64 protein-coding genes and 1 pseudogene (2 of these 65 cut by a window edge) are annotated in these 56,694 nt (G+C 40.7%); 40 read left to right on the top strand and 25 right to left on the bottom strand.

Features of this window, described 5'->3' with window-relative positions; genetic code table 11:
* Positions 1-1,209, top strand: the 3' portion of a protein-coding gene (locus G509_RS0116060) for a cation-translocating P-type ATPase (protein ID WP_026992474.1). It extends 1,290 nt beyond the left edge of the window; 1,209 of the gene's 2,499 nt are visible here — the last part of the coding sequence; the start codon falls outside the window, past its left edge; its stop codon occupies positions 1,207-1,209.
* Here G509_RS0116060 and G509_RS0116055 read toward each other — a convergent pair.
* The 6 genes from G509_RS0116055 to G509_RS0116030 all read right to left on the bottom strand — a co-directional run bounded on the left by G509_RS0116055 (position 1,206) and on the right by G509_RS0116030 (position 6,957).
* The gene (locus G509_RS0116055; RefSeq protein WP_026992473.1) at positions 1,206-2,561 is read right to left on the bottom strand and encodes an MBL fold metallo-hydrolase RNA specificity domain-containing protein; all 1,356 of its coding nucleotides are present in this window, start codon (positions 2,559-2,561) and stop codon (positions 1,206-1,208) included. The genes G509_RS0116060 and G509_RS0116055 overlap by 4 nt on opposite strands.
* Before the next feature lies 1 nt (position 2,562).
* The gene (locus G509_RS0116050) at positions 2,563-3,393 is read right to left on the bottom strand and encodes an ATP cone domain-containing protein (RefSeq protein ID WP_026992472.1); all 831 of its coding nucleotides are present in this window, start codon (positions 3,391-3,393) and stop codon (positions 2,563-2,565) included.
* Between the two features lie 20 nt (positions 3,394-3,413).
* A complete protein-coding gene (locus G509_RS22305; RefSeq protein ID WP_051200286.1) occupies positions 3,414-4,079 on the bottom strand; it encodes a hypothetical protein in 666 nt (221 codons plus the stop codon).
* 81 nt (positions 4,080-4,160) lie between these two features.
* Positions 4,161-4,607 (bottom strand): Hsp20/alpha crystallin family protein, encoded by a 447-nt coding sequence (locus tag G509_RS0116040; protein ID WP_026992471.1) that lies wholly within the window; start codon positions 4,605-4,607, stop codon positions 4,161-4,163.
* A 117-nt stretch (positions 4,608-4,724) separates the two neighbouring features.
* The gene (locus tag G509_RS0116035) at positions 4,725-5,774 is read right to left on the bottom strand and encodes a response regulator (protein ID WP_026992470.1); all 1,050 of its coding nucleotides are present in this window, start codon (positions 5,772-5,774) and stop codon (positions 4,725-4,727) included.
* Positions 5,767-6,957 carry a PAS domain-containing sensor histidine kinase gene (locus G509_RS0116030; RefSeq protein ID WP_026992469.1) on the bottom strand — a complete coding sequence of 397 codons (1,191 nt, stop codon included), beginning with the start codon at positions 6,955-6,957 and terminating at the stop codon, positions 5,767-5,769. Before G509_RS0116030 ends, G509_RS0116035 begins: the two co-directional genes overlap by 8 nt.
* 262 nt (positions 6,958-7,219) lie before the next feature.
* Between G509_RS0116030 and G509_RS0116025 the strand changes: the two genes are divergently transcribed.
* From G509_RS0116025 to G509_RS0115985, 9 genes are all read left to right on the top strand, one after another.
* On the top strand, positions 7,220-7,888 hold the full coding sequence (locus tag G509_RS0116025; RefSeq protein ID WP_026992468.1) for a BON domain-containing protein: 669 nt from the start codon (positions 7,220-7,222) through the stop codon (positions 7,886-7,888).
* Between the two features lie 51 nt (positions 7,889-7,939).
* On the top strand, positions 7,940-8,611 hold the full coding sequence (locus G509_RS0116020; protein ID WP_026992467.1) for a BON domain-containing protein: 672 nt from the start codon (positions 7,940-7,942) through the stop codon (positions 8,609-8,611).
* A 26-nt stretch (positions 8,612-8,637) separates the two neighbouring features.
* The gene (locus tag G509_RS0116015) at positions 8,638-9,096 is read left to right on the top strand and encodes a hypothetical protein (protein WP_026992466.1); all 459 of its coding nucleotides are present in this window, start codon (positions 8,638-8,640) and stop codon (positions 9,094-9,096) included.
* 31 nt (positions 9,097-9,127) lie between these two features.
* Entirely contained in the window at positions 9,128-9,820 is a 693-nt protein-coding gene (locus G509_RS22300) for a DUF6629 family protein (protein WP_051200283.1), read from the top strand.
* Positions 9,810-10,472 (top strand): BON domain-containing protein, encoded by a 663-nt coding sequence (locus tag G509_RS0116005; protein ID WP_026992465.1) that lies wholly within the window; start codon positions 9,810-9,812, stop codon positions 10,470-10,472. The genes G509_RS22300 and G509_RS0116005 overlap by 11 nt, the downstream gene beginning before the upstream one ends.
* Before the next feature lie 11 nt (positions 10,473-10,483).
* Positions 10,484-11,002: a hypothetical protein gene (locus tag G509_RS0116000; RefSeq protein WP_026992464.1), complete on the top strand. Its 519-nt coding sequence runs from the start codon at positions 10,484-10,486 to the stop codon at positions 11,000-11,002.
* Between the two features lie 92 nt (positions 11,003-11,094).
* Positions 11,095-12,048: a baeRF3 domain-containing protein gene (locus tag G509_RS0115995; protein WP_131450697.1), complete on the top strand. Its 954-nt coding sequence runs from the start codon at positions 11,095-11,097 to the stop codon at positions 12,046-12,048.
* Entirely contained in the window at positions 12,048-12,527 is a 480-nt protein-coding gene (locus G509_RS0115990) for a hypothetical protein (protein ID WP_026992462.1), read from the top strand. The genes G509_RS0115995 and G509_RS0115990 overlap by 1 nt, the downstream gene beginning before the upstream one ends.
* Before the next feature lie 13 nt (positions 12,528-12,540).
* On the top strand, positions 12,541-13,299 hold the full coding sequence (locus tag G509_RS0115985; protein WP_026992461.1) for an LOG family protein: 759 nt from the start codon (positions 12,541-12,543) through the stop codon (positions 13,297-13,299).
* Between the two features lie 49 nt (positions 13,300-13,348).
* On the opposite strand, the gene ppsA is transcribed toward G509_RS0115985, so the two are convergent.
* Positions 13,349-15,736 carry a phosphoenolpyruvate synthase gene (ppsA, locus tag G509_RS0115980; protein ID WP_026992460.1) on the bottom strand — a complete coding sequence of 796 codons (2,388 nt, stop codon included), beginning with the start codon at positions 15,734-15,736 and terminating at the stop codon, positions 13,349-13,351.
* A 402-nt stretch (positions 15,737-16,138) separates the two neighbouring features.
* On the opposite strand from ppsA, the gene G509_RS23655 reads away from it, so the two are divergent.
* From G509_RS23655 to G509_RS0115955, 6 genes are all read left to right on the top strand, one after another.
* Positions 16,139-16,324 (top strand): hypothetical protein, encoded by a 186-nt coding sequence (locus G509_RS23655; RefSeq protein ID WP_026992459.1) that lies wholly within the window; start codon positions 16,139-16,141, stop codon positions 16,322-16,324.
* Positions 16,325-16,387: 63 nt separating this feature from the next.
* Entirely contained in the window at positions 16,388-16,591 is a 204-nt protein-coding gene (locus tag G509_RS23650; RefSeq protein WP_207382687.1) for a hypothetical protein, read from the top strand.
* A gap of 41 nt (positions 16,592-16,632) precedes the next feature.
* Complete coding sequence (locus tag G509_RS0115970; RefSeq protein WP_026992458.1) at positions 16,633-16,932, top strand: carboxymuconolactone decarboxylase family protein; 300 nt, start codon at positions 16,633-16,635, stop codon at positions 16,930-16,932.
* A gap of 11 nt (positions 16,933-16,943) precedes the next feature.
* Entirely contained in the window at positions 16,944-17,519 is a 576-nt protein-coding gene (locus tag G509_RS0115965) for an NAD(P)H-dependent oxidoreductase (RefSeq protein ID WP_026992457.1), read from the top strand.
* Complete coding sequence (locus G509_RS23580; RefSeq protein ID WP_165571290.1) at positions 17,516-17,677, top strand: hypothetical protein; 162 nt, start codon at positions 17,516-17,518, stop codon at positions 17,675-17,677. The genes G509_RS0115965 and G509_RS23580 overlap by 4 nt, the downstream gene beginning before the upstream one ends.
* Positions 17,678-17,772: 95 nt before the next feature.
* Entirely contained in the window at positions 17,773-18,189 is a 417-nt protein-coding gene (locus G509_RS0115955; RefSeq protein WP_026992456.1) for a DUF3788 domain-containing protein, read from the top strand.
* 136 nt (positions 18,190-18,325) lie between these two features.
* Here G509_RS0115955 and G509_RS0115950 read toward each other — a convergent pair whose 3' ends face one another.
* Complete coding sequence (locus G509_RS0115950) at positions 18,326-20,977, bottom strand: cation-translocating P-type ATPase (protein ID WP_026992455.1); 2,652 nt, start codon at positions 20,975-20,977, stop codon at positions 18,326-18,328.
* 868 nt (positions 20,978-21,845) lie between these two features.
* Here G509_RS0115950 and G509_RS0115945 point away from each other — a divergent pair.
* From G509_RS0115945 to G509_RS0115915, 7 genes are all read left to right on the top strand, one after another.
* Entirely contained in the window at positions 21,846-22,178 is a 333-nt protein-coding gene (locus G509_RS0115945; protein WP_026992454.1) for an ArsR/SmtB family transcription factor, read from the top strand.
* A gap of 16 nt (positions 22,179-22,194) precedes the next feature.
* The gene (locus G509_RS0115940) at positions 22,195-22,674 is read left to right on the top strand and encodes a DUF6428 family protein (protein ID WP_026992453.1); all 480 of its coding nucleotides are present in this window, start codon (positions 22,195-22,197) and stop codon (positions 22,672-22,674) included.
* 16 nt (positions 22,675-22,690) lie between these two features.
* Complete coding sequence (locus tag G509_RS0115935; RefSeq protein ID WP_051200346.1) at positions 22,691-23,320, top strand: arsenate-mycothiol transferase ArsC; 630 nt, start codon at positions 22,691-22,693, stop codon at positions 23,318-23,320.
* A gap of 2 nt (positions 23,321-23,322) precedes the next feature.
* Positions 23,323-24,405, top strand: a complete 1,083-nt coding sequence (gene arsB, locus G509_RS0115930; protein ID WP_026992451.1) for an ACR3 family arsenite efflux transporter — start codon at positions 23,323-23,325, stop codon at positions 24,403-24,405.
* A gap of 2 nt (positions 24,406-24,407) precedes the next feature.
* On the top strand, positions 24,408-25,181 hold the full coding sequence (locus G509_RS0115925; protein ID WP_026992450.1) for a metallophosphoesterase family protein: 774 nt from the start codon (positions 24,408-24,410) through the stop codon (positions 25,179-25,181).
* A 2-nt stretch (positions 25,182-25,183) separates the two neighbouring features.
* A complete protein-coding gene (locus tag G509_RS0115920) occupies positions 25,184-25,897 on the top strand; it encodes a metallophosphoesterase family protein (protein ID WP_026992449.1) in 714 nt (237 codons plus the stop codon).
* A 560-nt stretch (positions 25,898-26,457) separates the two neighbouring features.
* The gene (locus G509_RS0115915) at positions 26,458-27,006 is read left to right on the top strand and encodes a cysteine hydrolase family protein (RefSeq protein ID WP_026992448.1); all 549 of its coding nucleotides are present in this window, start codon (positions 26,458-26,460) and stop codon (positions 27,004-27,006) included.
* A gap of 31 nt (positions 27,007-27,037) precedes the next feature.
* Here the strand turns inward: G509_RS0115915 and G509_RS0115910 are convergent, their stop codons facing one another.
* The 8 genes from G509_RS0115910 to G509_RS0115875 all read right to left on the bottom strand — a co-directional run bounded on the left by G509_RS0115910 (position 27,038) and on the right by G509_RS0115875 (position 33,150).
* The gene (locus G509_RS0115910) at positions 27,038-27,478 is read right to left on the bottom strand and encodes a hypothetical protein (protein ID WP_131450696.1); all 441 of its coding nucleotides are present in this window, start codon (positions 27,476-27,478) and stop codon (positions 27,038-27,040) included.
* A 51-nt stretch (positions 27,479-27,529) separates the two neighbouring features.
* The gene (locus G509_RS0115905) at positions 27,530-27,940 is read right to left on the bottom strand and encodes a hypothetical protein (RefSeq protein ID WP_026992446.1); all 411 of its coding nucleotides are present in this window, start codon (positions 27,938-27,940) and stop codon (positions 27,530-27,532) included.
* A gap of 61 nt (positions 27,941-28,001) precedes the next feature.
* The gene (locus tag G509_RS0115900; RefSeq protein ID WP_026992445.1) at positions 28,002-28,685 is read right to left on the bottom strand and encodes a DUF4397 domain-containing protein; all 684 of its coding nucleotides are present in this window, start codon (positions 28,683-28,685) and stop codon (positions 28,002-28,004) included.
* Positions 28,686-28,741: 56 nt separating this feature from the next.
* Complete coding sequence (locus G509_RS22980; protein WP_051200280.1) at positions 28,742-29,185, bottom strand: DUF2141 domain-containing protein; 444 nt, start codon at positions 29,183-29,185, stop codon at positions 28,742-28,744.
* A gap of 181 nt (positions 29,186-29,366) precedes the next feature.
* Complete coding sequence (locus G509_RS22975; protein ID WP_051200277.1) at positions 29,367-30,440, bottom strand: adenylate/guanylate cyclase domain-containing protein; 1,074 nt, start codon at positions 30,438-30,440, stop codon at positions 29,367-29,369.
* Positions 30,441-30,491: 51 nt separating this feature from the next.
* Positions 30,492-31,253, bottom strand: a complete 762-nt coding sequence (locus G509_RS0115885) for a LytR/AlgR family response regulator transcription factor (RefSeq protein ID WP_026992444.1) — start codon at positions 31,251-31,253, stop codon at positions 30,492-30,494.
* Positions 31,234-32,295 carry a sensor histidine kinase gene (locus G509_RS22280; protein WP_051200275.1) on the bottom strand — a complete coding sequence of 354 codons (1,062 nt, stop codon included), beginning with the start codon at positions 32,293-32,295 and terminating at the stop codon, positions 31,234-31,236. Before G509_RS22280 ends, G509_RS0115885 begins: the two co-directional genes overlap by 20 nt.
* 252 nt (positions 32,296-32,547) lie before the next feature.
* On the bottom strand, positions 32,548-33,150 hold the full coding sequence (locus tag G509_RS0115875) for a porin family protein (protein ID WP_035739035.1): 603 nt from the start codon (positions 33,148-33,150) through the stop codon (positions 32,548-32,550).
* 423 nt (positions 33,151-33,573) lie between these two features.
* Here G509_RS0115875 and G509_RS0115870 point away from each other — a divergent pair, with 423 nt between their 5' ends.
* From G509_RS0115870 to G509_RS22275, 3 genes are read left to right on the top strand one after another with little or no spacing between them, the layout of a single operon-like run.
* A complete protein-coding gene (locus G509_RS0115870) occupies positions 33,574-34,047 on the top strand; it encodes a hypothetical protein (protein ID WP_026992442.1) in 474 nt (157 codons plus the stop codon).
* An 11-nt stretch (positions 34,048-34,058) separates the two neighbouring features.
* Positions 34,059-34,904 carry a hypothetical protein gene (locus G509_RS0115865; RefSeq protein WP_131450695.1) on the top strand — a complete coding sequence of 282 codons (846 nt, stop codon included), beginning with the start codon at positions 34,059-34,061 and terminating at the stop codon, positions 34,902-34,904.
* 38 nt (positions 34,905-34,942) lie between these two features.
* Entirely contained in the window at positions 34,943-35,701 is a 759-nt protein-coding gene (locus tag G509_RS22275) for a carbonic anhydrase family protein (protein WP_035739034.1), read from the top strand.
* 840 nt (positions 35,702-36,541) lie between these two features.
* Here the strand turns inward: G509_RS22275 and G509_RS0115855 are convergent.
* Positions 36,542-37,462 (bottom strand): NADP-dependent oxidoreductase, encoded by a 921-nt coding sequence (locus G509_RS0115855; RefSeq protein ID WP_026992440.1) that lies wholly within the window; start codon positions 37,460-37,462, stop codon positions 36,542-36,544.
* A 181-nt stretch (positions 37,463-37,643) separates the two neighbouring features.
* Between G509_RS0115855 and G509_RS0115850 the strand changes: the two genes are divergently transcribed.
* Entirely contained in the window at positions 37,644-37,991 is a 348-nt protein-coding gene (locus tag G509_RS0115850) for a winged helix-turn-helix transcriptional regulator (RefSeq protein ID WP_026992439.1), read from the top strand.
* A gap of 809 nt (positions 37,992-38,800) precedes the next feature.
* On the opposite strand, the gene G509_RS0115845 is transcribed toward G509_RS0115850, so the two are convergent.
* Positions 38,801-39,115, bottom strand: coding sequence for a beta/alpha barrel domain-containing protein (locus G509_RS0115845; protein ID WP_131450694.1), 315 nt, complete (start codon positions 39,113-39,115; stop codon positions 38,801-38,803).
* A gap of 363 nt (positions 39,116-39,478) precedes the next feature.
* Between G509_RS0115845 and G509_RS0115840 the strand changes: the two genes are divergently transcribed.
* Positions 39,479-40,648: an epoxide hydrolase family protein gene (locus G509_RS0115840; protein WP_035739033.1), complete on the top strand. Its 1,170-nt coding sequence runs from the start codon at positions 39,479-39,481 to the stop codon at positions 40,646-40,648.
* A 377-nt stretch (positions 40,649-41,025) separates the two neighbouring features.
* Here G509_RS0115840 and G509_RS0115835 read toward each other — a convergent pair whose 3' ends face one another.
* The 3 genes from G509_RS0115835 to G509_RS0115825 all read right to left on the bottom strand — a co-directional run bounded on the left by G509_RS0115835 (position 41,026) and on the right by G509_RS0115825 (position 43,384).
* Complete coding sequence (locus G509_RS0115835; RefSeq protein ID WP_026992436.1) at positions 41,026-42,204, bottom strand: MFS transporter; 1,179 nt, start codon at positions 42,202-42,204, stop codon at positions 41,026-41,028.
* 73 nt (positions 42,205-42,277) lie between these two features.
* Complete coding sequence (locus G509_RS0115830; RefSeq protein WP_131450693.1) at positions 42,278-42,922, bottom strand: TetR/AcrR family transcriptional regulator; 645 nt, start codon at positions 42,920-42,922, stop codon at positions 42,278-42,280.
* A 117-nt stretch (positions 42,923-43,039) separates the two neighbouring features.
* Positions 43,040-43,384 carry an EthD domain-containing protein gene (locus tag G509_RS0115825; RefSeq protein ID WP_026992434.1) on the bottom strand — a complete coding sequence of 115 codons (345 nt, stop codon included), beginning with the start codon at positions 43,382-43,384 and terminating at the stop codon, positions 43,040-43,042.
* 105 nt (positions 43,385-43,489) lie between these two features.
* On the opposite strand from G509_RS0115825, the gene G509_RS0115820 reads away from it, so the two are divergent.
* Entirely contained in the window at positions 43,490-43,840 is a 351-nt protein-coding gene (locus G509_RS0115820) for a winged helix-turn-helix transcriptional regulator (RefSeq protein WP_026992433.1), read from the top strand.
* Between the two features lie 255 nt (positions 43,841-44,095).
* On the opposite strand, the gene G509_RS0115815 is transcribed toward G509_RS0115820, so the two are convergent.
* The 4 genes from G509_RS0115815 to G509_RS22270 all read right to left on the bottom strand — a co-directional run bounded on the left by G509_RS0115815 (position 44,096) and on the right by G509_RS22270 (position 47,345).
* Entirely contained in the window at positions 44,096-45,010 is a 915-nt protein-coding gene (locus tag G509_RS0115815) for a helix-turn-helix domain-containing protein (RefSeq protein ID WP_026992432.1), read from the bottom strand.
* A 116-nt stretch (positions 45,011-45,126) separates the two neighbouring features.
* Positions 45,127-45,864 carry an SDR family oxidoreductase gene (locus tag G509_RS0115810; protein WP_026992431.1) on the bottom strand — a complete coding sequence of 246 codons (738 nt, stop codon included), beginning with the start codon at positions 45,862-45,864 and terminating at the stop codon, positions 45,127-45,129.
* 5 nt (positions 45,865-45,869) lie between these two features.
* Entirely contained in the window at positions 45,870-46,781 is a 912-nt protein-coding gene (locus G509_RS0115805; protein WP_026992430.1) for an SDR family oxidoreductase, read from the bottom strand.
* A 279-nt stretch (positions 46,782-47,060) separates the two neighbouring features.
* Positions 47,061-47,345, bottom strand: a complete 285-nt coding sequence (locus G509_RS22270) for a Crp/Fnr family transcriptional regulator (protein ID WP_207382686.1) — start codon at positions 47,343-47,345, stop codon at positions 47,061-47,063.
* Between the two features lie 63 nt (positions 47,346-47,408).
* Here G509_RS22270 and G509_RS22265 point away from each other — a divergent pair, with 63 nt between their 5' ends.
* The 11 genes and pseudogenes from G509_RS22265 to G509_RS23875 all read left to right on the top strand — a co-directional run.
* Positions 47,409-49,412: an efflux RND transporter permease subunit gene (locus G509_RS22265; RefSeq protein ID WP_051200270.1), complete on the top strand. Its 2,004-nt coding sequence runs from the start codon at positions 47,409-47,411 to the stop codon at positions 49,410-49,412.
* A gap of 14 nt (positions 49,413-49,426) precedes the next feature.
* Complete coding sequence (locus G509_RS0115785; RefSeq protein ID WP_026992428.1) at positions 49,427-50,323, top strand: pirin family protein; 897 nt, start codon at positions 49,427-49,429, stop codon at positions 50,321-50,323.
* On the top strand, positions 50,298-51,527 hold the full coding sequence (locus G509_RS22260) for an amino acid ABC transporter substrate-binding protein (RefSeq protein ID WP_207382685.1): 1,230 nt from the start codon (positions 50,298-50,300) through the stop codon (positions 51,525-51,527). Before G509_RS0115785 ends, G509_RS22260 begins: the two co-directional genes overlap by 26 nt.
* 63 nt (positions 51,528-51,590) lie before the next feature.
* Positions 51,591-51,959, top strand: a complete 369-nt coding sequence (locus G509_RS0115775) for a nuclear transport factor 2 family protein (protein ID WP_026992427.1) — start codon at positions 51,591-51,593, stop codon at positions 51,957-51,959.
* Positions 51,960-51,974: 15 nt separating this feature from the next.
* The gene (locus G509_RS0115770) at positions 51,975-52,295 is read left to right on the top strand and encodes a MoaF-related domain-containing protein (RefSeq protein WP_026992426.1); all 321 of its coding nucleotides are present in this window, start codon (positions 51,975-51,977) and stop codon (positions 52,293-52,295) included.
* A complete protein-coding gene (traM, locus tag G509_RS22255) occupies positions 52,295-53,515 on the top strand; it encodes a conjugative transposon protein TraM (protein ID WP_051200265.1) in 1,221 nt (406 codons plus the stop codon). The genes G509_RS0115770 and traM overlap by 1 nt, the downstream gene beginning before the upstream one ends.
* Positions 53,516-53,527: 12 nt before the next feature.
* Positions 53,528-54,358, top strand: coding sequence for a conjugative transposon protein TraN (gene traN / locus G509_RS0115760; protein WP_026992425.1), 831 nt, complete (start codon positions 53,528-53,530; stop codon positions 54,356-54,358).
* A gap of 176 nt (positions 54,359-54,534) precedes the next feature.
* Positions 54,535-55,503: a hypothetical protein gene (locus tag G509_RS0115755; RefSeq protein ID WP_244877499.1), complete on the top strand. Its 969-nt coding sequence runs from the start codon at positions 54,535-54,537 to the stop codon at positions 55,501-55,503.
* A gap of 2 nt (positions 55,504-55,505) precedes the next feature.
* A complete protein-coding gene (locus G509_RS0115750) occupies positions 55,506-55,799 on the top strand; it encodes a hypothetical protein (RefSeq protein WP_026992423.1) in 294 nt (97 codons plus the stop codon).
* 40 nt (positions 55,800-55,839) lie between these two features.
* Positions 55,840-56,010, top strand: a complete 171-nt coding sequence (locus tag G509_RS23425) for a hypothetical protein (protein ID WP_154657778.1) — start codon at positions 55,840-55,842, stop codon at positions 56,008-56,010.
* A 30-nt stretch (positions 56,011-56,040) separates the two neighbouring features.
* Positions 56,041-56,694: pseudogene (locus tag G509_RS23875) on the top strand (recombinase family protein) (its annotated part continues 126 nt past the right edge of the window); the annotation flags it as partial.

Raw genomic sequence — 56,694 nt, 5'->3', positions numbered from 1 at the left:
GTACAAGAACTTGCCGCAAGTGGTTACCGTGTTTTAGGTGTGGGGCAAAGCAATTTTAAAGGTTCGGTTTTTCCGGCATTGCAGCAGGAGTTTCCATTTACATTTAAAGGCCTTGTAGCTTTTTACGACCCACCTAAAGAAAATATTGCAAAAGTGCTTAAGGATTTTTATAACGCAGGAATAGCGGTGAAAATTATAACAGGAGATAACGCGCTTACAACGGCTGCCATTGCAAAAGAAATTGGTTTTAGAGGATACAAAAAAAACATATCCGGCGACGAACTGATGCAGCTTAACGACGATAAACTTAAAGAGGTGGTAATGGAAACCAACGTTTTTAGCCGGATGTTTCCCGAGGCCAAATTAAAAATAGTGAATGCGCTGAAAGAAAACAACCAGATCGTAGCCATGACCGGAGATGGCGTTAACGATGGCCCTGCATTAAAGGCAGCACACATAGGTATTGCAATGGGTAAAAACGGAACCACTATTGCTAAAGATGCGGCATCGTTAATATTAACCGAAGATGATTTGGCCAAAATGGTAGATGCAGTGGCTATGGGCAGAAAGATATACACCAACTTAAAAAAAGCAATACAGTATATAATCTCTATACATATCCCCATAATACTCACGGTTTTTATTCCACTGGCTTTGGGGTGGGTGTATCCTGATATTTTTACACCATTACACGTTATTGTACTGGAGTTAATAATGGGGCCAACATGCTCTGTTATTTACGAAAATGAACCTATCGAGGCGAACGCTATGACTACTAAGCCGCGGCCTTTTACGGCCACTTTTTTTAGCAGTAAAGAATTAAAAACAAGTATCATCCAGGGTTTAGTAATTACTATCGGCGTTTTAGGCATGTATCAGTGGGCTTTTAATCAGGGTTATGATGAAGATAGTACACGGACTATGGTTTTTACAACGTTGATGATTGCCAATGTTGTACTTACAGAGGTTAACAGGTCTTTTTATTATTCTGTTATTACAACGGCGCGATATAAAAACCCTATGGTAATCTATATTATAAGTAGTACCATTGGGCTACTGTTGCTCTTGCTGTTTGTGCCCTATTTAAGCACATTATTTAAATTTAAAATGCTAAACGTAAACCAGTTTATGCTTTGTGTTGCCGCCGGATCTTTATCAGTGCTGTGGTACGAAGTAGTGAAATTTATTAAAAGGCAATTAAAAGGTTAAAGGTCTATTTGCTGGCCCATTAGCGGTACTGTGCAGTCAAAGCCATAACGTTCGGTTACCTTTATCCGGAGTTCATCTGCAGGCTGGTTCTCCCCATGCACCAAAAACACTTTTTTTGGCTTATCCTGCAATAACGATAACCAGTTTAACAGGCCTGCCTGATCGGCATGCGCAGACAGCCCTTCTATCTGGAGTATGTTTGCCTTTACAGTATAGTATTGCCCATACATTTTAATTTCATTTGCGCCCTCCAATAGTTTACGGCCGCGTGTACCTTCTGCCTGGTAGCCCACTATGATAACCGTTGTTTGTGGCAACCCTATATAATGTTCAAAGTAAGTCAGCACCCTGCCACCGGTAACCATACCACTGGCAGCTATAATAACCTTGGGTTGCATGTTTTCTACTATATCAAGCGTTTCCTGGTAGTCGGAAACTATAGAGAACATTTTAGACATTTTGGTACATTCATCTATCGAAAGTTTATGCCACGAGGTATTACCAGTAAATATATCCAGTACCCTTTTTCCCATCGGTGTGTCAAAAATATAGGGCACATCGGGTATGCGTTGTTCCTTTTTAAGCTGCCACAGTAGGTACATCAAGGTTTGCGCGCGCTCAACGGCAAAACCGGGAATAATTACCGTACCGCCCTTATTAATGGCGTTATTAATATATGTTTCCAGTTCCAGCTTAACATCAGTATGCGGGTGTAGGCGGTTGCCGTACGTGCTTTCCAAAAAAACATAATCACCCTCTACGGGTTGTACAGGTGGGTACATTAGTGGGTCGTTATCACGACCTATGTCGCCCGAAAAGACAAGTTTTTTTCCTTCAAGAAAAAGAGTGATAGAGCATGCCCCAATGATATGCCCGGCATTTCGGTATATTGCTGAAATTTCAGCATCCAAAGGTATGATCTCGTTAGGTTTTATAACCCTGAACATTGGGAAAGTTGCCTCGGCCTGATCTGCAGTATATAAAGGTATTGCCGGCTTATGCTTAGAATAATGCTCGCGGTTGGCCCTGTTGGCTTCTTCCTCCTGTATCTTACCGCTGTCTAAAAGTATTAGTTTCGTTACCTCTTTTGTTGGGCGGGTGCAATATATTTTACCCTTAAAGCCCTGGCCAACCAATAAAGGCAGCCAACCGCAATGGTCCAGGTGCCCATGGGTTAGCAACACATAGTCTATGGATGCGGGTAAAACCGGCAAGGGCTCCCAGTTAAGTTCCCGAAGGGATTTAACACCCTGAAAAAGGCCACAGTCTATTAAAATCCTTACACCATTACTTTCTATTAAAGTTTTTGACCCGGTAACGGTTCCGGCACCGCCAATAAATGTTATTTTCATATTATAGATAATTACAAAGTTGAGAGGCTTCTTTTAATACATTTTTTATGCGGTTGTTGCTTATGCCTGCTTTTTCAAGAATATCAGAGTCGTTTATAAGTTCCTTTACTAACAGTATGTTCAAAATCAGTAGCTTTTCTTTTTCGGCCATGGTAAGTGTTGTTAGGCAGGTTATCGGATAGAGGTTGTTAGAATCAATCTTATCTTTAATACTTTCTCCGGAAGGGTAATCCCAACTTAATAACCCGAGCCCGGAGCAATCTGCAAATGCTATGGCATCGCTAGTAAACCGGTTATTGGTCACAATAATGCAATGGTCAATAATATCGGAACCTGAAAATAGTTTATGCCTGTTGCTTTTTAAATCATTAAAACGGGAAAGTATGTACATTGGCACCTTCACATCGGAATTAGCCTCCCTGCTGTTATGGAATTTGCATTCTATCATACTTATGGTATTCTGCTTTTTTATGGCTACATCAACTTCGTGAGATACGCATTTACCATCTAATAACAGGTTTGTTTTGGTTTCAAAATTTTCCGAAGCATAAAGCCTTGCAATATACTTTTCGAAGAAAAAGCCAGCAGGCCCCAGAATTTGGAGTGCCGCCCTAAGATTATACCGCGCAGCATGCGCATTAGATGTTTTCTTTAAAAGGGCGAAGGCCTGCTTGTATACCTGCTTAGTGGTCATGCCTTCATGCATTTCCTTTTGTATGGACTGTACTATGTTATAGACTGTTTTATGGGGCGCACCCGATTTAAGTAATGACTGCTTTAACTTATCTACATTAAAGTCTACAATATGGCCGGAGTGTTTTACTATTTTCAAAATTTAAAATTAAGGTTTGGCTATTTTAGATGTTTGTAAACAAGGTGGTGACCCGGTATTTCGTTGATATATTTTTTCCGGAACATTATGGCTAATGATAACATGCACAAAGGTGCAGTAAGCGCCCAGGGAATCACCAGCAATAGCGTATTAGATATAAAATTAGCGCTAAAATAAACACAGGCTATTAAAGGGGTTGTAAGGCTGTGTGCTAAAAATAAAATACGCGGTTTTCTTTCAACACCTTCGTCCTTTAATACCAGATAAACCAAAAATGCAGCTCCCCCCATGAAAATATAACCGGCAGCATCAAAGAACCAGAACATGGAGTGGGGATTTTGTGTTAAAAGCGACACTTCTTTGCCATGTCCGTGCAATGTAGCAGGAATTACTACAAACAACTGTGTGACATAATTTGATGATACAAACAGTACATATATTGTAGTGAATAAAACCGCCGCATGGCTCCATAATTTTTTCTCATCGGGAACAGTATGGTGAAGCACGAGTATCTCTAACAGGAAAGGTATTGTTATAATTAATGAGGTACTATATATTAAAATTTGGTCCAACGGAAAGGAGATTATTCCGTAAAACTGCAATAGCTGTACGACTACAAATGCAGAGGTAGCAAGAAAAGCTACGGTACCCGATAAAAAACCTACTTTGTACAACAGTAAATTCATGGTAATGCTATTTAAGTGGTTAGATACAAAAATCCCAACCCTTCTTAAGGTTGGGATCTTCGGGGAATAGGAAAGGGTTAGTTAACCTACTTTTATTTGCTTAATCTGTTCAGGTTTAGATAGTTCCTTTTTTGGGAGCGTCAGCCTCAAAACCCCATTGTCATATTTGGCATCGACATCATCCGCTGCAAGGTTATCGGGCAGCTGGAATGACCGGCTAAAAGAGTTGTAGGAGAATTCTTTGCGGGTGTAGTTTTTACCCTCTTCATTTTTTTCTTCTTTCTTTTCGGCACTGATGTTAAGCAGCCCGTTTGCTACCTCGACCTTAAAATCGTTACGTTCAAGGCCGGGAGCGGCAATCTCAATTTGAAAATTTGCCGGGTTTTCTATAACATTGACATCCGGTACAAGGGAGCCGTTGCCACCGTTAGTTTTAAAAAATGGGCTATCAAAAAAACGGTCGTTAAAAAAATCTTCAAAAAGGGCAGGTAACAGCCTGTTTCTTTTTGTGGTAGTAACTGGTGTCATAAGATATTAATTTTAGTGTTATATAAAAATTATACCCCAAAATTAAATTCTTAGCAGTAACCCGGTGATGACAATTGTCATGAAGTTTTGTGATTGTCATCACAACTCGGGCAGTCGTTAGTTCTTCAATCGGTTTAACTTTTCCAAATTGAGAATTTTTATAGTGCCCGTGCTTTTCTCAATCAATCCTTCATTTATAAAATCAGATAGTGTCCTGCTTATGGTTTCAGGTGCTGTGCCGCACAGCGATGCGAGGTCTTCACGGCTTATTTTTACGTTTTTGCTATCGGTACTGTGGTGGTTAAGTAGTTGCACAAGGGCTTCGGCTATACGTTTCCTGACCGATAGGTAGGCAAGTTGCAAAAGCCTGAGTTCCTTTTCTCGGATGTGGTTTGTAAGAATCTTTATAAACCGGTTGCCAATTTCCGGGTAAAGAAAAAGTAGCTTGTCGAGCTGCTCTGCAGGTAAAAAACTCAGTACAGTATCTTCCATGGCTATAGCCGTATCATGGTAAGTTACATCAGAAAGGATTATATTAACATCAAGGTAATCATCTGTTTTGTAGATGCCGGTAATAAATTCCCGGCCGTCTTCGGTAAGTTTTATGGTTTTTACTTTACCGCTGATAATAAAATAAATGCCCAATACCCGGTCCCCCTCATAATGGATATGGTGGTTTTTCTTTAGTTTTCGGCTGCTGCGCTCCTGCATTATTTCTTTTAGTTGCTCCAGGCCATCTTTTTTTGAAATAGCGTCATTTAACCGCTCCGGCGACTTGCCATAAAAAAGCTGGTAGATTTCCTGTTTTTTTAAGCGGCTTTCAATGGCTTTTAATAATTCCTTATCATCAAAAGGTTTGGTAAGATAGTCATCTGCACCGAGTTCCATCCCTCTGCGTATGTCTGACCGTTCCGATTTAGCGGTAAGAAAAATAAAGGGTACCGCTTCTGTGGCAGGGTTTTTTGAAAGCGCCTCAAAAACGCCATACCCATCGAGTTCCGGCATCATGATGTCGCACAATATAATATCTGGCAAAGCTTTAACAGCCAATTCCAATCCGGTTTTACCGTTATCTGCAGCAGTAACAGTGTAGCCGGATAACTCTAGTATTTCAACCACATTTTCTCTAATGTCGTTATTATCTTCAATCAGTAATACTTTAATCATAGTGTGGAAGTATTATAGTAAATGTCGTCCCATTGTTAGCTTCACTTTCAAATGCTATGGTACCCTGCATCAGGTTGACATACCTGGATACAATATTGAGACCGAGCCCGGTACCTGGGATAGCCCCTGTATTCTGGGCCCTGAAAAAAGCCTCGAATAAATGTTTTTGATCTTCCAGCGGTATACCTATACCATTATCGTGTATAGTAACACGTACCATCTTAGTATCAATGTTAGTACACAATTGTATTGTGGTTTCCTCTCCGGAATATTTAATGGCATTGGATATAAGATTGATAATGCAGTTTTTTAAAAGGTTTACATCCAGTGTTACTGTGCTATTTATGCCGGTATGGGAGTAACTTATTTTTTGTCCACTTTTTGTAAGAAGTTGCATTTCTTCGACAATCTCTTTTGAGAAAACGGTAAGATCAAAAGTCGATGGGTTTACTTCAACTTTTCCTTCCTCAACCTTTTCAAGGTGAAGGAAGTCGTTCAAAATCGTAGTAAGGTTAGATACGGCGCTTTTAATCCTGTGGGTGTGCTTATTAATATTGCTGCTTTCAAGTTCCCCTGCATAACGTTCAATTAAAGAAGCAGATAACTGTATAGCACTAAGCGGGGTCCTAAATTCGTGCGAGGCCATGGAGAGCAGCCGGCTTTTAAGTTTACTGAGTTCTTTTTCTTTATCTAAAGAAACACTTACATCTTCTTTTGCCTGGGTAAGGGCCTCAATGGTTTTGTTCAATGTTGTGGTACGGTCTTTAACCAGCTCTTCAAGGTGCTGAGTGTACTCCATAAGCCGCTTCTCGGCTTCTTTTTGGTGGCTAAGGTCATGGATGAATCCGGCAAACATTCGTACTTCTTCAAACTTTACTTCGCTAACACCTAAACGGAAAGGAAAAATATTCCCGTCTTTTTTACGCCCAAGAACATCCCTGCCGTATCCAATTACATGAGGCACTAATGTTTCCTTGTAATTATTAATATAATCGTCGTGCCTTTCTTTATCCGGGGAAGGCATCAACACTGATACGTTCATGCCAATAACTTCATCGGACTCATAACCAAACAGCCTGCAGGCCGCGGGATTAATCGATTCTATCAGCCCCATCTCGTTTATGGTTATAATACCATCAATTGCATTTTGAATGATAGCAGTTAAGAGTGCCTGGTTTTTCATTTTCAACGAATTAGAGCCTAACAAATATCGTATTTATAAAACTATTTTACTACTAAATTTTTAAAAATCCTCCAACATACGTTAAACAACTGTTAAAGCGTATGATGTGAATCGCAGCTAAAATTCAAACGTGTTCAAAGTCACAATTTTTACTGATAAAAGTCATTCTTTCTGCTAATGATAAGTTAGAAATTTGACATGTATTTAATTGGAAATCAATCTTAATACGTATAAATCATCATTAATATTAAATTTTACAGTCATGAAAAAAAATGAAGAATTGCAGAAAGACGTTCAAAATGCGATTAAATGGGAACCACTGCTACAGGCTGCAGAAATTGGTGTAATTGTGCGCGATGGTATCGTTACACTAACCGGCACCGTGAATACCTACGCAAAGAAAACAGAGGCTGAAACCGCTGCCAAAGCAGTAGCAGGCGTAAAAGCCGTAGTAGATGATATTGAGGTAAAGCTGGATTCAGCTGCCATTAAAAATGATACCGATATTGCAGTAGATGTTGTCAATGCCCTGAAGGCAGACTGGTCGGTTCCGGATGATAAGATTAAAGTAGTGGTAGACAACGGCTGGGTTACCATGGAGGGTACGGTTCACTGGAATTTTCAGCGTGAGGCTGCTAAAAGTGCTGTACGGTACCTAACGGGAGTTAAAGGCGTAATCAACAAAATGAAGATCAAAGCTGAAATTGAAGATGCTGTGGAACAGGAGCGCGTGGAAAAAGCACTGAGGCGCAATTGGTCTATAGATGCGGATAAAATTCATGTAAAGGCTTCTGATAAGACCATAACCCTTAGCGGTATTGTGACATCTTTATATCAAAAGGAAGAAGCCGAAAAAATTGCATGGAAAACCCCTGGCGTGTGGTACGTAGACAACCAGCTGGTGGTAGAGTACGATTATTTATATGCCTAGTAAATCCAATACATGGGAGGCAGACGCCTCCCATAATAAATCCAAACTATTATGAAAACCGATGAAGTTTTACAAAAGGAAGTTCAGGATGCCCTAAAATGGGAGCCACAATTACATCCCGCAGAAATTGGGGTTATAGTAAAGAAAGGTATTGTGACGCTAACGGGTAATCTTGACAGTTATGCGAAAAAAATTGAAGCAGAACATGCGGCTAAAATGGTTGCAGGTGTTAAGGCCGTGGTAGACGAAATTGAAGTCGTAATAGGCAAAAACCACTTAGTATCTGACAATGATATAGCGGCAGATGCCGTAAGGATGCTTAGCGGAAGCCTGGTATTTGATCAGCATGCTGTTAAAGTAGTTGTGGAAGATGGATGGGTTACCCTCGACGGACAGCTGCGGTGGGATTTTCAAAGGGAAATGGCCCGCCGTGCGGTAAAAGATTTGCCGGGTGTAAAAGGCGTAATAAATAATATCAGGCTAAAAAAGGAACTTCATGATGTTGTTGAAAAAGGCTTGGTAGAGGATGCGCTTCGCAGGCACTGGGCTATTGATGCAGACGAAATTGATGTAAAGGCTGCAGGTGCGACAATCACACTATCCGGTTTTGTCAGTTCAATATATCAACGAGAAGAAGCCGAGAAGGCGGCCTACAAAACACCCGGCGTGCTTAAGGTAATTAATAACCTTGAGATATGCACTGAGCAGCCTTACCTGTGTTAGTTATACTCAAAGTAAAATTATATGTAATGAAAAAATATAAACCCGGGATTGCTGTTTTGCTTCTTTGTTTCCTGTTGTACAATTGTGCAAGGTCAACGGAAGACACTTCCGGCTCAAAAAGAACTGGTACAACATCAGGTGTCCAAAGTACACAGAACAATACTTTAACCTGGGCCGCTTTTAAAAGCCAATCGGATAGCCTTCTGGAAATATCCCAAAAGCAAATTATTAATTTTAAAGTAGCAATGAACAGGCCCGGGAACAGACGGAATATTGTAAAAAAACGCCGTGATATTATCAGGGCCGAATACCAGCTCGATATGCTTAAAGAACGTTTAGATAAACGCGATGGTGAATATACAAAAGCTGCTAAAAAACTTAAAGGCCTTACTACCTCTAATGGTGATTTTCAGAATGAATTTAATGAAGGTTTTTGCGAGTTAGACAGTACCATAAATAAGTTATGGAAGGATACGCTAAAATAGGGTACAATGAAACTAATTTAAACTTATTATTATGTGTTTTTCAGCTTCCGCCAGTTTTACTGCAGCATCCGTACTTTTGCTTATAGGCATTGCAACCGTTATTAAAGTTAGCAACCCCAAACAGTACCTTTTTGCTGCTATACCACTTTTGTTCTCCTTACAGCAATTTGTAGAGGGCTTACTGTGGATTGTAATCCCAAAATCAGGCTATGATGCTATTGCCGGAAACCTTACCTACCTATATCTTTTTTTTGCAGAAGTTACCTGGCCTGTCTGGATACCGTTATCACTGCTTTTTTTAGAAGATAACGTTAACCGCAAGGCGCTCATCAGGATATTTTTACTGGCAGGCATCGTAGTAGCGACATATCTTGCTTTTTACATTTTAACGTACAGCGTAAAGGCAGCGATTTTAAATTGCCATATTTTATACCTGCAGCATTTGCATTCGCCTTATAGCATCATCGGGAGCTGGCCCTACCTTTTTGCTACTATTGTACCTTTTTTTATATCCGGTAATAAAAATATCAGGGTAATGGGGGTGCTCATTGTTGTGTCTTACCTCATATCAAAATGGTTTTATGATTCTTACCTTTTATCGGTATGGTGCTTTTATGCTGCAATAGCCAGTGCTGCAATTTACACGATCATCTCAAAATTCACTGTTAGCAAAACAGTAAAAAAAAGCAGTTTAAATTCACAGATAGTACGGCATGAGAAGTAACGAAGATTTACAAAAAGATATTCAGCATGCCATTGCATGGCAGCCCAAACTTTGTGCAACCGATATTGGTGTAATTTGTAAGCAGGGTATCATAACCCTAACCGGTATCGTAGATACGTATGCAAAAAAAGACTTGGTAGAAAAAGCTGCTAAAAATGTTATGGGGGTTAAAGCAATAGTAAATCATATAACCGTCACACTTAGCCGAATAAATATTCCTGCTGACGAAGAAATTGCTAAAGCAATTAATAGTGCTTTTAAATGGCACTGGGAAATACCAAGCCAGCATTTAAGGGTTACCGTTGAAAATGGCTTTGTTACCCTTGAGGGAGAAGTAAACTGGGCACGGGAAAAAGAGGCGGCCCGAAAAACGGTAAGTACTATTCTTGGTGTGAACGGTATTTTAAATAATATACAGCTGTGCGCAGAGCCTAATGCTGTGATTAATGTAAGGGATATAGAAAAAGCGCTTTTTAGAAACGCTGCTATTAATGATGAAGATATTAAGGTTGAAATAAAGGACGGAAGCGTTTATTTAACAGGTTCTGTACCATCGTTGTTTCAGAAAGATGAAGCAGAAAAGATGGCCTGGAATGCTCCCGGAGTAGCCGCAGTATATAATTTTTTAAATATTGAACCGACTAACTATTAAATAAAACTGCAATGAAAGCAAATGGTACAGACAGGACATTAGGCAATATAATTAAGTGCGAACTGAAAAATCTATTGCTTTCAGAATGCAGGCTTTACCGTGACACTCAGGAGGTCCAACGTGTAATAGGCGCATCAAATGGAGTTGCCGCTTTTACATATCAGTTGGAAGAATTAGCTTCATTGGTTGACCACACCTTAGAACAATTGTGTATTGAGGGATCAAAAGTAAGTTCGCTGTCCGATTGCATGAGGTATGCAAATCCAGATACTGATTGTTATTACCAAGCTACAGCGATCGGGCATTATCGTAATTTAATTTGCAGGCACGAATCCCTTAAATGCCAACTTACTATATTCTTTCATCTTGTTGTAAATAACCAGTTAGCCGTAGGCAACTTTATTTTAGAGGCTATAGAAATTCATAAAAAATTATTAGGCCTTTTAAAAATATCCATAAAAAATGCTGCGTATGCAAATGCTGGTACTGAAAATTCAGAACTAATAGAAACGCAGCTTTTGTTTATTTAAAACCTATCAAATCTCTTAATATTATAGTCATGAAAAATATTAATCTACACACAATAATACATGCTACCACTGCACCATGCATAACCATTTCAATGAACACACCTTTATGCCAGGCCGATGACACTAAACTAAAAGTAGAATTGGAAAGCCTTTTAGACCAGGCAAAATATCTTGTGTTAGAGAAATTTAATAAAATGCCGTTAAACGCTATCCTGGAAAAAATAAATACATTGTACCAGGATATAGACCTAAACAGCACCTCTAAAAGCATAACCATATATCTCTCAGAGAATATAAAAAGTGTTGTAAAATCAATATGGCCCGTAGCTCATAACACTGTGCAGGTATCCGATAAATTCGATCTCAGGCCATTGATCCCCATTATCACCAACTTTAAAGAATATCATATACTGGTGCTTTCCCGCCAAGGTGTAAAACTCTTATATGCGCGTAACGACCAGGTAATTAATGAGGTAAAGGACAAAACATTTCCTGTCTTGGAAGGTGCAGCATATTTCGCTCCCGGTTTTCAGCCATTAGATGAAAGCTCACAACATCATCTTGATGAATTTTTAAATAACCTTGATAAAGCGTTAATAGAGCTTTATAACAGCACAGGCCTGCATTACGTTATCATCAGTACCGCCACCAATTATGACCGCTTTATCAAAGCGGCACGTTTTAAATCTATTTATTGTGCTTATGTGCCTTTATCCGGCGACCATACCCATCACACCTTAGCTGCGTCTGCATGGAACGCTCTGTTATTATTGCAAAAGCAAAAAAAGGAAAGCCGTATTGAACTAATGAAAGGCCTGATAAAAAACGGCAGGGCCATCACCGCTAAACGAGAGATTTTAAATGCGGCCAGGAACGGCAAAGGAGACTTGCTTGTTATAAATAAAGATGCCGCTTTTAATGGAGACGAGGAAGGTGCCTGCTGCGAAATGGTGTGGAATGTAATCAATAAAAAGGGCGATGTCATATTAGCCGACCAGAATGAAATGCAATCGATAGGTAACATGGCTCTAAAATTAAAATATTAATGAAGCAGATTTATTTGTTTCTGCTATTTGTTATTTCATTTAGCATTGCCGCTGTAAACCGTTATACGGCCCTATATATAAATAACGGGGCAGTACATTTTTTGGTGCTTTTTGTTGCGCTGTGCAGTTTAGTACTCCTAATAGGGAGCCTTCTGGGTTATTTTAAAAGTAAGAAACCGGTAATTATTACCATAATTATTATTAGTACTATACTGTCTATACGATCATTTTTTGTTTGGGGAGGCGACTGGAAAACACAAACTATTGTTTTTAGGGATAAACAGCAATCGGGCCATACTATAGAGATCCAGATGCGGGGCGACCGGTTTAATTTTGGTTACAGAAAGCGCATTGTAGAACGCCGTGCGCTAATGCCTTACTTTGATTGGATACATGATGTTGACACCACCCACACGGATACATTAGTGTGGCGCAGGATAAATGAGCATGTTAATGAACTTGACTTATATAATTATTAAAAATTGTAATTAAATGGCATCTACCAGCAAAGCATCCGGTAAATCGGAGATCCAGTTTCTTGAAGGTCCGCAATCAAGATGGCAGGAATTTAAATTTACCCTGATAACAATGTTTGAACTTATACGCTGTTTCCGTAAACTGCATTTTGTAGGGCCATGCATTACAATTTTTGGATCAGCAAGGTTTAAAGAAGGGCACCCGCACTATGAATTTACCCGGCAGGCTTCGGGTGAATTTGCCAAATTGGGGTTTACCGTTATGACCGGTGGCGGGCCGGGGCTCATGGAAGCTGCAAATCGGGGTGCAAAAGAGGTAGGAGGAAGGTCAGTGGGCTGTAATATTCAACTATCAACAGAACAAATGCCTAACGCTTACCTTGATAAATGGGTGCAGGTAAAACATTTTTTTATACGTAAAATACTTTTGGTTAAATATTCTTTTGCCTTTGTAGTCATGCCCGGAGGTTTTGGTACCCTTGATGAATATTTTGAAGCCCTGACGCTTATACAAACGGGCAAGATAAAAAATTTTCCGGTGGTTATTTTTAATAAGGAATATCATAAAACATTATTAGACCACCTGGAGGTGATGCTTAAACAGGGAACGATAAGCGAAGTCGATCTAAAATTATTTCTGGTTACAGATGATATTGAGCAGGCCCGTACTTTTATAATGGAAAACAGCATTAAAAAATTTGAACTGAAGCCAACGATAAAAGCCAAACCCTTCGGGTGGTTGTTAGAGCACGGCTTTCAACTTAAAAAAGCATGATAAAGGCCTGTAGAGATATAGGCCTTTATCATGTGTATAGTAAACAAATTTAGTGTACGATTGCAGGTAAATTTACGGCATTTATATTTTGGATACCCTGTATGAGCGCATCAGGATTAAACGATATACTGTCTATACCGGCCAGCACAAGCATTTCGGTAAAAGCTTTAGAGTCACTGGCTGCCTGCCCACACAATCCAACTTTTTTATGCAGCTGCCTGGCTTTTTGTATCATCATACAAATTAATTGTTTGCTGGCTGCATTTTGTTCGTCAAACAGGTTGGCTATTAATGCTGAGTCCCGGTCTATGCCTAAAGTAAGCTGCGTAAGGTCGTTAGAACCTATAGAAAAACCGTCAAACACCTTGGCAAAATTTTCCGCCAGCAGCACATTAGATGGTATTTCTGCCATAACATAGATCTCCAGGTTGTTATCATGTTGCTTTAACCCATAATCTTCCATCATGGCAACTACTTTTTTGCCTTCTTCTACCGTGCGGCAAAAGGGTATCATGATTTTTACATTGGTTAGCCCCATTTCGTTACGCACCACTTTCATGGCTTCGCACTCCAGCCTGAAACCTTCCCTGTAACGCTCGTGGTAGTAGCGGGAAGCACCCCTAAAACCAAGCATTGGGTTTTCTTCTTCCGGCTCAAAGTATTTGCCCCCAATCAGCCCGGAATATTCATTAGTCTTGAAGTCGCTCATTCTAACAATAACCTCTTTAGGGTAAAAAGCTGCCGCAAGGGTAGCCACACCCTGCGATAACTTATCTATAAAATACTGTTCTTTACTTTTATAGTTTCGGGTCAGGTTATCAAGTATAAGCCTCTCATCTTTATCATCTACCAGTTCTGGTTTAACAAGTGCCATGGGGTGCACCTTAACATAATTATTAATTATGAATTCCAGTCGCATTAGCCCAACACCATGGTTCGGGTAAAAAGACAATTGAAAAGCCTTTTCCGGCTCTCCAACAATGAGCATTGCTTTAGGATGTTCCGGTAAATGTATTTGTTCCATATCAATAGGGGTCTCGGTCCAGGAAAGTTTTCCTTTATATATGTGGCCGGTTTTGCCTTCGGCACAGCTCAGGGTAATCAGGTCGCCATCTTTAATAGAGGCTGTTGCATTACCGGTACCTACTATGGCCACCACACCAAGTTCGCGGGCTATAATAGAGGCATGGCTGGTCCTGCCGCCTTTATTGGTTACTATGCCGGCCACTTTTTTAAGGATAGGATCCCAGTCGGGGCTTGTCAAATCGGTAATCAAAATATCACCCGGGTTTAATTTGTGTGATTCTGCAGGTGAGGCCAGTAATTTGGCGTAACCGCTTGTTATTGCCGTACCAATTGCTTCCCCAGTTGCCAGTACAGTGCTTTTTTCTGTAATTTTATAAGTAGTTACATGTAATGATTTTTGTTGTGAATGTACCGTTTCCGGCCGTGCCTGTATAATATAAATTTTATTGTCCAGCCCATCTTTTGCCCATTCAAAATCCATGGGTTTATTGTAATGTTCTTCTATGATAATTGCCCAGCGTGCTAATTGCTCAATTTCATTATCACTTAATACAAATTTTTCGCTAAGCTCCCTCGGCGTTATTTTGTTTACGGTGGAGTTAGTACCTGTAGCCGCAGTATTATACACCAGTATTTTGCCTTTGCTGCCCAGGTTTTTTTGCAGTATGGCTTTCTTATTTTGTATAAGGGAAGGCTTAAAAACTATGAATTCATCGGGGGTTACAAGCCCCTGCACAATATTTTCGCCAAGTCCCCAGGTACCTGCCAGATGTACTACATCCTTAAATCCGGATTCCGGTTCAAGCGTAAAACCAATGCCGGAACATCCTATATCAGACCGTACCATTTGCTGTATCCCTACCGAAAGGAATACCTTATTATGATCAAAACCTTTATCTTCCCGATATTTAATAGCCCTGTCGGTATACAGAGAGGCAAAGCAGCACTTAACGGCATATATTAAGGCAACTGGCCCTTTAATGTTTAAAAACGAATCATGCTGGCCGGCAAAACTGGCATCGGCCAGGTCTTCGGCAGTGGCACTGCTGCGCACCGCAACCTCTTGATCCACATGTGCAAAAGTGGTATCGTAGGCATGTGTTATTGCCCTATCAAGTTCACTTGGAAATTTAGCATCCATTATTAATTTCCGTGCCTTTTGGCCTGTCTCATTCAGGTTGCTAAATGTTTCCCTTTCCAGCCCTGCCATAAATTCCTTGAGCCTAAGCTGAAGGTTGTTGTACGTTATAAAATATTTGTAGGCGGCGACCGTTACCGCAAAACCCTCAGGAATATTTAAACCTTTAGGCGCTAAATTATTGTACATCTCTCCCAGCGATGCATTTTTACCACCTACCAATGCAATATCTGTAATTGCCGTCTCATTAAATTGTTTGATGAAATTTTCCATTTTAGTTTTTATTAGTAGTAAGGCTGTGAACAGCTCTTTACAAATACAAAACTATTGTTCTATATCGGTTGTATAAATGATGTACATCACATGAGTTAGAATGTAAAAGTGACCTGTATCATCAGGGAGGCTGATAAAAGTCATTTTTTGGCCTATGGATAAATAAGAACTTGCGTAAATAATAATGCCAACCACTAAGGTGCAGTACTACCTTATAGTGGCCTCTAATCAGGACCTGTTTTGATATAAACTTAAAAATATGAAAAACACCATTACCCTTATTTTCTGGCAGCCTTTACCCATGTATTTGCTCAGTTAAACACCCCGCCGGGTACTTTCTGGAAACCTTCACCGCCCAATTATGAAATAAAACAGGCTCTGGAAGCAGAGAGCCTTGTGCCCATGTTTTTTACCGGTGGCTACCATTTTGCTTTAGGATACCGCTATAAAAAATTCAGGTTAAGGGCAAGTATCATCAATGGCGGTACTTACAATGCAGAGAAGGCAGGTATAAACAATTCGTCGACCGATTTTAAACGCTATTACACTACCTCACCGGGCGTGTTCTTCGGTTATAATGTATGGTAAAACCTTGAGGTTTATACCTATCTGGAATTTCATACTTTTAGAATTACGCAGATAAATAGCGGTATGCATATAGACCTCCGCAGCACAGACACCGGCTTAGGGTTAAGTTACCAGTTTTTTATTGGCCCACGTTTCTATATCCAGCCGGGTCTCCATGTCTATATCAGGAAGGACAACAGTATTGATTTTAGCGGTGTTACCTACCACATTCCCAATACCGATATATCACCCGTAGTCCGTTTAGGGTACAGGATATGGAAAAAATAAAAGGCGGTAAAAATTAATGCCAATAATTAAATAGTAAACATATGAATGCATTAGACACTTTTAGAACTGAGGTGCCAGAGGTGGCACAAGCTTTTGATAGCCTTATAGATTCACTTATAAATACCGATGGCCTGGATGCCAGGACAAAGCAGCTGTTATATATAGGCCTTAAAGCAAGCGCGGGAGATGCCCCGGCAGTAGTTTTTCATGCACAAATGGCTAAGGGCCTTGGCGCAACAAGAAAAGAAGTGCGAGATGCTATTGTCCTTACATTATCGGTTTGCGGACTGGTGGGTGTTGCCACCTGTTTACAACCTGCCCTTGAGGCGTATGACCTTTAAATCTAAGTCCAATGAATGTTTATATACTACTGGCGCACCCGGAAAAACAAAGTTTTAACGGGCAGATAGCAAACGAATATGAAAATGCCGCCAGGCTTGCAGGACATGTTGTAAGAAGGCAAAACCTTGGCGATATGGATTTTGATCCGATATTGTGGAAAGGCTACGCTGTTGTTCAGGAGCTGGAACCCGACCTGAAAATGGCGCAAAGTAATATTTTATGGTGTAACCACTGGGTTATTATCTATCCTGTATGGTGGGGATCGGTACCTGCACTTTTAAAAGGTTTTTTTGACCGGACACTTCTTCCAGGATTTGCCTTCAGGCATCATACAAAGGGTTCACTTTGGGATAAGCTTTTGAAGGGCCGAAGCGCCCATCTGATTACTACATCCGATGCTCCCTGGTGGTGGCTTTATTTCAGTTACCGCAACAGCGACCTTAATACGGTTAAACGTGCCATATTTTATTACTGTGGTATCACGCCGGTTACTCATACCAGGGTTGGCAGGGTTCGGTTTTTAGATGAGGATATGAGAAGGCAAAAAATAAGTAAGTTACTCAAAAATATAAATAGCATGATATGAAAATCAACAGGGAATGGCATCTAAAAAATAAAATGCCTACAAACCCGTCATTTGAAGAGCGGGTTCATTGGCACATTGAGCACCAAAAGAATTGCAACTGCAGGCCAATTCCTGAAAAGCTGGTTAAAGAGATTGAAAAAAAGGGATTACGTTTTTAGTCAGGAACACGTAGTGATTACTTTTGTAATTAGTTAGTAAAACGTATTTTAGCGTTGTATATAAATACATTGAACAGCAAAATTATAACTACCTGATGAAAAGTATATTTACAAATAAACTACAAATGCCTACAGAAGCTGAACTAAAATCAGCGCTTGGCGGCAGCTATGACCTATGGGAAACTTTAAGGCAATACACATTAAAAACTGGTAATGTAGCAACAGAAGAATGGAAATATAGTGGCGACAAATATGGTTGGGGCTATAGGCTTAATGACAAAAAGAGAGTGCTGTTGTATTTACTGCCCCGCGACGGTTTCTTTCGGGTTGCTTTTGTTTTTGGACTAAAGGCTACTGATGCGGTTTTAGCTACTACTGTTTCGGATTTAATTAAAGAAGAGTTAATTGCTGCGAAGGTTTATGCCGAGGGAAGGGGTATACGTGTAGAGGTAAGGGATCAGAAAAAAATTAAGGACCTTAAATGCTTAATAGATATAAAAATTGACAACTAAAGAACAATGTTGTTTACCAGTAGCGGCAACTTAAAATAGTATTCTGCATAATGATTTTAAGGCCATAAATATTTTTCAGGCAACCATTAGCTTTAGAGAAAATATGCCAGGAATAAGATATAGGGAGTATAATCACTTACCCTTTGTCAAAAGCCCTCGCGAAAATTTTATATAATTCTTTTACAAGCAAAGGTAGTAATCCTAAAAATGATACCATGGCCCAACCACATCCATCAAGTGGCTGTAAATTAAATGCCTTCTGCATGAATGGAATGCTAATGAGCATCATCTGCATTGCTAGGCCAAAAAAAATTGCGCCTAATAGAAATTTATTAGAAAAAAAACCAACTTCAATTATGGTTTTATGGCGTTTACGCATGGCAAGTGCATAGAGGAGCTGCGCCACGACGAGTACCATAAATGCCATTGAGCGAGCATACTCTAAAGTGCTTTTAGGGATCGACTCATCAAGCGGGCTGTAGCCATGCTCATAATGCCCATACCAAAATGCTGTAATAGTTACAGCGCCTATAAGCAGGCCGCCGATAATGGTGCGTAACCCAGCTCCATCAGAGAAAAAACTTTCCATGGGGCTCCTGGGCTTTTGCTTCATTACGCCGGGGTCTGGCGTATCTATACCCAGCGCAATTGCCGGCAGGGAATCGGTTAATAAATTAATCCAGAGCAGTTGTGTTGCTATTAGTGGTGCATCCCAGCCTAAAAGCAGACAAACAAACATGGTTACCACCTCGCCAAGATTGCAGGAAAGTAAGAAGATAACCGACTTTTTAATATTGTTGTAAATATTCCTGCCCTGTTCGACAGCAACGACGATAGTGGCGAAGTTATCATCCGTCAAAATCATATCTGCCGCTTCTTTAGCCACATCGGTACCTGTTATGCCCATAGCAACCCCAATATCTGCGGCTTTAAGCGACGGCGCATCATTAACCCCGTCGCCTGTCATCGATACAATATTGCCCTTGGCTTTTAAGGAGCAAACAATATTGATTTTATGCTCGGGCGAAACACGTGCAAACACGCGGTAGTTGCTTACTGTCCTGGCAAAATCAGCAGCACTGAGGCTGTCAATTTCCGGCCCGGTAATGGCCTGGTCCAACCGCTCGGCTATGCCCATTTCATGCGCAATGGCAAAAGCGGTTTCTTTATGGTCGCCGGTTATCATTATCGTTATAATGCCTGCATTTTTAGCTTTTTGTATTGATTCCTTTGCTTCTTTTCGTGGCGGATCTATCATGCCCACAAGGCCTATTAGTACCAGCGAGTTTTCCATCCCTTCCATCGTGGGAATACGTTCAGCGTGCTTATAGGCGGCACCTAATGTGCGCAACGCTTTAGACGACATGGCGGAAGTTATTTTGCGGAATTGATCCTGTAGCCCTGAAGTAAGGGGAGCTAATTTCCCGTCCTCTAACACATGGGTGCAAACCTTTAATAAACTCCCTATTGCCCCTTTGGTATACACTGTAAATTTATCACCTTCTTCGGTTACTACCGACATTAATTTCCTGTCTGAATCAAAAGGCAATTCAGCTACCCGTGTATTGTTTTTTCGTAATGCGGTACTGTCAATCCCCATTTCATTTCCCCATTTCAGCAGCGCAATTTCTGTAGGGTCGCCGGTTCCGTGGCTGTTTTCATAGGTAGCGTCAGAACATAGTATCATGGCGGTGCAAAGCAGTTTTTTACTATTGGTATCTGAATAGGTGGCTGTACCGGACACTGTTTTTCCGTCAAGGCAGTAGAATTCTGTTACCGTCATTTGATTAAGGGTAAGTGTGCCTGTCTTATCGGTGCATATGTTGGTTACAGAACCTAAGGTTTCCACCGCAGCCAATCGGCGTATTATGGCATTTTTTTTAGACATCCTGGTAACGCCGAGTGAAAGCACAATGGCTACAATGGCGGTTAAGCCTTCGGGTATAGAAGCCACAGCAAGAGATATAGAAAGCAGGAACATATCTAAAATGTTCCTGCCCTGGAAATAGGAGACTGCAAAAATAAAAGCACATATACCGATGGCTATTTTGCCCAACGTTTTCCCTAGCCGGTCGAGGCGAAGCTCTAAAGGTGTTTTGTATGGGTCCTGGTTACTTATCAACCCGGCAATTTTGCCCAGTTCCGTTTTCATTCCTGTGGCAACAACAACGCCCACGCCACGGCCTGAAGTAACTAAGGTTGACATAAACAGAACATTGCTTTGCTCGCCCAAGGGTGTATTGGCATCTGTTAGATTGGCCTTTGCATCTTTAGTGGCCGGTAAAGACTCACCGGTAAGCGCCGATTCATCTACTTTAAGTTCAGCCGACTCAAGCAACCGAAGATCGGCAGGAACATATCGTCCTGCGTCAAGCAGCACAATATCGCCCGGCACAAGTGCGGTTGCCTCTATTTCTGTAATGGCACCATCTCTTTTAACAATTGCTTTGTGTGATATAATTGTCTTTAAGGCTTCTATAGCATTGCCCGCCTTTACTTCTTGTACGAGACCTATTACAGCATTTAAAATAATAACAGTAGCTATAATTGCAGCATCAATATATTCACCCATAAAAATGGTGATAATAACCGCTGCCAGCAGGATATAAATTAGCCAGTCTTTAAGCTGAGACAGAAAAAGTATAAAAATACTTTTTCTGTCTCTAGCCGTAAGTTCATTTGGTCCATATTTTTCCTGAAGCCCTGGTATTGCTGCTCCTGTCAGACCCGTGGCTGGATTTACATGGAATTCCTCAAGAATTTCGCTTACTGATTTGTCAAACCACATATTTTATAATTTTGTTATGGAATCGAGATACGCGCCAACTAAGTGTAGTTTGTTGATAATCCCTTATTTTACGGTTATAATTATAGACTTTCAAAACTGCGCTTATCAATTGTGTAAAGTATTACAATTGATTGAAATAAGTTATGATTATTATCATTTTATTTCTATGTTATTACCGCTACTTTGACCGTAATTATTTTTCCGGGGCAACGCAGTTAATAGATATTTACAACACTATTCTACCATCTAAAGGAATAGTAATATAGCGATTTTTTTTGTTGCAACCCTTAAATTTAGACAGTATGTTATTTTAGGTCAGTAATCAATAGGTAGATGATTATATTGCAATATAATACATCAGGTATAATCTTATACACTAGCTAACGATTACTTCCTAAGAAAAGTTCGACACTCCCTCAAACTATAAAAAGAAAATCCAGTAAATAATTTAGATACTTAAGTGATTTAGTCAGTATTTATTCTAAAATTAATGTGTAAAGTCATTGTTTTTGTAATGTAAGGGATTGTCGAACATCGATTGAATATTAATTTTATATCTATTCAACTGACTACTTTATATGCAAAATGTATAATGCCAAGATGTAAATTTATTTATTGACCAATGGCTTTGACTTGTCCTATGCTCAAGAGTCGGTGCGCCCAAATTACTCGGGTAATTATCATCAGGGTTTACGACAATACGCTCCAGCACCATTCTGGGTCTATCATAAAAACTTTAAGAGTATGCATACCATGCTTCACTTATATCAGTTAAATATGATGCTATACATTAAGTGATTGTTAAATATCGCAATATTACGATGAGTAACTGTTTTATATCGTAATATTGCAATATAAAATACTAATCATGGGCGCTACTAAAACAGACCATTTTACAGATCATCAAAACGAGCTGGCTATTCTTGCTAAAGCATTGGGCCATCCTGCCAGGATAGCGATTTTAGAATATCTAATGAAAGTGGATACCTGTATCTGCGGAGATATTGTAAATGAATTACCTCTTGCGCAGCCAACAGTTTCACAGCACTTAAAAGAGCTAAAGAATGCGGGGTTGATTAAAGGAAGTATTGAAGGCACCGCGATTTGCTATTGTATTAATGAGCCGGGTTTTGCAAAAATTGAGGTTTTTTTTAATCACATAACGCAATACCTTGATAAAAAGAAAAACGAATGTTGTTAATTTAAATACTACAATTATGAAACTGTCTGAAATTAAAATACACTTAGCCAATTTGGAAACATTACGATTTATGCTTCCAAATGGCACATTTGTACCGCAAAATTTTCACGTAACTGAAGTGGGGTTAATAACCAAGAACTTTATTGATTGTGGAGGTACCGTAAGAAAGGAAACCGTGGTGAATTTCCAATTGTGGGAAGATTCAAATGATGAAGACCACAGGCTTAAACCAAATAAGCTTTTAAGCATTATTGCATTATCGGAAAAAGTGCTGGGCATAGAAGATTATGAAATTGAAGTGGAATACCAGGACACTACCATCGGCAAATATGATCTTGGGTTTAATGGTTTAGTATTTACTTTGATTAACAAGCAAACGGCCTGCCTTGCCCTGGATCAATGCGGCATCCCTGCTGAAAAGCAAAAAGTAAGCCTTAAGGAAATCGGTTCAGGTAATAATGCTAATAGCTGCACACCTGGTGGGGGCTGCTGCTAATATATATATAAAGCCAATGTCTACAAGTACAAAATTATTGCCCGAAATTGAAAAATACGTTAGCGGTTTCGCATTTGAAGGCCTAAATGCGGAACGTATAGAAGCACTTCAGCCGCTGGTTGATTATATACAGGGTAAAGTTTCAGGGAACGACAAAGTCAGGATTAATTTTATCTGCACGCACAATTCAAGGAGGAGCCACCTTGCCCAAATTTGGGCACAGGCAGCTGCTTCTCATTACGGCATACCAAATGTTTTTTGTTATTCCGGAGGAACAGAGGCGACTGCGCTCTATCCGATGGTTGCTGAAACTTTAAAAAATGCAGGCTTTGCTATTCAGGTTCTTTCCCACGGTAATAACCCTGTATATGCTATAAAGCACGCCGAAAATGAACACCCGGTTATAGCGTTTTCTAAAACCTATTATGATGCGTTTAACCCTGTTGGCGAATTTGTCGCTATCATGACCTGCTCTCAGGCAGATGGAGGATGCCCGTTTATTTCGGGTGCTGAAAAGCGTATACCTATTACTTATGAGGATCCAAAAGCTTCCGACAATACACATGAACAGGCTGATGTATACTTTGAGCGTAGCCGTCAGATCGCTACCGAAATGTTCTATGTGTTCTCCAAAATCAAAAAATAAATATGTCTGCAAATAATTGTGCCCCGGCGGCAGGACGAAAGAAACTGGGCTTCCTCGACCGCTTTTTAACTTTATGGATTTTTATGGCTATGGCCTTAGGTGTGGCGATTGGATACTTTGCTCCGTCCAGCAGCGGATTTATTAATTCCTTTTCAAGTGGAACAACTAATATACCCCTGGCTATCGGGCTTATCCTAATGATGTACCCACCGCTTGCCAAAGTGAATTACAGCAAAATGGGCGAAGTATTCTCAAACACAAAAGTATTGGGTGCTTCACTACTGTTGAACTGGATTATCGGGCCTATCCTTATGTTTGCCCTTGCGCTACTTTGCCTGAAAGGCTATCCCGAATACATGATTGGTGTCATCCTGATTGGGCTGGCCAGGTGTATCGCGATGGTAGTGGTATGGAACGACCTTGCTGATGGTAACCGTGAATATGCTGCTGGCCTGATCGCGCTCAACAGTATTTTTCAGGTGTTTCTTTATAGCGTATATGCTTACATTTTCATTACTGTACTTCCCCCTTACTTTGGCTATGACGGCTTTACTGTTGATATAAGCATAGGGCATATTGCAGAAAGTGTGGGAATCTATTTGGGTATTCCTTTTGCGTTAGGGATCATCAGCAGGTATGCACTGATAAAATTAAAAGGGCTTGAGTGGTTTCAAACTAAATATGTGCCTTTTATATCGCCTATCACTCTTATTGCCCTGCTCTTTACCATTGTAATAATGTTCAGCCTTAAAGGAGAATTGATAGTGCAAATACCGATGGACGTAGTGCGAATTGCTATACCACTGGTTATTTACTTTACCATCATGTTTGTAATAAGCTTTTTTACTGGAAAGTTTTTTGGTGCTGATTATTCAAAAAGCGCATCCATAGCTTTTACAGCTACCGGAAATAATTTTGAGCTGGCCATTGCAGTAGCTATCGGTGTATTCGGTATCAATAGCGGTCAGGCTTTTGCAGGCGTGATTGGGCCTTTAGTAGAAGTTCCGGCACTAATTGCACTTGTCAACCTCGCCTTTTACTTCCGAAAGAAATATTACACAACTAAAAATGTAAACACAATATAATTATGAAGATTGCATTATTTTCAGACATACATGCTAACCTGCCTGCCCTTGAAGCATTTTTTGCTGACATTGAACAACGAAAACCCGATGCCATTTACTGCCTGGGCGATTTAGTAGGTTATAATATCTGGCCTAATGAGGTAATTAATGAAGTAAGAAAAAGGGGTATCCCGACAATAGCCGGTAATTACGATTTTGGCATTGGACGTACGAGCGATGATTGCGGGTGCGCCTATAAATCGGATGACGAAAAAGCAAATGGCGCGGTATCCATATCTTTTACCAATTCTCTGGTCAATGATGATGAACGTAAATACCTAAGGACATTGCCCGCACATATAAAACTGGAATTCCAGCTCAATAACGACAAGCTCAACCTGCTGCTGGTACACGGGAGCCCCCGAAAGATAAACGAGTACCTTTTTGAAGACCGCGACGAGAAGAGCATGCTGCGCATTATGCAGCAGGCCGATGCCGATATTATGTGTTTCGGACATACCCATAAGCCCTACCACAGGGCTATGAACAGTGGTAATGAGGGTTCTGATCATTTCAGGCATGCCATTAATATCGGATCTGTGGGTAAGCCTAAAGATGGTGACCCAAGGGGCGGCTATGTACTCCTTACTATTGACGAGAACAGTTCCGTTACCGATAAAGACAGTGTAAGGGCTGAGTTTGTACGCTTTGAGTATGACGTGGAAAAAGCGGCAAAGGCTGTTGAGGACAGCCCGCTGCCCAATGCATACGCAGAGAGCCTGCGTAAAGGTGTTTAATCATGAAGATTGCAATACTATCCGACATCCATGCCAACCTCCCGGCACTGGAATCAACCCTAAAAAGCATTGACAGCCAAAAGCCCGATGCCATATATTGCCTGGGCGACCTGGTGGGTTATAATGTATGGCCTAATGAGGTTATCAATGAAATCAGGAAGCGCGGCATTGCCACCCTGGCCGGGAACCATGACGTCAAGGCGAAAAAAGTGTGGCTTGATGGCAGTGAGGGGAGCAATTACGCCTACTCAATTATTGGTGGTAATGAAATGGAATACCTATCTACACTGCCTGCGCATATACGCCTGGAGTTCAGCTTTAACGGCAAACCCATACATATTCTTATGGTGCACGGTAGCCCGTATAGCAACAAAGAATACTTGCTGAAAGACAAGGATGAGGATGAATTCTTAAGCATTTTTAGCGATACGGATGCACACATCTTACTCTTCGGTCATTCCCATAAACCTTATCACAGGATACTTCCGGCAGGAAAAGGGGCGGATAAAGAATACGTGCACGCCGTAAATGTAGGGTCGGTAGGAAAACCTAAAGACGGCGACCCACGTGCCTGCTATGTAATGCTTACCCTTACCGAAAACAGCAATCTGTCGGATAAACAAAGTATTGAAGTCGGGTTTATCCGAGTAGCCTACGATATTGAAAAAGCGGTTGCCGGGATTAAGGACAGTCCAATATGTCCCGTCCTAAAATAGCGATACTGAATTACTAATAAATAAAAGTACATTTTTTAGACAGAAGTAGCTTTAGTATTACTTCTGTTTTTTGTTTTGTAAATTTTAAAATAGATAACTTATTTAAATACAGTTATTTATGATAATTGTCACATTATGATTTTCGATATTTAAAATTATAATTTGAGGAGCATAATAGAATTTCAGTTTTCAATTAGTGTAGAAATTAAACCTAAGATGGTTACCTTTTAATGTATTAGGGACTATCGAACACTCAATTATATATTCGTTAAAAAGGCGAAGTGTAAATTTAATGGTATTAGTCATGTCCTAAATAGCGCAACAGCTATCACGTAAACATTGTTTCTAAATCCGACCGATGGGAAAGTTGTATTATTTGCCATCTATCATAGTTTGGTGACACACAATTCTGCCAATATTCAATGATAATTTTATGAAATCATGAAGATTATCAAAGTTGGAAGGTATTTATAGCTAAGCTTTTGAACTGTTTAATAGTTGCTGAACATAAGGAGAATTTCAAATTCCATATATTTACAATTAATTATACCTACAATAAAATGCAGCAAGACACAGCGTTATTAGTGATGGATATGCAGGCCAACGTACTGGCCGGCCTTGAAGACCATAACCTAGTACTTAATACTATCGCCAGTGCCATAACCATAGCCCGTAGTAAAGATATCCCCGTGGTATTTGTAGTGGTCGGCTTTAGGGAAGGTGGCCCTGAGATAAGCCGCAACAATAAAATATTTGCCGCCAGCAAGGACAGGCTCAAAGGCGTAGATACGCAGGCGATGCTTAAGGTGCATCCCGGCTTAAATCAGTCAGGGGAAGACGTAGTGGTTGTTAAGCGACGCGTTAGCGCCTTTTCAGGAAGTGACCTGGAAGTTCTTTTAAGGTCTATGGGTATCCGGCATATTGTACTGACAGGGGTCGCTACCGGTGGCGTTGTCCTGTCGACATTGCGTGAGGCTGCTGACAAAGATTACCAAATCACAGTATTATCGGATTGTTGTGCAGACAGGGATGAAGAGGTACACAGGGTGCTTACCCAAAAGGTATTCCCAAAACAGGCAGAGGTACTAACAGCAGGACAATGGATGTAATAGTTGAAATCAATTTGCACCTTACGCTGCGTTATAACTTGTGAACCGCGCAATTGTGAAAGTCAAGCAGGAACACTTGGTTAAAGCTTTTTAGAGGGCTACCGGCTAAATCTAACGCTTTCAGCAATTCGGGATCTACTGCTTTTTCACAGACCATTACCAACCAAAGTTCTTCCGGCAACTTGTTTGTGAGAGATTGTCTCAGGCTATCATGATGCCCTTCACTTACGTGCCAGTGTGGGGCATTAGGGTTTAAGCGTACATCGGTAAAGCAAATGCCGATGCGCTTGTTGCCTTCCGCTGCAATTACCAGGGGATAGCTGATTTTATCAACTATTGTAATCGAAGGGGAATAGGCTTTTATAAAACGGTCAAGGTCCAGTAACCGTATCACCCTTTCCTCCTTGTCATTCTCCGTTATGTGCATGTGTTCAATCGTACGGGCACAGGCTGTAAATTCCTTTATATCCATAAAATTATTGATGGTTATCCATTTGCATTGTGGCAGGGATAATGCATAAGGTTAGCGATAGTCAAAAAGTTCCAATTTTAGTAGTAATTCACCACTTTCCATGCTTAGCGACTGATCATCATTTTGCTGGTAAGCGGCGAGGATCTCCATATCGTGCATGGCTATCGGGGCCACATTCAAAAAGATTGCATGCGAGTTGGTCTCGATGTATGGTTTGCTACCCATAGAAGGCTTGCGGGGTTCTATGACGGAAATGCAGTAGGCGAGCGATTCAAAAGCTTCAAAAATAACCTCGGCATTGATATGCAGCCCGTACATTTTAGTAAAGAGTGTATTTAAAACAGTAGTAATATGGGTCAATTCTGTAGTAGCGCTTTGGGTGGCTGGTAGTATTTCCGGCAGGAACGAAGTAATAAAACGGGTCACTATAAGTTTTGAAGCCGGAGCTGAAGTCTCGTCCATGATTGTATCTTTTAGGATAATATAAAGGCTGCAAAACCATGCAGCCTTATAATAAACGTAATTAGTTATGCAGCAGTTTTTTTAGTGTATAGCCTGAAGCGGCCGACCCTGCTATATAGATCGTGTAAATCTTACCGTTTGCAAATTCGGTGGCATCCAATGTTGCGATATTCTCATCCGCCCCTGCGCCGTGGGCTTGTATTGCAAGTGTTCCGGCTTCAATTTCGGTGTAACTGCTTTGGCTGTAGCGGGCTAAATTGGTGGCAAGCATTGTCCCTGCTGCATCATTGATATCCAAAGTTGCAGGCGCCCCTGTACTTAAATGGATAAATTTCACTTTCGCCTTACCATTCGCCGGGGCGGTAAAATCATCCTGGAACAGCCGTACTTCAGCATCATCCCCAGATTCGCCCGTAAGGTATACCGTGTAATCCCTGTTATCCTGAATATCAAATTTTTCGGTGGCGTAAAGGTCGTTGTCGCCCTGGTCCCTAAACTGTGCCACAAGGTCGTTGCCTGAGGCAACATTTAGGTAACCTACCGAATTATCGAGGTAGTCAAGATCACTGATCTCAGGAATATTGGCGAGCACAAACCGTTGTGATCCTGAATTGGGCGCAGCGTTGACTACTTTCAGGTCTGCTGAGCCAAAGATATCTACGTCATTATCATCGCAGGATGAAAGCGAAACACCAAGCACAAATACTATGGCAAGGCTTTTTTGGAAATTCGTTTTAATTGTCATAATTATTGTATTTATAGTTAGTATAGTTTCCGGTATTTCAAAATACCCGCTACGGATTACATGTATTTTATTTTGGCAGTAATCATGTTCTCTTTGGCATTGATCTTAACTTTAAATTCATCAAACAGGGGCTTCTTCATTTTTTCCATAAAAAAGTTGGAGAAGCCAAAACCTTCTTTGGGAATGCCAAGCATGTTTTTATCAATTTTGCCGTTTTTATTTTTATCGTCGATAAGGGTAATCCCATACGTGCCCGGCTCCAGGGTAAAAGACAGGGTTATGGTGCCATTGGCGAGCCCTGTTTTTTCAAAGGCCAGGGTTTTGAAGGGCTGCTCATTTTCATAGGCTGTATCGTCTTTAAATACATTGAGCACAATTTGCCCCTGGTTCGATTCGATGCCCGACACGACCATCTTTGTATTTTGCGCCTGCAAGAGCGAGGGTGTGAGCGTGGTAAACACACCCAGCGCTGCCGCAAAAATTACTGTTGATTGTTTCATAGTTCTCACTGTTTACGTTTATTTTCTTAAACAAAGTTAGCTGTGCTTTAGTTGGAAACGCCTGAAAATAAAGCGCAAACGGACAAAATGACGCGGGAAGCGACAGCCCCTACGGATTAGTATCCAAAAAGATAGCGGTTAGCCGAGAGATGCTCTTTTGGTCACGCCACGCATTAGAAGTTTATAATTGTGCCACATTGTAGGCCAATTGTTTATTGGCAATCCCTTTAAGTGTAATATCAGCAATGGGGTAAAATTTGAAATTTTCAGTAAGTGCTGCTGCCTTGTGAAAATCTTCCGATACAACAAGGTCGGCGTTATAATCACGGCATACCACCTGCAGCCGGGCGCACAGGTTGAGTACACCACCATGATAGGCAATTTCCTTTTTATATTCGCCAACCATTGCCGCTGACACGGCACCACAGTGGACAGAGCTGCGAAAAGCGGGGAATGTGCCGTGCTTTTCAAGATAGATTCCCTTTTTTTTAGCGAGGCGTTCTGCCAGTTTGTAGTGAAGCAACAGGCAATCTTCAAAATTAAAACCGGGTTTTACCATCCAAGTAAGTACCGCCTCATCGCCTACAAACTGGTACACCTCGCCACCAAGGTCCAATGCTACGGAAGACAAGTCTTTAAAACAGTCCTGTATAAAACTGCTAAAAGCAGTATTTCCCATCTTTTCAACGGCCTGGGTAGAATTTTTGAGGTCGATAAACATAAAAACGCGGTTCTCTATGGTAGGGGTAAAATATGCATTACGCACAAAATTCCTGAAATAATTGCTCCCCAGGTTCCGGCGGAGGGTTACTACCACGCCCACCATCATTTCTATAAACGTCAGGTAAATGAAAACATCGGTAGCGGAACTTTGCAAAGCCCCCTGGTTATTTTGCGGGATGGATAGCCCCGACTGATGGAAAAAGATAGCAATGATGGTAAGTGTAATCACTATAAAAACCAGTAAACGCAGCCCAATGCTCAGCAGGATATTTCGGGTGCGTATAAGGCGTGGGTAGGCAAGTGTATGCAAAAGGCCCATAATTAGCCCCACCACAGTACACGATGCAATAGAAAACCCGTACATAGTAACCTTGTTCATCCAGGGCTCTACCGGATATATTTTATGGATAAAAGAATCCGGCAAATCATTAAACTTAACAAATACAAACAGCAGTCCCCCCATGATCCACGATACGGTAATATAAAAAATTTCGAGTATGTAGTGCTTAACACGGTGCTTTGATAGGGCCATTGACAATTGAACTTTTAAGCGTTGTTTATATTCATAAAAAAATGTACGAACTTACCTGCCCAGCCATTCCAGTAATTTACTTTTCTTCTCGCGGCTGACAATTATATCTTTGTCAAAAGGCAGGTTGAGGTTGATTTTTAATTTCCTGGGAAAATGGTCGACGACATCGCGGATGCTGTTGCGATGTACTAAAAATTGCCGGTTAACCCTAAAAAAAACGCTCCCGGCTTTGTGCTCAAGCTCTTCCAGGCTCTCCGGCATAATATAGGTTTTCCCGCTATGGGTATGCATATATGTTATTTCGTTATCAAGGCAGAACAGGGTAATTTTATCCAGGGCAATGGGAAAGAGCCGCTCACGGTAACGCACCATTATCGTGGCGCTGTTATTTTGATTGATGGCGGCAATGGTTGCCATTGCGGCCTCATACTGCAAGGCTATGCTGCCCGCCATAGCCTTTTGCATGCTTTTAAACTTTTTAAGTGCCTGTGCCAATGATTGTGTGCTGAATGGTTTTAAGATATATTCTATGCCATTAGCCCTAAATGCCTCCAGTGCATATTCATCAAATGCAGTACAAAAAATTACCGGTACCTGCAGGGTAATATGTTTCGCAATCTCAAAGCTCAGCCCATCGCCTAATTGTATATCGCTAAAGATCAGGTCAGGCTGCTGATGGGAAGTAAAATAACGGACTGCCTCCTTAACAGAGCTTAGTATACACACTATTTCAATATCCGGTTGCACTAGCTTCAGGTTGCCGGCAAGGTCTTCTGCCACGAGCAGTTCATCCTCAATTATTACTATTTTCATGCCTCATGATTTTAAAACGTACAGAAAAGGTAGCCCCATCATCCTTTATAATAATTTCCTCGCCCGACCATAGCAGGTAGCGTTCGGCCAAATTAACAAGGCCGCTTTTAATAGATAATTCTCCCGCTTTTCTAAGATTAATGGCATTGCTTATCGTAATATAATCCCCTTGCTGGGTTACAATTAATTGCAAAGGGCTTTCCTTGGTAAAAACATTATGCTTGATCCCGTTTTCCAATAAAGGCTGTATGGAGAAGGAAGGGACAAACCCCTGTAACATATCCTGATTTTCTATCTCAAGGCTCCATCCCAGTGCGGTACCAAAGCGTATTTTCTGCATTATCATATAGTTTTCACAAAGCTTTAGTTCTTCTGCAAGCGTCGTCGCCTGGCTGTTGTTTTGCGACACTGCCACACGTAAAAAATCGGCAAGGTGTAGCAGGTAGTGCTCACTCAGTTCGGGGTCCCTTTTAATAAGGGCCTTTAGGGTATTTAGGGAATTGAATAAAAAATGGGGATGTATTTGCTGTTTTAAGAGCAGGTTCTCGGCCTGGGCAGTACGCAGCTGCAAAAGAGAATTTTCCAATTCGGTCTGTATTTTAATATGCCTTACAATAGCAAAATCGTGCATCATCAATAGTAATACACCCATAATTATAGCTTCACTTAAAAAAACCAATAGCAGCTGTGTATGGTATTCTGTAAAGGGGATATCCGATATATATGCGAAGAAGGGAAAGATTACAATTTGTAACAGGAACGCAAAAGAGAAGCTTGCCAGATAGCGTATTAATCGAAACTTAAGTATATTATCAGGGTATTTTGTAGCGCAGTAGCGCAATATGTAGAGAAATGTAAAGGAGATGGTAAATATGTAAAACCCCGACTTTAAGGCCATCCCTAAAATCCGTTTTAACGGATTCTGAAAAATAGCTAAAAAGAACATTGCCAGTACTGCCATTAATATACTGAAAAAAATATTTGTCCTTTTAATTTCCCTAATACTGGCAGGGGTTAACGATTTTGCAATGTTATTTTTCATTCAGCGCTTTTTGTTGCAACATATATACTTACCGGTATTGTAACCAATTGTATTTTAAGCTGCAAGATAAGAAGGTTTCACAAAGGTTCTGACGCTTCGGTTATATATGACAGTAATTTTTACAGCGTTGCTACCGTCGGCGTGTAAAATGTCCGGCAACATACTGCTGCCGGAACTTCACATTACTAAAACCAAATAATCAACTAACCCAAAACTAAGTATGTGGATGGTTATAGCAGCTGCTTTTTAGTTTTAAAAGATATAAAATATGCTCGCCTGCGCCATAACATTCTGAAAATCCGTATTGACACCCCCGGAAGCGGATTTTGTCACATCGGTAAAAGAGATGTAGCCCCTTGCACCTATACCCAGCCCATTTTTAAACTGGTAACCAATGCCTCCCACAACGCCACCATCAATTTTCTCAGCATATTTAGTGTCAGAGCTAACGCCCAGGGCCTTAAAATCTTCATCTACCAATATGCCTACCTGCGGCCCCGCCTCCAGGAATAGTCCGAAATCAGTTTTGTATTTTACCATAATTGGTACCGTTACATACGATAATTTGATGTCTTTACCATCCATAAGCCCACCCTTAAGGGTAGCACCCTGCTGCGAGTACAGAAATTCTTCCTCAATAGAAAAGTGGTCGTTTATTTCAAAGCCTACAATTGCACCGGCATGAAATCCTATCAGCCCCTCGGTGCTAAACTTCGCATTAGTAAAATCGCTGTAATTAGACCCCGCCTTTACACCAAAATGAATGCGCTCCAGGATGGTCTTTGAACCCTGGCTAAAGCAGCTGCCGGTTACCAGTATAAGCAATACGATACATAGATTTTTTGTGCCTTTCATAAATTTAGTTTTTGTTATGTATATTTTGACAGGTCAAAAGTATTGCGACTGCACTTTGTAACCTGAAAATATAAGGCGGAAACGGACAAATTTGAGGGTGAAGCGGATTGGGGCAGATGTATCTTACAAATAGCAATATTATGAAAATCAAAAAAAGTGTTCATAATATTGGCGGTGACATTACTCCTGTTTACCGCCTGCCAGAATGCAAATGTAACGGAAACAGAAGCAGGCGCACTATTAAATTCATCATGCAAATGGCCAGATGATTTTTTAGCTATTTACACTGCCATGTCAAGTTAAAACTTAAATATTATGTTATGAGACTCTTAGCTATATATTTAACGTTTTTTTGATATTTGCAGTTAAAGATTTATTAAATAAAATAGTATTTTAGATTAACAACCATTAAAAATTTTCAACATGAAAAAATTATTACTAATCTCATTAATTTTAACGCTATTCAGCTTTACTGCCCATGCCCAGCAAGGGGGCTTTAGGGCCGGTGTGCATGCAGGCCTGCCATTATCAGATGCGTCAGATATTTCATCTGTAAATTTAGGGGCAGATGTCAATTACCTTTTCAATGTTACCGACCGGGTTGCGTTAGGCGCATCCACCGGCTATTCTGCATTTTTAGGTAAAGATGATTTTGATACCTATTCGTATATTCCTGTTGCATTTTCAGGCCGTGCCTCATACGGAGCAAATATTTTTTATGCAGCTGATGTAGGGTATGCAATAGCCTTAGATAGTTATACTGATGGAGGCCTGTTATACCAGGCAAAACTTGGCTACACCAATAACTTTTTAGATGCTTTTGTTTTTTACAAAGGTATTAGTGCAGATGGGGCTACTATTGCGGCTGTGGGGCTCGGAGTTGGATTTAAACTTTAAAAAATAATAAGATGGACACACTATTAAAAAAGATACTATTTTTCATTATTATTCTATGTTCTGTAGCGACATCTTTTGCACAGGATAGGGTAACAATGCTAAACGGCGAAAAAAGGGAAGGTAAGGTAGTATCGGTTAAAGATGATGCTATCAAATTTGTTTATAAGGGCGAAACTCTTGAATACGAATTTAAAAAATCGCAAATAAATAAAATTGAATTTGCCAGTGGGCGCACGGAGGTAGTAAATAATTCGGTTGGTTTGGCAGCCGCGCCAACATCTACAGCCGCTGAGAGAAAAGGGAGAATAGCAGTGTTGCCGTATACCTTTATTACTAACGAAACCGCTCTAAATCCTGAAGCAATGGGCAAGCAACTGCAAACAGATACCTATAACGCTGTTAAAGCGAATACCTCGTCATTACAGTTGCAGGACCCTATAACTACCAACAGCCTCTTAGCTAGGCAGGGACTAACGCACGCTAATTTAAACACTAAGACACCACAGGAGATGGCCACCCTTCTTGGTGTAGAGTATGTGGTTTATGGTATTGCCAACGTAACCAATAAGGGCACCTCAACCTATGGGAGCGGCAGTACTACCTATAATGGCAAAGAAACAGAAAAGAAGGAAGGCAGAAAAGAAACCACTAAGGCATCGGGCACCACGTATTCTTCAAATAATGCTACTGTGCTTACAAATTACGACACCAAGATAGACCTGAGCTTTTTTAATGACCAAGGAACGAGTATCTACTCTGAGTCAAGGAAAGCATTTGGCTCCGGTGCCGATGCGTATCATGCTACAATTAATTACCTGATAAAGCGTTGCCCATTTGGCACTAAGGCTAAAAATTAACCACTACGGGATAGCATTTAATAAATGATTTAACGATTATGAAAAGAATTTTGCTAATGGTTTCTGCGTTTTCGATGATTGCGTGTCAGAATAATAACCCGCAGAAGGCTAACGAAGAGAAAACTACTGAAACAGTATCTATCGATAAAAGTGATATTCTCTCTGCCGATATCCTAACTTCAGAGGAGCAGGCAAAACTAACTCCCGAAGAGGTGCTTGAGCGTTTAAAGAAAGGGAATAAAGATTTTACAGAAGATAACCTTACTGTTCGTAATACAACCGAAAGAGTACGGAAAGCCTCTTTAGGTCAATATCCCAAAGCGGTGGTTTTATCCTGCCTTGACTCGCGTGTTCCTGTCGAAGATGTATTCCATAGTGGTATAGGTAATCTTTTTGTAGCCAGGGTGGCAGGTAACATTGTGAATGATGATATTTTGGGAAGCCTAGAATATGCCTGTAAGGTATCAGGAACAAAGGTGGTATTAGTCTTGGGTCATGAATATTGTGGCGCAATTAAATCGGCAATCAGCAACGTGAAATTAGGGAATATCACAACACTGCTTGATAAAATTCAACCGGCGGTTAAAATGGCAGGATCAAAATTTGAGGGAGAAAAAACAGCTTCAAACGAAGCATTTGTTGAAGAAGTTTGTGATGCTAATGTAATGGTCTCCATTGAGCAAATAAGAAAAAGAAGCCCTATTCTGAAAGAGATGGAACAAAAAGGCGAAATTCTTATTGTGGGGGCTGTATACAATATGAAGACAGGAAAGGTGGAGTTTTTCAATGAATTGTAAATAGAAACATAACGTCATTTATAATATCGTCGGTTTTAGGCCGCTGGAATTGTGTTGATTATCAATGGTATTTTCCGGCAAAGAGAAGTTGATTCTATTATTTGACTTTGCTAATAAAATTAATTAATGAGGGTTCTATCGAACACCTAAAAGCATCGTAATTAACAATTATTAAATGGTTCACTAAAAAAATAATTATTTATAACAAAAAAGATTATTGATTTCTCAATAATCTTTAAATTGTGGAGTGTCAGGGATTACAGTCGAACACCTTGTACCAATTTTGACACTTTTTAACGACTATTAAAATATATAATAAATTGATTTACAAGGTTTTAAATAATGCTTGGACATGTTCATTACTTATGACTTAAAATTCTATATCTCTTACTTCTTCACATGTCTCGTTTTCATTACTATCAAAATTATATCTAAATCGTGAAGATTTAATTAATATGGGTTCTATCGAACACATATTAATTAACCAAGATGTGAGTTTAAAAATATGTATTTTTCCATTCGTGCAATTTAACTATTCATTTATAATTACAATATGGCTACGAATTCCGTATACATAAAAAACCGCAAATTTCGGATTTCCAGACCCAAGCTGGATAAACCGAACTTGATTGACCCTTGTTTATATTGAAGTATAATCGATTAAGGAGCTATCTGAAATTAACGGAGAGGCGGGCCAACGTAACTAATTTTTCAAAATGCTCCCAAAACTTTATCAACCACCTGTCTTTAAACTTAACCTCTTACTATTTCTCATAGCATAATATAAAAATGTTGAGGCAGGAACTGTTTAACTACTTAGAAAGTCTTTAAATCCACAGTCTACATAGCTTCTAAAATAATTTTCCCTTTTAATATGCCTTTTGATAAAATATCTTGTGCCTCGGCGGCATTTTCAAAAGACATTGTTTTGCTAATAATTGGTTTTATAATACCTTTTGAAGCCATTTTGAGACCGTAACTCAAATTTTCACTAGATAATGATGCTATTAAAAATCTTGATTCAACCTCATATTTTCCCGCCATTTCTTGGGATGGGGGCGAAAAGGCACTTAGCAGTTTTCCTCTTTTTTTAAGAACTCTGAAAGAATCAGTTTGGGTTTGTCCACCTACAAAATCGATTACTAAATCTACATCCTTAACCATTTCTTTAAAATCTTGATTTTTATAATCAATCATTTCATCAGCACCCATAGATGTTGCCAGCTCAATTCCTTTGGATGAATCCGTACCGATAACATAAGCACCTAATGCTTTCGCCATTTGAACCAAAACAATTCCAGTTCCACCTGCTGCACCGTGTATTAAAACGCTATCGCCCTTTTTCAACTCTCCGTGTTCAATTAAGAAGGTATATGCCGTTATCAATCCTATTGAAAGTGCTGAAGCTTCTTGAAAGCTTATATTGGAAGGAATAACAGAAATGTGATTTTCGGGGAAAGACGCATATTGTGCATAAGTGCCACTATATCCATTTCCGACAACCCGATCGCCTTTTTTAAATTGCGTAACATTTACTCCAACGGCATCGACAACTCCTGCGGCATCCAAACCAGGTATAAAAGGAAGCTGAATAGGCCTTGTATCTTGAAGAAGACCTTGTCTAATTTTCATATCTACCGGGTTTACAGAAAAGGCCTCCACTTTTATAATTACTTCATTGGCTTTTGGCCTTGGCTTATCTACAGTTTTTAGCTCAAGTACACTAGAATCCCCAAATGCGAGATATTGAATTGCTTTCATATTGAATTATTTTCTATGTCTTAACAGAAGAAATTTTAAATAACGAGGTGCATTATTTTGATTTCATTTACTTTTGTTTCACAAAGAAACTAAAGTAATTTCAAATATTTATCATAGCAAATAAGATTGGTAGTTACAAATTAGTAACTAAATAGGGTAAATTTTACATAAAGATTAAGTAATGAGAAAATTACAAAGTAACCCATTCAACTGTTCTGTTGTAAAAGCAATAAATTATATAGGAGGAAAATGGAAACCTATTATTTTGATTAGTTTATATCGTCGGGAAAATGTTCGCTTTGGCAGATTCACTGTTTTAATTCCAGATATTTCCAGAAAAATATTAACACAACAATTAAAAGAATTGGAAGATGATGGTTTAATTATCAGACAAGAATATAAAGAAAAGCCTCCACGGGTAGAGTACCGTTTGAGTGATTTTGGCAAAACACTTATCCCAGTACTTAAAGCACTGCACGATTGGGGAGGCCAAATTGAAAATTCTGAAATAAATAAAACTTGGAATTAGCAAAAGATAAAGGTTAATAAATTCTAGCTTTCTTCCTTTTACTATTAGTGTTGCTTCAATTGCTTATTAATTGGCATTTGAACATTCTTCATAAATAAACTTGTAGTACCTTTTGTAGAAGCAGTTGCGACAATTGGCGAAAAAATATTTTATGTTCGAATAGATAATATTTTTATTCCACAGAGATTCCAACCCATCATATAACGTGACACCAACAAAAGGCAAGCGATATGATAAAATATAGTTTTATTTAGTAATCAAATTTAATATAAGTTTTATTGACGAGAAGAATTTCAGCACTTTTAATAAATCAAATATTTTGACTTACTTTTAAAACCTCGATTTGCCTAATCCTTTAAAGTTCGATTCTCCTATAAAAATAAAACCCCAGTAAATACTGAGGTTTTAATGATGTGTGGGCTGTCAGGGGGATTACAGTCGAACACCTTATAGCGGTTTTAGCATTATTTAATGGAATTAAAAACCAAACAATTTGCTAATTTATAAATGCTAGCGAACTATTCTAATAAGCCATATAGTTAGCATAAGTATTGCAGTACACGTAATATTATATAAAGTTAAAAATTTAAAACCTTAAAAATGATCTAAAAGTCCAATTTTAAGGTTTAAGGGATTATCGAACGCTTGTGTAACCTTCGTCTTTTAAGTAGATAACAAACTCTAACAGATTTAATATCTTTTAAAATGTATAATATTTAGCATTAATAGAAAGAGGGTTTGTTCCCATCGGCATGTGACCCGCTTAAGTGATAATTGTATTCCTGCTATTCAAATCTTCTAACGGTCCATTATTTTAAAGTTTTGTAATCCGTGTAGCCAGCGGCGCCGCCAGTGTAATAGGTTGCCCTGTCGTTGTGGTTAAGCGGTGCATTTTGCGCAAAACGCTCCACCAAGTCAGGATTGCCAATATACAGTTCACCAAAAGATATCAGGTCTGCAATATCATCCTCAATTGCATCATTGGCTGTCTGCGCATTAAAGCCTTTATTAATCATTAATGTACCATTATAAATCGATCGGAAATGTTTTGCAGTTTCGAGAACAAGATCCAAGGGTTTGGCAACAGACGCCATGGTAAATCCTGAAATATGAAGGTATGCCAATGTATAGCTGTTGAGCCTGCTGTTAGGCCCGACCTTAAGGTAATTGCTGGTTAAAGTTGTTCATTATTTCCATCTCAGACTACTCCCTTAGATTCAGGACTATAGTCGTGTGCAACAAAGGAATGCACGGGAACCCTTTAATAGGGCTGTACAGAAATAAATGTTGCAACCTATATCATACCCTTTAGATTATAGCAATAACCTCCCGATTGCTTTTTATAAATTCCTGTAATGGATCAGTGAAGAAACCACTAAACAGCACAATAATAATTCCTTGTTCCAACATTTAGTAGTACTATCTGAAATACAGTCGTCACTAGTTAATTTATCCAAAAGTATAATTCTTAACAAGCATTTAAGCAAATGAAAAACCAAGCACCCATCACTCCGTCACGGGTTCCAATAAAACCGTACGAGATTAATGTTTCAGAAAGTGAACTCGATGAATTGAAAACGCGGCTTCATCTTAGCCGTTGGCCTGATCAGGTTGATCAGGCCGAATGGAATTACGGAACAAATCTTGACTACCTCAAAGAAGTTGTAGACTATTGGAAGACAGATTTTGATTGGCGTAGACAAGAATCTGAAATAAATAGACTCCATCATTTTTCAGCCAGCATTGGGAATGTAGATATTCATTTTATTCATGAACAAGGAGAAAATACGAATGCAACGCCAATAGTCCTTTTACATGGTTGGCCAGGTTCGTTTTTTCAAATGCAGAAAATTGTCCCCATGCTCAGCGAACCATCCAAACACGGTGGCAAAGCTGGTGATTCATTCGATGTGGTAGTCGTTTCGCTTCCCGGTTTCGGTTTTTCATCCAAGCCGACAGAGCCAGGGATGAACTTTTACAAAATGGCCGAAATTGTGAATACTTTGATGGTTGACGTCCTCGGCTATAGCAAATATGTTGTAAGAGGAAGTGACGTTGGCGCTGCTATAGCAACTGAGTTGGCACAATCCTTTCCTGCTCATGTAATCAGTATTCATCTTTCAGGTTCTAATCCATTTATAGTTCAGCTACCCATCAATTTATCAGAAGCTGAAATAAGCTTTGTCGAAAAGTCAAGCCAATATGTGATGCAAGAAGGTGCTTATGGAATGGAACAGTCTACTAAACCCCAAACATTAGCATTTGGCCTTAATGATTCACCTATTGGCCTGGCAGCGTGGCTCCTTGAAAAATTTCGTTCCTGGAGTGACTGTCAGGGGAATTTGGAAAATCGGTTTACAAAGGACGAATTCTTGACTAATGTCATGATCTATTGGCTGACACAGACAATTGGTTCGTCAATGCGTGTGTATTATGAATCTGCACATCATTTATCTCCCAATATCGGTAAAAGGGTCGAAGTACCTACCGCTATGTTTATGTTTACACACGATGTCGCGTTGGCTCCAAGGGAGTGGGAAGAAAGAACCTATAATGTACAGCGGTGGACAGAATGCACAAGTGGGGGACATTTTGCCGAATGGGAGGAGCCAGGCGAGGTGGCTAATGACCTCAGGTTATTTTTCAATGACCTGTAATATTTAACCATAATAGGCAAGCAAGTTTAAACCTTCAAAATGATTACCTTCTTATACGTTTTCAAAGTTAGTGGTTATTTTATCCTGTTGGGTATATAGAAATAAGGTCTAGCAATTCTCTATTCAGTAGTAACTTTTGAAATTCTTTTTAATTGCTCAAAAGTATTTGGAATTAAATAATATGCGTTATAAAAACTTAACATGGATGACAAGTGAGAATATTTAAAGTCTTCTTATAAACAAGTAATTTTAGGATACGTCTAGACTTTCCTTAGGATGGAATTAGTATTTTTTGCATTTGCCATTAATGAGAGGAATTATTTGATTGAACAGTCAGATCTGCGCGATCATGAAACAGAATCTAAGAGAAGGTAAAATTATACTATTTCTTTACTATCATGAATACGTCGATCCAGCCAGGCTCTCCATAAAGTCATAATAATTGCCAATCCCCCAAACCCAATACCAACCCACGGAGAAATTGATATCCCGAACTGATTAATAAACCAGCCACCGGTAGCGGTACCCAATGAAACGCCGAGATTGCCAAATGAAGTTTGCAGGCTATTCGCAAACTCTTTTGCATCGGGAGCTGCTGACACCATATGCCCAACACCGATAAGGAAACACGGACCGTACATAATACCCCAAAAACTAACCACGATAGCTATACTTATTAGTGAATTATTAGTATATTGAAACGCAAATGGGACCAGAAACGTACCTGCAATGAAAAATACGGTAGTCATTATCATATACTTTCCTAACAAGCGGCCAGCGACTAAGTTAGACATCACACCCATTATACCGAAGAGCAAAAGCATATAGCTGATTTCCTGTGCACTCAAGCCTTTTGCTTTAGTTAGATAATCTGCAAAATAACCGTAGGAACAAAACCAAGCTGTAATTAAAAATAAGTTTACAGCAGTACCTACAATAAATTTGGTCCTTGTAAGTATGTTTAACTGGTTTGTAAAAGATTTGATTTCTTTATTAGGCATAGGTGGCAGAAACTTATACGTAATGACCAATGTTACTAAAATAACCAAACCCTGAATACCATAGCTGAGGCGCCAGCTGTAAATACTTGCAATAAATGTGGTAAAGGGTATAAGCGTGACCTGTGCAAGAGCAATACCACCAATAATAATACTGGTTAACCTCATCTGCATTTGGGGAGAGGTATCTTTTGTTGCAGCGGCAATTGCCATAGAAAAGAATGCCGGATGTAAAATTGTTGGGAGTATCCTGAGTATCATAAGCAGCCAAAAAGGTGGATTGAAAATTGAGAAAAAATTAGAAATTAAAAATAGCCCCAAGGCGTACATCATAATTTTCTTTTTATCGAATTTTGAGGCATATAAAACTGTAAATGGCCCTGTAAGCGCAATACTTAAGGCAAATAGGCTTAGCAGGTAACCAGCGGTACCAATATTTATTTTGTAATACTCAGCTATCTGAGGTAAGATGCCAATTACACCAAATTCTGTACTTATAATTCCGATAACTCCCAGGCACCCAATGTATGCTGTTTTTTTGTTTATACTTAGATTCATAATAAACTGATCAGTTTAAAAAAAGTTAAAAAATTTTATTTGTGGTTTACTTTCATAATTAGCTGTTTGACGATTATGTCTTAACCATATTGATCAATGTTTCTATCATGTCGTATACAGCTTTCCGATTTTTATTTAACGCGTAATTTTTGAACATTGCACTGGATGAGCATGCAAAGAAGTCGGCAGTTACTTTTGTATCAAAATCGCCTTTCATAGAGCCTTGTTGCTGTCCGGCCTTTAAAATCTCGAAATAGATCCCTTCGATTTTTTTTTCACCACTAGCCAACAAACGCCTGATGTCTTCATCTGTTAAAGCTATTTCAAATGCCATTTTAACGGCCAGGCACGTCCTGCCTTCATTGATACTCTGATCTACCGCTAAACGAAATATTCTTCTCAAATTTTCAATAGCATCAGATTGCTTGCCTGCTAATATACCTTCATATCCCAACACTTTAGATTTCAGGTATTTTGTTAAGCATTTAAAAAGCAGAGCTTTTTTATCACCATATGTGGGATAAATACTGCTACGGTTCATCCCCATATGGTTCTCCAAATCAGTGATAGAAGTGACATGATACCCTTGCGTCCAGAAAAGTTCCAATGCAATGTCTAGCTTCTGTTCGTAGTCAAATTCCTTGTGTCTTCCCATAAGACTGCAAAGATATAATTTTAAACTAACCAGTTTAAAATTTATTGGTAATTTTTTTTTCAATAGGGTTGTGATGAAATTGGCATTTGAGTTTAATCTGTAAAAACCCCTAATTCAAATCCCGCAATCCATACCACATCTAACCCATTAGCTGATGTGTGGTATGGATATGGCTACTAACTATACACCAGCTTTAACGACAGTTTCATTTGTTGCCATTGCAATATAGTTTGCAGTATCAAAAAAATTGGGTTCATCAGGATGGACCTTTGTCAAATAATTTTCTGAATTGAAGAAGGTGCTGAAATCATCAAACGAGTCAAACGAGATTTCAACTACTGCATCGTATAAAGGCTCAGGAAAACCTTCGGCTACCATAGGGTGGTTAACTACATACTTTCTAACGTAAAGTTCTGTCTCGGGGATGGAACAGAATAATGGAGCATGTCGATTTTTGTGATAATCTATAAATTCCTCACGGCTCAGGCTTGGCAGCTTATGTACTAAAAACGTAAATTTGATCATTGTTTCTTTATTTATAATTTTATACAAGATTACTGTATTAATTAGTTCGAATCAATTACGCACAAATTTGTGCGGTAGTATTTTATAATTTATTAATCAAATTTTATGTACAAGAAAAAAATTCCTGTCAGGACAGAATGCGGGCTACATCTATTTAAAGAGCTTTTAAGTGGAAAGTGGAAATTGATGCTAATCTACTATATTTCAGATGGCTTAATAAGGCCTGGAGTTTTGCAGAAGAAAATAGATGCTGACAGGCGGGTTATGACTAAGCAACTGGATGAGTTGGTGCAGGATGGATTCATAACCAAATGTTCTTACGAAACCAAGATCCCTAAAGTTGAATATCAGCTAACAGCCCTTGGAAATAGTCTGTTACCTTTGATAATGAGCCTGGAGATATGGGGCGAAAACAATAGAGCAGTTTTGGAGGCAGCCCTCACTGAAAAACTGTAACCGGATTATTTATTTGCCTAAGCAATAGGTTAACAGGTGGTACATAAATTTGCTGCAAGAATAGTTACTACATATAAAATGTAGTGAAAAGATATATGAAACCAAAAAGTCTTGCTTTTGAGCTAGCAGATCTCTTTAATACATAATTCACTACAAAATCAGCAAATTCCCTTTATAAACTATGTTAAATCAATGCAAGTGGGACCTTAAAGATATGATTAGGTGATTTGTATATTTCTGTAATGCACTCAAATGTTAATTTAAAGATTGCCGAAACTCGGTTGGCGAAATAGTTATTTTAGTTTTAAACAGCCGGCTGAAAGATTGCGGATATTCAAACCCTAATTGATATGCTATCTCCGAGACTGAGAGATCTGAAGTTGATAAAATTTCCTTCGCTTTTTCGACAAGTTTATGGTGTATAAGATGTTGCGCATTCTGGCCTGTTAAGGAGCGAAGCATATCACTTAGGTAACTTGCTGACAAATTTGTCTGATCGGCCAGGTACTGTACTGTAGGAATACTTTGTTTTAGCGACGCCTCATTATCAAAATAGTTATCCAGTACCTCTTCGACTTTTTGTAGCAGGCTATTGTTAATTGCCTTACGAGTTATGAACTGGCGCTTGTAAAAGCGGTTACTGTAGGTTAATAGAAGATCAATCTGAGATACGATTACGTCCTGGCTAAAGTCGTCTATCCTGCTGTGTAGTTCGTCATTGATTACCTTGAACAAGACGATAATTATTTCCCTTTCCTTATCTGATAAATGAAGTGCTTCATTAGCAGCGTAGGAGAAGAAACCATATTGCCTGATTGTGTTTAATAGTGGGTAAGATAGAAAAAAGTCAGGCTGTACAAGCAATATATAGCCCGAAGTACTGCTGCCGTCCGGGCTTTCAAATACCTGCCCGGGAGCCGTAAAAACCAAACCCCCCTCACCAAAATCATAATAGTGTTGCCCATACTTAGCTTTTCCGCAAAGGTTTGTCTTGAAGGCAATCTTATAAAAATTTAAAATAAAGGATTCAGGTAAATCAGATGCTTCATAATTCATATCCTTTATATCAATAAAACTCACGAGCGGATGTACGGGCTTTGGAAGTCCAAACATTTTATGGAAGTCAGTCAGGGAGTTAAACTTGTAAGGTATATTGTGGTCCTTTTTCATTTAATGGTGTTGGGTTTTTATGATATTGAGTTTATTAACTTTAATTACAGTCAACAATCTAAGCTATTGGATAACACGTTTATCAAATTTACGTTAATTGTTTATTTTAACGGGTGCTACCAGGGAGTTTCTCCTGTTTCCGGATTGTATTCTTCTGCAAAAAACTTACCTGTTGGACCATCATTCCCAATCATCGCATATTTAGCAATACGGGAGGCACCCTCCTGTACCGTGCCGGTTCCGCGGTGGTTGTTAAAATCGGTTGCTACAAATCCCGGGCAAACAGCATTTACTTTAAATTGTGAATCCCTTAGTTCATAGGCAAGGTCAATGGTAAACATATTCAATGCCGCTTTTGATGAGGGGTAAAGTGCCGCCTTGTGGGTATAATATTTCCATGAGGGATCACTGTGCAGTGTAAGTGAACTGCCACTGGATGAAACATTAACAATACGAGGCTGTTCAGAATTTCTAAGGAGGTCGATAAATGCTTGTGTAACCCTCACTACGCCATACAAATTAGTATCAAATACTTTCTCAAACTGCTCAATAGTTGCCTCCAGTGCAGATTGCGGTAGACCGCCGTTAATGCCGGCATTGTTAATGAGCACATCGAGTCTCTCTGTTTTTTTTCCAATTGTAGCGCGGGCGGCAAGTACAGACGCAGCATTGGTAACATCCAATTGTATAGCCTCTGCATTGTGTAGGCCTTCCGCTTTTAACTTTTCTACTGCAGCTTCTCCATTTTCTATATTACGGCTACCAATAAATACATAGAACCCCTGTTGTAATAAATAGTGTGCTGTTTCAAAGCCAATACCTTTATTGGCTCCTGTAATTAATACTTTTTTCATTTTAATTATTTTGTAGCGTTATTATAAACATCTGCAAATTCCTTTGCAAAATCTTTTAGTTTCACTTTGCCTAACACAGGTTTATTCAAGTAGAAATCGTCATAAAGGCTGCCACTTCTCTGGGCTGCCTGCATTTCAATAAAGCCATTGGCAATCCATTCATTCATACCCATTGCCAGCATTCCTTTATGCATTTCTTCATCAGTAATAACTGTCCATTTTAAATCCGGCATATTGATTGCCTCGCCAACTACAGCAGCAACTTCATTGGGGGAAACTTCATCGCTGGCCACGTAATGTATTGTCCTGCCCTCAAATGACTTTTCCATTTCTTCAGCAATAGTAGCTGCAATATCTAAAGGAGAAACCCACGGTTCTTTCCTGTCGCCACCATAGGTCTGTATTATTTCGCCTTTCGTTTTGATGGTTTGAATATGCCTGAACAAATTAGTAAAAAAGCCTACCGGCCTTATAAATTTGATAGATACATCGCCAGGCAATTCATTTAGTATTGTTTCTACTGTATTATGCAGGTAAAGGCTTCCGGTTCCCCTATCGGTATGGGCACCAATGCTGCTTAAATGTATAAGACGCTTAACTTCTGATTGTTCGACCGCATTTTTATAATTGTTTCCAATTTCCCTAAATGCAGCAACAAAATCTGTATCCTTATCAAAAATGCTCCCGATACCTTCCCATGCTTCCATCAGGTAAACTATATCGGCACCTTTAAAAGTTTCAGCTAAAAAACTGACATTAAAAAATGATCCGATAGCTGCTGTGGCACCTAAAGATTCGATAGCTGCCCTTCGTTCTTCTTTACTGCTGATAACGGTCACATAATGTCCTTTTTGTACTAGATCCTGTGTGAGTGGTTTTCCTATGTTTCCCAGAGAGCCTGTAATTACAATTTTCATATTTCGATTTTTGTTACTGCAAAGTTGGGGCGAACACCAACAACAGGCTTAACCAATTTGAGGGTTTTCATAACAAAAACGAGTATTGCATGTTCTTTCGGAAACGAGGAAGTTATATCAAAATACTGCCAGCCTATTATAAACATTTTAAAAAACTTCAGGTTATGGCGTATAATCGTTATACAACTTATTACCTTCAGGGTACCTGAGTGAAGTTGCATGGCCATTGAGTAATTAATTCAGCCTAAAAATAATCACTAAATCAGGATTTTAGGCCTTTTACAACCCATGTTTCTTTCGCATCATGCTTAAAAATGCCGGAGTAATACCCAAATAACGGGCAATATTTTTTTGTGCTATTCTTTTTTCCAACCCGGGGAACCGTTTACGGAAGTCAAGGTAACGTTCTTCAGCCGTCTTGTGAAGGTGTGCAGTTATACGACGTTCGTAAAGTTCAAAACCGTTTTGAGTAAGGATGCGGAAAAAACGTTCAAACTTTGGATTAGCCCGGAACAACTTTTCCAGTTCTTGCAAAGAAGTGTAGTATATCTCACTGTCTTCCATTGCCTGAATGGCATTTGTAGAAGGCTTTTCTTTATAAAAACTCACCATATCACATGCCCACCAGTGCTCATCACAATGGTATTTCTCGCCCTGATTCTATTCGGGGCTATCAGTTATGCAGGTTTAAATTATAATTTACTTCCGAGCTTTTCTACAGGCACCATTACGGTAAAGACGGTATTGACAGGGGCTTCGCCTTCGGAAATTCAGGAGAAAGTCACCCGGCCTATCGAGGATGCCATCACTGAGGTGGAAGGTATCGATTTTGTCAGTTCAAGTTCGCTTCAGAATGTTTCATCGATAGCTATTTACTTAAAGCCTGATGTAGCCGATAAACAGGCACAGCAGGATATTGAACGGAAAATAAACCAAATGAAATCCTCGCTGCCTGAGGGTATCGTCGACCCTGTAGTGAACAGGCGCAGTACCGATGACTTTGCCATCATGAGCCTTTCGCTCACTTCATCCAACCTTGACGGGCAGGCATTCTATGAACTGATCGATAAAAATATCAGGCCCAGGCTTAGCAATGTACAGGGTGTGGGGCAGATCATGATAGCCGGGGGGCAGCCCCAACAAGTCAGGATTGAACTGGACAACACCAAGTTGCAGTTTTACAACCTGTCCCCTAAGATAGTATACCAGGCCATTGCTGCGAATTCATCCTCAGTACCAGGCGGCAGTATTACAAACCAGCAGCAACGCTTGTCCATAACCATCAACGGTGACTATGCAGACAAGGACACATTTAACCAGATTGTGATTGCTGATAACGGCCTAGGAAGCCGCATAATGCTTACAGATATTGCTACCATAACAATTGCCCAGCAGGAGACCGAAACCCTGAACAGGATAAACGGCAAGCCCGGGATCGGCATCCAGGTATTTAAAACAAACGATGCCAACGCCGTCGAGGTTGCCGAAGGCATAAAGAAAAGCCTGTCCGAAGTAAAGTCGCTGTACAAGGCCCAGGGTTTGGATTATGTAATTGCCTCCGACCAGTCAGTATATACACTGTCATCGGCCGATGCCGTAATGCACGACCTTTTCCTGGCCGTTTTAATTGTGGGCATGGTCATGTTATTGTTTTTGCATAGCCTGCGGAGTTCGCTTTTTGTCCTCATCGCCATCCCGTCGGCCATGATCCCCACTTTTATTGTCATGGCGGTACTGGGTTTCTCCCTGAACCTGATGACACTCTTAGCGCTGTCCCTTGTGGTGGGGATTCTTGTTGATGATAGCATTGTGGTCCTGGAGAACATATTCCGGCACCTGGAAATGGGGAAGGACAAACGCACCGCTGCGCTTGAAGGCCGGAATGAAATTGGCTTTACTGCCGTGGCAATCACTTTAGTGGATGTAGTGGTGTTCCTGCCCATGACCTTTGCAGGTGGCCTTGTGGGCAACATCCTGCGGGAATTTGCGGTGGTAGTAGTGGTTTCGACACTTATGAGCCTCATTGTAGCCTTTACGGTAACACCAATACTCGCATCACGTTTTGCAAAACTGGAGCACATAAATAAAAAATCGTTATGGGGTAAGGTCATTTCGGGCTTTGAATCGTTACTGAACCAGCTAAAGGATTTTTATGCTGTTTCCCTACGGTACATGCTGGGGCATAAACGTTATTTATTTATTACTGTCCTTTTTCTTATGGCAGGCAGCATCTACCTGGTTCCTGCAGGTTTTATAGGTTCGTCCTTCATAGGTGAAAATGAAAAAGGGGAATTGTCCATACAATTAGAGACGGCATCAGAAATGCCCATAAAGGAGACCAACCTGCTTGCCCTTGAAGCGGAGAAAATACTACTGAAGCATCCTGAAGTGCGCAGCGTCTACACCTTGGTAGGAACGCAGGAGGCCATCAATAAAAGCGTCAGCGCTACCCTTGACAGCATGCCCGAAGACTTTGTCTTCTCCATACTGAAAGCGGTTTACATCAACAACGATATCGGAAGGCTGATCTGGGCGGTAGGCCCTGAGGGCAGGACACCGGTGGCAACAGGGATGGATATAGCGATATTTGAGGATGGCAGGATCAAATCCCTTTACGTATTTCTGGACTAACCAAAAAGGCAGCCATGAAAAGAAAGACCATTTTTTCAACACAGGGCCAAAGAGCTGATATTGGCGATTTGACCATCTATCGCCTGCTGGCCAACAGGTATGCTGAGGCCGTCGGGCCATTTGTCTTCCTTGACCACATTGCGCCAAAACTGCATTCTGGAATACAGGATGGAGGCACCGGGCCGCACCCGCACCGGGGTATCGCCACGCTGAGCTATATCCTTAACGGCGAAGACGAGCATTTTGACAGCGCGGGCAATTACGCCAAGGTGCATTCAGGAGGCGTACAGTGGATGAAGGCGGGCAACGGCATCCTCCACGATGAGACCCTGAGCTATGATAGTAAGACCGACAGCAAGCTTACCCACGCCTTCCAGTTCTGGATCAACCTGCCCTCTGCTATAAAAGCGCAAAAACCCGAGTACCTGGCCATCCAGGGCAATGAGGTGCCGCAGAAAGCAATTGCAGGCCAAGGCGGCTGGATCAAGGTTATTATAGGCGAGTACGAAGAACTCCAATCCGTTATACCCGATTACAGCACACAATTCCTGTATCATATCCATCTGGAAGCCGGAAAAGAATTTTCCCTTACACTTGACGGCATATTGGAGGCTGCGGCATTCCTGCCACTAAAGGGTGCTACCCTTAACGGCAGCGAATTTGAAGCAGGGGACTTTATCGGTTTTGATACTGAAGGGGAAACCATCACCATCACCAATGGGCAACAACAAGCCACTGACATAATAGTCTTCGGCGGGGAGCCCTATAGGGAGCCCATCGTAGCCCAGGGGCCTTTTGTGATGAATAGCGAAGCGGAGATCGCCATTGCTTTCCAGGATTTCTACGGTGGAAAATACGGACAGATTCAGTACCGCCAACACAATAATGAAATTACAAACAATCATGAGTAACCCTACAAACGAACAAACAGAAAACACTTCAAAGGATCCCATCAGGATCGGATACAGCCTCTCCCTTACAGGGCCTGTGGCTGAAAACACCAAATCGGCAAGGCTGGCCCACCGCATCTGGGAAGAAGATATCAACGCTCGTGGCGGCCTTCTGGGGCGCAAGGTACAGCTGATCTGTATCGATGACCATGGCGATGCCAACCAGGCAGCGGAGATCTATACCGGGCTTTTGGACAGCGAGTCGGTAGACCTTGTCATCGGAGGCTACGGCACCAACACCATAGGGGCTTCACTTCCCGTGGTTATCGAGCGCAAGCGTTTCCTTATCGGTCTTATGGGCCTTGGGGTCAACCTGCACCTGAATTACCCGAACTATTTCGCGATGATACCTACCGGACCCAAACCCAATACAGCCCTTACCGAAGGCTTTTTCGAGCTGGCTGCCGCCCAGGACCCCAAACCCAAAACCGTAGCGGTGCTTTCGGCCGATGCTGAATTCTCCCGTAACCCGGTGATTGGGGCAAGGGAAAACGCTGCCAAATACGGAATGGAAATCATCCATGAGCAGACCTATCCGCTCTCGACTGAGGATTTCAGCCCTATTATCGAGGAGCTGGGCAGGATCAATGCCGATGTGCTGTTCCTGTGTTCCTACCTGAAAGATTCAATAGGTTTGGTAAAAGCAATACACAATGGCGGCTACCGCCCTAAAATAGTGGGTGGGGCGATGATCGGCCCGCAGAGCGCTTCGGTCAAGACCGAGCTGGGCCCGCTTCTGAACGGCTTTGTCAATTACGAATACTGGCAGCCCGTGCCCAAAATGGATTTCCATGGCGTGGCCGATATGCTTTCCAAATACCAGGCGCGCGCCGCCGCAGAGCATGTAGATGCCCTTGGCTATTATGTAGCACCTATGGCGTATGCCCAGCTGCAGGTACTGGAGCAGGCAATAACCGCCACCGGCAGCCTTGAGGATGACCTGCTTGCGGACTACTGCCGCAAAACTGCTTTCGGGACCGTAATCGGAGAGGTCCGTTTCGGTGAGAATGGCGAGTGGGCAGCGCCCCGTGTAGTGCAGGTCCAGTTCCAGGATATTAAAGACAACGCGATTGAAACGTTCTGGGACAGTGAAGTTCAGGTAGTGGTCTCACCGCCCGAATATGCCTCAGGCAGCCTGGCCTATCCCTATAGTCCCGGAGTGTAATATCTTGTATCGCATACCAACAACAGCATTCAAAAAATAAATATAACATTTAAACGCAACAAAATGACAAACAAAGAAATTGTACTGAAGGCTATGGATGAATTCTTTCACCAGAGAGACAATTCCGCTATCGAGCGCTACTGGCAGGAAGACTACCAGCAGCATAATCCCTCAATGATAAACGGGCATGAGGGGCTTAAGAATATCCTAGGCATCCTGGATAAAAATTTTAGCTGGCGTCCCGGAATTATCGTGGAGCAGGGCGATACCGTCATTACCCACAGCCTGGTACACGGCTGGGGCCCTTCACCGGTAATCGTTGTGGATATCTTCAGGCTTGAAGACGGAAAGATAGCAGAACACTGGGATGTGGTGCAGGAGGCAGTCCCTGCCGATAAAACGGCCAGCGGCAATCCTATGACCTCTTTTTAACCTAAAGCGGAAAACATGAAAAACAACCTCATAGGCAACACCTACAAAATGGAGACTGAGTTCTTAAAAGTAAAGCTCTTTTTCGAATCGGATGATTCACTTGAATTTACGGTACTGGAAGGCGGGGGCTTAACAGCACCAGGCCACGCTGAGAAGGTAACGACAACAATTGCCGAGATCCGCCCTAATGTATACATGATTGCATGGAAAGAAGCCACAGGCGCCACGGTAACACATGTGGAAGACCATGAGAACGGGATCGTCTACAGTAACGCGACACTGCCTGACGGAAGCTTCTATACCATGAAAGGCACGATACAGCCTTTTCAGGAGTAATGATGCTATTGTTACTTCCAATAATGGCGATCCCATTCATAACCATGCTGTTTTGGGCTATGGGAGGGGGAAAGGCCGAACTGGCAGATGTGCCACCCGAAAAAAAAGGATTCAACATCAATTTACCTAATGCTGATCTTAAGGAAGAGCATCCCCTTAATAAGCTGAATTATTATGACAGGGCGGCGTTGGATTCCGCAAAGTTTGAGGAACTCAAAAAAAAAGACCCCAATTACAGACAGGGCACGGACAGCATCGGCTTACTAAACAGGCAGGAACCGCCAATGCAAAGATCACGCCTTATGATGACCTCATTTCGTGACCCAAACGAGGAAAAGGTCTATAAGAAACTTGAGGCCCTTCAAAAAGCCATAAGTGAGCCGCCAGCTGTAGTGGAAAAAGCCAGGGTACCAAGGCATTCGCAAGCACCTTCTATACCGGTATCCGAAAATTCTCAACAACTGGAGCTCCTGATGCAATCTATGGCAGGAGGAGATGCTGAGGATAAAGAACTCCAACAAATCAGCGGCCTGCTCGAGAGCATACTGGATATTCAGCACCCCGGGCGTATGCAGGAGAAACTAAAGAAAGCTTCCCAGGCAGAGCGGGGGCAGGTTTTTGCTGTCGGGTTGGAGCAAAAGCAGGATAATATTTCACTGCTTCAAAAAAGTACTGCCAGATCTTTTACATCCGGGAAGGGGCATAATGGATTTTACTCCCTTGGGGACAATACCCAGCAATCCGTTACGCAAAATGCGATACAGGCCTCAATTGCCGAGACACAAACCATAGTAAACGGATCAACTGTCAAAATGAGGCTTAGCCAGCAGGTCTACATTAATGGCACCAACATACCTAAAGACACTTTTATCTACGGTACGGCATCCCTTAAAGGCGAGCGCCTAACCATTAAAATAGAAGGAGTACGCCACAACAATTCCCTTTTTCCTGTCGAACTAAGCGTCTATGACCTGGACGGGTTGGAAGGCATTTTTATTCCCGGTGCCATTAACAGGGATGTAGCAAAAGCTTCAACAGACCGTTCGATACAGAGCCTTGGAATAACCAGCCTTGAAGATTCATGGGAAGGGCAGGCTGCAGGAGCAGGGGTGGAGGCTGCAAAAAGCCTGCTCAGCAAGAAAGTTAAACTTATTAAGGTAAGTGTGAAAGCCGGGTACCAGTTATTACTGCGTGATGAAAAACAAAAAGACAAATCTTAAATACATTCAATTATGAAACATTTCAGGCAATTATTAAGCACAGTACTCCTTTTGTTAGCAGTAACGGTTGCAGCCCAGCAGGCAAACAGGAAAGGGAATATAATTTCCCAGGAAATCGCCATCGCCTATTGGAAAACGACAACCATCGTATTTCCTTTTCCCATTGCAAGCGTGGATAGGGGAAGCCAGGACATATTGGCGCAGAAGGCTATCGGAATTGAAAACGTGTTACAGGTGAAGGCAGCGCAACAGGATTTTGCGGCAACGAACCTTACAGTCATTACCAGCGATGGAAACCTCTACAGTTTTCCAGTTTGCTATGATGAAAATGCTGCATCCCTTACGCTTACGCTTCCCGATGGAAAACCAGGCAGCCTTATCCAGTTTGATGCGGCCGCATCCAACATCAAAAAGATGGAATCCATTGCTGACCTGGCCCTGCATGAAAGGACAAAATTAAGGGGTGTCAGCGAGAAGGAATATGGAATTGCTTTGGCCTTTACCGGGCTGCATATCCATGATGACCTGATCTATTACAGGATTACCATTGAGAATGAAACAAATATAAGCTATGATATCGACCAACTCCGCTTTTTTGTCAGGGATCAAAAAAGGTCGAAGCGGACAGCATCGCAGGAGCTGGAGATCCAACCGGTACATGTCTACAGGCAGGTAGAAAAAATCCCTGCACAATCCGCCTGCACATTTGTTTGCGTGCTGCCCAAGTTTACTATTCCGGATATGAAAAATCTGGTTATCCAGCTTGTCGAAAAAGGCGGAGGCAGGCATTTGAAATTATCAGTTAAACACCAGAAGGTGGATAAGCCAATCCTTATTCCATAAACTCCACCATGATAATTTTTGCTTCAGACTATCATAAGATTATGGATGAATTGGATGATCTGATGAGGAACGGAAACACATACATAACGTATTGGAATGACGGTACACCGGTAAGGAACTGTAGCGACCAGTCCACTTTCAAGAGCACCTATGATGCGGCGGAATACTGTTTTGAAATGTCTACCGATATCGACCAGATGTATTACACACCGATTGCAACGCTATACAAAGCGATGGAATCTGCTAATCCCCAAAAGAAAGGTAATGATACTATTGACCTGGCGGCACTTTTACGAAGCAATTACCGCAATGAACTGCAGAGTACAAATAACTATAAAAACGATGTAATTATGAACGAGAAGAATTTTGATTACCTGAAAGACCAGGTAAAATACACCGGCTTTGGAGAAGGCCTCGAGGCAGACCTAAGGCAGAATATGGAACAACTCCAACCGGAGTTCAGCCTAAAGCATGATGCTTTCTATGGCAATGATAAGGTTTCGGCAGAATTAAATTTTAAAAAGTCCGAACAGAGTGAAATGTATTTCTTCAATTCCTATAAAGCTGAACTTCAGAAGGAGGGGGCAAAGGAAACACTGGAACAGACGTTTTATATCAACAAAGGAAATAATATCACACTCAAAGAAGCTTATAACCTTATGGAAGGAAGGTCGGTTAATAAAGACCTTACTAACAAAGAAGGAGAAGAATATAACGCATGGTCGCAGCTCGACTTCAAAAATACCGATGCCCGTGGAAATTTTGCTGTAAAGCATTACCATGAGAATTATGGGTTTGACCTGGAGGCGGCCTTATCGAAACATCCTATTAAGGAACTTCAGAACGACAGCCATAAGCAGGATCTAATGAACTCACTCAAAAAAGGGAACCGTCAATCGGCGACCTTTATTAAGGACGGTAAAGAGGTCAAACAGTATATTGAAGCAACTCCACAGTTCAAGACACTGACCCTATATGATGCTGAACAGAAGCGATTGGATACCAGGCAGGCAAAGGAGCAGGAGCAGTCCCAGGGTAGCAGCCAGTCCCAAAAGGAAAACAAGAAGCAGGCAGCTTCAAATGAAGAAGATGGACCGGCAGGGCAACAGGATAAAAAGCAGCGCCGTAAATCACAATCCTTATAGTTATGGATATACAAAAGCCTTTATCTGACTTTTTTGCAGCTATCAAAAATGATTACCGCGTCAGTAGTACCCATATTGGGATCTTTGCTGCGCTGCTGCATTATAAGATGGATAGGGGCTTTACAAATCCTATCCAGGCCTTTAGCTACGAAATAATGGAACTTGCAAAAATATCTGCACCCAAGACGTACCGAAAGTGCCTTAAAGACCTTGATGCGTATGGATATCTGCGTTACGAACCCTCGTTCAAAAAGAACCAGGCCAGTAAAATATATATATCCGATACCCAAATTTAAGCCCTGATTAGGGCTTTTTTTATCCCTAAATGCGAAAATTATGAAAAGGAGAATACGTGCAGAGGCAGGTTTTGTTTCAAACGAACAGGCAAGAAAAGTATTAAAGAAGGGTGGACTTGACCTCACTAATGAGGAATTGACGATAGTGTTAGAATTTTTATATACAATGGCAAATAATGCTGTTTCTTATTATTTAAAATTACCACCATAATTCGTAAATTTAAGGATTAAAATTTTGATTATGAGAGTAGCAGATTTATACATAAGGGTAAGTACCGAGGAGCAGGCTGATAAAGGCTATTCACAACGTAACCAGGAGGAGATGCTGCGACGCTACTGCGAAAACAATGATATAACTATAAACAATGTGCTTATAGAGGACCATTCAGCAAAATCTTTTATCAGGCCTGAATGGACCCGTTACCTAACGATCCTAAAGCAGCCAAAAAACAGGTCAGAACTGGTACTCTTTACTAAGTGGGACCGTTTCAGCCGCAATGCCGGTGATGCGTACCAAATGATAAACCATCTCAGGAAAGTGGGTGTGGAGCCGCAGGCAATCGAGCAACCGCTTGATTTTGATATCCCGGAAAATAAAATTATGCTGGCCCTTTACCTGGCAACTCCCGAGGTGGAAAATGACCGCAGGGCGCTAAACGTTTTTCATGGCATGCGCAGGGCAAAAAAGGAAGGCCGTGCTTTAGGTATTGCGCCAATAGGATATAAAAACAGGATCACTGAAGACGGTAAAAAATATTTTGGTATCCTTGAACCACAGGCTACCTATATACAATGGGTTTTCGATGAGCTGGCAAAAGGGGTAAAACCCGCAGATCAAATACGGAAAGAAGTCAATAGAATGGGGCTTAAATGCGGTAGTTCAGTTTTTTGGACA

Source organism: Flavobacterium subsaxonicum WB 4.1-42 = DSM 21790, from assembly GCF_000422725.1.
Classification (GTDB): domain Bacteria; phylum Bacteroidota; class Bacteroidia; order Flavobacteriales; family Flavobacteriaceae; genus Flavobacterium; species Flavobacterium subsaxonicum.
This window is presented reverse-complemented; position numbering and strand designations above follow the sequence as displayed.

Bases quoted from the DNA above. Each gene is read 5' to 3' on its own strand.
- G509_RS0116055 (WP_026992473.1), bottom strand. From the start codon at position 2,561: ATGAAAATAACATTTATTGGCGGTGCCGGAACCGTTACCGGGTCAAAA.
- G509_RS22305 (WP_051200286.1), bottom strand. From the start codon at position 4,079: ATGAATTTACTGTTGTACAAAGTAGGTTTTTTATCGGGTACCGTAGCT.
- G509_RS0116040 (WP_026992471.1), bottom strand. From the start codon at position 4,607: ATGACACCAGTTACTACCACAAAAAGAAACAGGCTGTTACCTGCCCTT.
- G509_RS0116035 (WP_026992470.1), bottom strand. From the start codon at position 5,774: ATGATTAAAGTATTACTGATTGAAGATAATAACGACATTAGAGAAAAT.
- G509_RS0116030 (WP_026992469.1), bottom strand. From the start codon at position 6,957: ATGAAAAACCAGGCACTCTTAACTGCTATCATTCAAAATGCAATTGAT.
- G509_RS0116025 (WP_026992468.1), top strand. From the start codon at position 7,220: ATGAAAAAAAATGAAGAATTGCAGAAAGACGTTCAAAATGCGATTAAA.
- G509_RS0116020 (WP_026992467.1), top strand. From the start codon at position 7,940: ATGAAAACCGATGAAGTTTTACAAAAGGAAGTTCAGGATGCCCTAAAA.
- G509_RS0116015 (WP_026992466.1), top strand. From the start codon at position 8,638: ATGAAAAAATATAAACCCGGGATTGCTGTTTTGCTTCTTTGTTTCCTG.
- G509_RS22300 (WP_051200283.1), top strand. From the start codon at position 9,128: ATGTGTTTTTCAGCTTCCGCCAGTTTTACTGCAGCATCCGTACTTTTG.
- G509_RS0116005 (WP_026992465.1), top strand. From the start codon at position 9,810: ATGAGAAGTAACGAAGATTTACAAAAAGATATTCAGCATGCCATTGCA.
- G509_RS0116000 (WP_026992464.1), top strand. From the start codon at position 10,484: ATGAAAGCAAATGGTACAGACAGGACATTAGGCAATATAATTAAGTGC.
- G509_RS0115995 (WP_131450697.1), top strand. From the start codon at position 11,095: ATGAACACACCTTTATGCCAGGCCGATGACACTAAACTAAAAGTAGAA.
- G509_RS0115990 (WP_026992462.1), top strand. From the start codon at position 12,048: ATGAAGCAGATTTATTTGTTTCTGCTATTTGTTATTTCATTTAGCATT.
- G509_RS0115985 (WP_026992461.1), top strand. From the start codon at position 12,541: ATGGCATCTACCAGCAAAGCATCCGGTAAATCGGAGATCCAGTTTCTT.
- ppsA (WP_026992460.1), bottom strand. From the start codon at position 15,736: ATGGAAAATTTCATCAAACAATTTAATGAGACGGCAATTACAGATATT.
- G509_RS23655 (WP_026992459.1), top strand. From the start codon at position 16,139: ATGTTTTTTACCGGTGGCTACCATTTTGCTTTAGGATACCGCTATAAA.
- G509_RS23650 (WP_207382687.1), top strand. From the start codon at position 16,388: ATGCATATAGACCTCCGCAGCACAGACACCGGCTTAGGGTTAAGTTAC.
- G509_RS0115970 (WP_026992458.1), top strand. From the start codon at position 16,633: ATGAATGCATTAGACACTTTTAGAACTGAGGTGCCAGAGGTGGCACAA.
- G509_RS0115965 (WP_026992457.1), top strand. From the start codon at position 16,944: ATGAATGTTTATATACTACTGGCGCACCCGGAAAAACAAAGTTTTAAC.
- G509_RS23580 (WP_165571290.1), top strand. From the start codon at position 17,516: ATGAAAATCAACAGGGAATGGCATCTAAAAAATAAAATGCCTACAAAC.
- G509_RS0115955 (WP_026992456.1), top strand. From the start codon at position 17,773: ATGAAAAGTATATTTACAAATAAACTACAAATGCCTACAGAAGCTGAA.
- G509_RS0115950 (WP_026992455.1), bottom strand. From the start codon at position 20,977: ATGTGGTTTGACAAATCAGTAAGCGAAATTCTTGAGGAATTCCATGTA.
- G509_RS0115945 (WP_026992454.1), top strand. From the start codon at position 21,846: ATGGGCGCTACTAAAACAGACCATTTTACAGATCATCAAAACGAGCTG.
- G509_RS0115940 (WP_026992453.1), top strand. From the start codon at position 22,195: ATGAAACTGTCTGAAATTAAAATACACTTAGCCAATTTGGAAACATTA.
- G509_RS0115935 (WP_051200346.1), top strand. From the start codon at position 22,691: ATGTCTACAAGTACAAAATTATTGCCCGAAATTGAAAAATACGTTAGC.
- arsB (WP_026992451.1), top strand. From the start codon at position 23,323: ATGTCTGCAAATAATTGTGCCCCGGCGGCAGGACGAAAGAAACTGGGC.
- G509_RS0115925 (WP_026992450.1), top strand. From the start codon at position 24,408: ATGAAGATTGCATTATTTTCAGACATACATGCTAACCTGCCTGCCCTT.
- G509_RS0115920 (WP_026992449.1), top strand. From the start codon at position 25,184: ATGAAGATTGCAATACTATCCGACATCCATGCCAACCTCCCGGCACTG.
- G509_RS0115915 (WP_026992448.1), top strand. From the start codon at position 26,458: ATGCAGCAAGACACAGCGTTATTAGTGATGGATATGCAGGCCAACGTA.
- G509_RS0115910 (WP_131450696.1), bottom strand. From the start codon at position 27,478: ATGGATATAAAGGAATTTACAGCCTGTGCCCGTACGATTGAACACATG.
- G509_RS0115905 (WP_026992446.1), bottom strand. From the start codon at position 27,940: ATGGACGAGACTTCAGCTCCGGCTTCAAAACTTATAGTGACCCGTTTT.
- G509_RS0115900 (WP_026992445.1), bottom strand. From the start codon at position 28,685: ATGACAATTAAAACGAATTTCCAAAAAAGCCTTGCCATAGTATTTGTG.
- G509_RS22980 (WP_051200280.1), bottom strand. From the start codon at position 29,185: ATGAAACAATCAACAGTAATTTTTGCGGCAGCGCTGGGTGTGTTTACC.
- G509_RS22975 (WP_051200277.1), bottom strand. From the start codon at position 30,440: ATGGCCCTATCAAAGCACCGTGTTAAGCACTACATACTCGAAATTTTT.
- G509_RS0115885 (WP_026992444.1), bottom strand. From the start codon at position 31,253: ATGAAAATAGTAATAATTGAGGATGAACTGCTCGTGGCAGAAGACCTT.
- G509_RS22280 (WP_051200275.1), bottom strand. From the start codon at position 32,295: ATGAAAAATAACATTGCAAAATCGTTAACCCCTGCCAGTATTAGGGAA.
- G509_RS0115875 (WP_035739035.1), bottom strand. From the start codon at position 33,150: ATGAAAGGCACAAAAAATCTATGTATCGTATTGCTTATACTGGTAACC.
- G509_RS0115870 (WP_026992442.1), top strand. From the start codon at position 33,574: ATGAAAAAATTATTACTAATCTCATTAATTTTAACGCTATTCAGCTTT.
- G509_RS0115865 (WP_131450695.1), top strand. From the start codon at position 34,059: ATGGACACACTATTAAAAAAGATACTATTTTTCATTATTATTCTATGT.
- G509_RS22275 (WP_035739034.1), top strand. From the start codon at position 34,943: ATGAAAAGAATTTTGCTAATGGTTTCTGCGTTTTCGATGATTGCGTGT.
- G509_RS0115855 (WP_026992440.1), bottom strand. From the start codon at position 37,462: ATGAAAGCAATTCAATATCTCGCATTTGGGGATTCTAGTGTACTTGAG.
- G509_RS0115850 (WP_026992439.1), top strand. From the start codon at position 37,644: ATGAGAAAATTACAAAGTAACCCATTCAACTGTTCTGTTGTAAAAGCA.
- G509_RS0115840 (WP_035739033.1), top strand. From the start codon at position 39,479: ATGAAAAACCAAGCACCCATCACTCCGTCACGGGTTCCAATAAAACCG.
- G509_RS0115835 (WP_026992436.1), bottom strand. From the start codon at position 42,204: ATGAATCTAAGTATAAACAAAAAAACAGCATACATTGGGTGCCTGGGA.
- G509_RS0115825 (WP_026992434.1), bottom strand. From the start codon at position 43,384: ATGATCAAATTTACGTTTTTAGTACATAAGCTGCCAAGCCTGAGCCGT.
- G509_RS0115820 (WP_026992433.1), top strand. From the start codon at position 43,490: ATGTACAAGAAAAAAATTCCTGTCAGGACAGAATGCGGGCTACATCTA.
- G509_RS0115815 (WP_026992432.1), bottom strand. From the start codon at position 45,010: ATGAAAAAGGACCACAATATACCTTACAAGTTTAACTCCCTGACTGAC.
- G509_RS0115810 (WP_026992431.1), bottom strand. From the start codon at position 45,864: ATGAAAAAAGTATTAATTACAGGAGCCAATAAAGGTATTGGCTTTGAA.
- G509_RS0115805 (WP_026992430.1), bottom strand. From the start codon at position 46,781: ATGAAAATTGTAATTACAGGCTCTCTGGGAAACATAGGAAAACCACTC.
- G509_RS22270 (WP_207382686.1), bottom strand. From the start codon at position 47,345: ATGGAAGACAGTGAGATATACTACACTTCTTTGCAAGAACTGGAAAAG.
- G509_RS0115785 (WP_026992428.1), top strand. From the start codon at position 49,427: ATGAAAAGAAAGACCATTTTTTCAACACAGGGCCAAAGAGCTGATATT.
- G509_RS22260 (WP_207382685.1), top strand. From the start codon at position 50,298: ATGAAATTACAAACAATCATGAGTAACCCTACAAACGAACAAACAGAA.
- G509_RS0115775 (WP_026992427.1), top strand. From the start codon at position 51,591: ATGACAAACAAAGAAATTGTACTGAAGGCTATGGATGAATTCTTTCAC.
- G509_RS0115770 (WP_026992426.1), top strand. From the start codon at position 51,975: ATGAAAAACAACCTCATAGGCAACACCTACAAAATGGAGACTGAGTTC.
- traM (WP_051200265.1), top strand. From the start codon at position 52,295: ATGATGCTATTGTTACTTCCAATAATGGCGATCCCATTCATAACCATG.
- traN (WP_026992425.1), top strand. From the start codon at position 53,528: ATGAAACATTTCAGGCAATTATTAAGCACAGTACTCCTTTTGTTAGCA.
- G509_RS0115755 (WP_244877499.1), top strand. From the start codon at position 54,535: ATGTCTACCGATATCGACCAGATGTATTACACACCGATTGCAACGCTA.
- G509_RS0115750 (WP_026992423.1), top strand. From the start codon at position 55,506: ATGGATATACAAAAGCCTTTATCTGACTTTTTTGCAGCTATCAAAAAT.
- G509_RS23425 (WP_154657778.1), top strand. From the start codon at position 55,840: ATGAAAAGGAGAATACGTGCAGAGGCAGGTTTTGTTTCAAACGAACAG.